Raw genomic sequence first — 56,911 nt, 5'->3', positions numbered from 1 at the left:
AGCTTGCGAGCTCTTTTGTGGGAGCGGGCGCGCCCGCGAACACCGGCGGAGCCGGTGCCATCCACCGCGTCGGTTTCTTCGCGGGCATGCCCGCTCCCACAGATACTGATTTGCAATCAGAAGGTGGTACGCAGACCCACTTCCACACTACGCCCCGGCGCCGGGGCGATGTCGCGCAGGATCGAACTGGCATAGCGCACGGTCTGGTCCGTCAGGTTTTCGCCGCGCACAAACGCCAGCCACTGGCTCTGGCCAACTTCGAAGCGGTAACCAACGCTGGCCCCTAGCGTGGTATAGCCATCAGTGCTGGTTTCGTTGGCCGGTTTGCGATGCTGAGACGCAGCGTGTTGCACGTCGACCCGCGCCTGCCAGTGGTCCAGCTCCCAGACCAGGCCGCTGTTCAGGCGCAGCGGGGCGATGCGGGGCAGCGGCTCGCCACTGTCCAGGTTCTTGGCCCGGGTGTAGTCACCAGACACTTCCAACGCGAAGCTGCCGTAACGGTTCTCGGCCAGCTGCCAGCGATCCTGGGCCTCGATGCCATAGAATCGCGCCCGCACGCCCTGATACTGGTACTCCGGGAAACCGCCGTGGTCATGATCGTGATCATGGTCGTGGTCATCCTCATCATGATCGTGGTCATGCCCCTCGCGGATGTTGCCGGTGCTGATCAGGCCGATGTAGTTGCGGAAGTGGCTGTAGAACACCCCGACACTGCCCTTGTGGGTGCCGTTGTCGAAACGCAGGGCCAGGTCGGCGGAAACGGCTTTTTCCTTGTTCAGGGTGGCATCGCCGACTTCAAAGGCTCCGGTGGCCACGTGGGCACCATTGGCATACAGCTCGTAGAAGGTCGGGGCGCGCTCGGTGTAGCCGAGGTTGGCGGCCAGCGACCAGACCGGGTCGAGCTGGTACACCGCCCCGGAAGACAGACTGAAGGCGTTGAAACTGCTGGCGCTGTCGGCGTCGGCGAAGTTCTCGTTGCCTTTGGCATCCGGATCGACCCGGGTGTGCTCCATGCGTGCACCCAGGCTCAGGTTGAGGCGCTCGGTGGCTTGCCACTGCTCCAGCATGAACAGCGCCAGGCTGTCGGTGTCGGTGTGCGGGACGAAGGCTTCCTCGCCCAACGCGGAGAATTCGTTGCGGCTGACCTGGGCACCAATCACGCCTTCTACCGGCCCGAGCGGTTGGTGGCGAGCTTCGATACGTGCTTCATAGCCCTTGTTCCTGAAGGTGGTGTGGACCTCGCCTTCTTCGATTTCACGATGCTCGTAGTCGGTGTAGCCAGCATCGACCTTGATCGAAGTGAGCGGGCCGTCCAGGTCGCGCAGCTCGGAGGCGAAGGCGTAATGGTCCTGCTTCATGTCCAGGCGCACACCTGGCTCGGCCACCGAGCCATAGTTACTTTCGTAGCGGCTGTACGACAGGCCGGCGTAACCGTGGTCCCAATGGTAGGCGCCACCCACGGCGCCACCGTCCTGGCGGCCGTCGCTGTTTTCCAGGCGGTGCTTGCTGCCGGGTTCGTCGGCATCGCGCACCTTGGAACTGCGCGCGTAACCGGGGATGCGCAGGTCGTTGAACTGGCGGCTGTTGGCATCCAGGTGCAGGGCGAAGGCACCGTTGCCGGCCTCCAGCTTGCCAGCGCTGCTACGAGTGGTATCGGCGCCGCCGTAGCGCAGTTCACCGGCACCGTGGATGCCCTCGATGGGGGTATCCGGGATGCGGTTGTCGAAGGTATTGACCACGCCGCCGATGGCGTTGCCGCCGTAGAGCAGGGCGGCCGGGCCACGGACGATCTCGACACGGTCGACGGTCACCGGGTCCAGCGGCACGGCGTGGTCGTAGGACAGTGATGAAGCGTCGAGGGCGCCGACGCCATTGCGCAGGATGCGAATGCGGTCGCCATCCAGGCCACGAATTACCGGGCGACTGGCGCCAGGGCCGAACCAGGTGGAGGCGACTCCGGGCTGCTTGTTCAGGGTTTCACCGAGGCTGCCGTGCTGCTGTTGCAGCAGGTTGTCGCCTTCGAGCACGGTGCTGGGGGCGGCCAGCTGGCTGTTACCCAAAGGGTTGGCGGTGATGACCTGGGGCTCGAGCTCCACCGCTTGGCTGGGTGGTGCGGCAAGCCAGAGCGCGACGGCGAGGGGAGAGAGGCGAAGCGGTGTGTGCAGCATGGGGATGGGGCGTTCCTTGGCAGATGCTTTGGTATTGTTACAATATAACATCTCTATTTCAGCACAGAGGTTTTGCGCCTGGCCAGCGGTTTTTCTGTTGACTCACCTGATCCCACCCACCACTACACTCGTGTAAGGTGCGCATCTTTCCTACGGAGCACTGGCATGAGCACGGCCCAACACAACGCGCTGCACGGCAAGACCCTCGAACAGATCCTCACCGAGCTGGTGGCGCACTACCAATGGCAGGGCCTGGCCGAGCGCATCGATGTGCGCTGCTTCAAAAGCAACCCGACCATCAAGTCGAGCCTGACCTTCCTGCGCAAGACGCCGTGGGCACGGGAAAAGGTCGAGCAGCTGTACGTGAAGCTGCAGCGTCAGGCCTGACATGCCGCGTCGCCCCTGGCTGACCGGCATGGCCGTGCTGGGCTGGTTCGGCCTGACCGTGCAGGTGTATCTGGTGCTGCTGGCGCGCTGGCAGGAGCAGGCCAGCCTGGTGGGTGGCCTGATCAATGTGTTCGGGTATTTCACCGTGTTGACCAACACCTTGGTGGCAACGGTGCTCAGTTATGCGGCGTTTGGCCGGGAAGGCCGTGCCAAACGCTTTTTCCTGTCGCCTTCGGTGAGTTCCGCAGTGGCTGCCAGCATCGTGCTGGTGGCATTGGCCTACAGCGTGCTTTTGCGTCACTTGTGGCAACCGCAGGGCTGGCAATGGCTGGCGGACGAGTTGCTGCACGATGTGATGCCCGTGCTATATGCCTTGTACTGGTGGTGCGAGGTGCCCAAGGGCAGGTTGCGGCTATGGCATCTGCTGGTCTGGGCGGTTTACCCGGCGACGTATTTTGCCTACGCGCTTTGGCGTGGGAGCGAGATTGGCGTGTATGCCTACCCGTTCATCGACGTGGCGAGCCTGGGGTATGGGCAGGTAGTGCTCAATGCCCTGGGGGTGTTGGCGGGGTTCTGGGGGATTGGGCTGGTGTTGCTGGGGCTGGATCGGTGGCGGGGGCTGCACAGATTGGCTTGACCTGCACTGGCCCTATCGCCGGCAAGCCAGCTCTCATAGAACAACACATGACTCATTGGTTCGGCGAGGTTCTGTAGGAGCAGCCTTGTGCTGCGAAGAGGCCGGTGCTGACAAAGCCTGTCTATTGGCTCTACCGGCCTCTTCGCAGCACAAGGCTGCTCCTACAAAGGACGCGTCAGACGTGCGATATTGGTTCTCTGCACGACAGCGCAGCCCTTGAGCGCTGCGGGTACCTGTGGGAGCCGGCTTGCCGGCGATAGGGCCAGTGCAGGCGATAAACAATCATTCGTCGTCCGCAGTCCCGTCGGCACGCCAGTAGGCCACAGCCTTGAGCGCATCCTCAGGCAAACCTTTCTCCAGCAACAGTGCCTTGGCCTGGCGGGTCAGGGCTTTTTCCAGTGCTACCCAGCCGTACAACCGGCCTTGCGGCAAGGTCAGGTTCTTCACCAGCGCCAGCAAGTCTTCCTGTTGGCGACGTACCCAGATCACTTCCACCTTTGCCTTGCTTGGCAGTGGCTGGCGTTCCTGCTCGTCTTCGATCTGGATAACCGCCAGTACCTGCCGGCCCGCTGGCAATTCCTCCAGGCGGCGGCCAATGGCCGGAATGGCGGTTTCGTCGCCGATCAGCAGGTAGCTGTCGAAGATGTCCGGCACCACCATCGAAGCCCGCGGCCCGGCGATGTCCAGGGTTTGCCCGGGTGCCGCCTGGGCGGCCCAGGTGGATGCGGGGCCATCGCCGTGCAGCACGAAGTCGATGTCCAGTTCATTGGCCACCAGGTCGATGCGCCGTGGCGTGTATTCGCGCATGGTAGGCCGTGCGCCACCTTCTCGGCCCAGGTTGCGAGCCTCGATGGCTTGTTGTTGCTTCGGCGTTTCGGCGAACAGCAGTTTGATATGGTCGTCGCTGCCCACGCTGGTGAAACCTTGCAGCTCGGCACCCCCGAGAGTGATGCGGCGCATGCGCGGGGTCAGTTCGGTGACCCGCAGCACCTGCAGGCGGCGTTGGCGGATTTCGTGGTTGACGCGGTGAATGGTGTCACTCATGGGGTGTCTCCCTGGCATGTTCAGCCGGCGAGGAGGCGATGGCCTTGGCGGCGTGATTGAGCAGGTCGCGGACCCGCTCGATTTCTTCCGGTGTCCAGCGGCCACTGTGCATGTGCAGTGCGTGGCGCAGGTTGCCGACCGCTTCATGAATCTCTGGTGGGCGGTCGTGGCCGCGCAGAGCGCGCTTGCTGACTTCGATGCGCATGCGCACGCCGTCCAGTGCGACGGCCTGTTCGGCCAGGGCGGTGCGGCCGGCTGGTGTGATGGCATAGAGGCGTTTGCTGCCCTGCACCTGGCCGCTGATCAGCTCGGCCTCCTCGAGGAAGTTGAGGGTGGGGTAGATCACCCCGGGGCTTGGGCTGTAGCTGCCGTCGAACAGGTTTTCGATCTGGCGGATCAGGTCGTAGCCGTGGCCTGGCTGCTCGGCGAGCAGGGCCAGCATCAGCAGCTTGAGGTCGCCGGGAGCGAAGACGCGCGGGCCGCGTTCGCCACGACCTGGGCGCCGCTCGAAGGGGTCATGGGGGGTATGTTCGCGCATGGGGGCTGGGCTCCGTCGTTTGCGATATATCGTAAGATATTACTCAAGATATATCTAAAGACAAGCCCTCAATTGCAGATGATTATCATCTATTCGTTCGATGTGTCCCCTTGCGGTGTGGCTGTATGCACGGCAACCTGCGGCGGCTTGCACTCGTTCGGATTGCCCGGTTGCAGGTAAGGCATGAGAATCGGCGCCATGCCCTTGAGTACCTGCACCGGCAGCGCCGAGGTGAACTTGAAGGCCTCTGCCGAGCGCCCCGGCACGAATGCGGTCAACGTGCCGAAATGGTTGTCACCCAGGAAGAACACGAAGGTGGCGGTACGGTTCAGCGAGCGCGAGCCGATCAGCCGGCCGCCAGCACCAAAGCTTTCGATGCGGTTGTCACCGGTACCGGTCTTGCCGCCCATTACCAATGGCGTGCCGTCCTGCAGCTTGAAGCTGCCGGAAATACGCCGCGCGGTGCCCGCATCCACCACCTGCGACATGGCGCCTTTGAGGGCGCGCGCCACTTCGACCGGCAGAATCCGTACACCCCGGTCCGGGTCGGTGACCAGCTTGGTCTCGTAAGGCGTGTTGGCCGCAAAGTGCAGGGTGTCGATACGCAAGGTCGGCAGACGCACGCCGTCGTTCTGGATGATGCCAACCAGTTCGGAGAGGGCGGCAGGGCGGTCGCCCGAGCTGCCGATGGCGGTGGCCAGCGAAGGCACCAGGTGGTCAAACGGATAGCCCACGCGCTTCCAGCGCTGGTGAATGTCGAGGAACGCTTCGATCTCGACCATGGTGCGAATACGGCTGTCACGGGCGCCCTGATGGCGGCTCTTGAACAGCCAGCCGTAGACCTCCTGGCGCTCGAAGCGGCTGGCATTGACCATTTCGGTCAAGGTCGAACCGGGGTTCTTCAGCAGGTAACCCAGCAGCCACAAGTCCAGTGGGTGGACCTTGGCGATATAGCCCTGGTCGGGCAGGTCGTACTTGCCCGGGCCATAGGCGTCGTACATCTCCGACAGGCGGCCATCGGTCAATTTGCCCAGGACGATCTTGTCACCCTTGAGGTGGGCACGGACGAAGGCGTTGAAGGTTTCCTGGCCAGCCTCGGGGAACAGGTAGCGGTGCACGGCCGCCAACCGTTGCGGGGTCACGCGCATGCTATCGAGGAAGGTGTCCAGGCGCTGCTGCGAGGTCTTGCGCTGGTATTTCTTCCAGAAGCGCATCAGGTAGTTGGTGCCTTCCTTGTCGGCGAAACGGGCCAGGTATTCCTGGCGGCGCGGGTCGGAGTCGTCCTTGAGCAGCGGCACGCGGTTGTACGGTTGCTGGTAGGTCACGTAGCGCACCAGGTCGCGCATCAGGCGGATGAACGGCAGGTTGATCGATTCGCGCAATGCATCCTTGAGGGTTGGGTTGCGGCTGTTGTCTTCCTTGCGGAAGTTGTTGAACACATGCATGCCGCCGCCGGTGAAGAAGGCTTCGCCGGTGTTGGCCGAATACTTGCGTTCCAGCGCGGCATCGAGCATGGCGTCCAGGCTCTGGTTCTTGCTGTTCTGCGCCAGCCATTCCAGCGACCACTGGCTGATGCGGTCTAGCTCGGCGACTTCGACTTTCTTCAACTCGGCGGCTGGCTTGCCGGCGTATTTGTCGTGCAGTTCGGCGATGATCTCCAGATAGGTGGTGAGCACCCGCAATTTGGCGGTTGAGCCCAGCTCCAGCTTGCTGCCTTCGTTGATGTCGAATGGCTGGTCGGTGCTGTCGGTCTGCACCCGCACCCGCGAGCCGTCGGCGGTGCGCTCGAACAAGGTGAAGCTGTAGCTCACCTGATCGGTGGTCTTGGCGGTGAGCAGGCGTTCGCCGATCAAGCCGATCTGCGCCGCGAATTCAGGATCGGCAAGGTTTTTCAGGTACTGGCTGACCTGCAGCTGCAGGTCGGACTGCAGGGTGCTGGTGGCCGACACATCCAGCCGGTCGAGATCGTAAAGCGGGCGGTTGAGCATGGCTGCCAGGCGGTTGCGTGCCAGGCTGATGCCCTTGTTGGTGACGATCGGCACGATGGTCGGTTGCGCCACCCAGTCGCGGTATACCGCCTTGCTGGCCAGTGCAGCGTCGGCCAGTGGCTGCTCGATGACCTTGTTGGCGGCCAGCACGCGGATGTGCGCGTCGGTCAGTTCGGCCAGTTCGAGCCGCCCCTTTGACAGGTAGTGCGACGGCCGGCGCTGGGCAATCATCAGCGACAGCACCTGGCGCAGGGCCAGGCCGCGTGCGGCCATGCTCTCAGGGTCGCTGGCGGTGGAACTCAGGGCCTGGTTGACCTGGTCGAAATCGGCGCCGTACCACACCCGTAGGCCTTCGGCCATGCCATGCACTTCGCCATGCCCAGGTACTGCCGACAGCGGCACGCTGTTGAGGTAGTCCCGCACGATGCGCTGGCGCGCCTCGGTTGTATCAGGGCCGCCCTGATAGGCACGCACGCTGGCGGAAATCATCTGGCGGATCTTCTCGGCGCCGGAAACGGTCAGGCCGTCCGGTGAATGGCGGTACTTTTCAAGCTGCGTGGCCAGGGTGCTACCGCCAGCGGACTGGCCGGGCAGGGCCAGGTACTTGGCCACCTGGCTGTAGGCGGCCTTGGCGAAGCGCGGCCAGTCCACGGCCGGGTTGTTGCGCGGGTCCTTGGTGTCGAGCAGGTCGCGGTTCTCGATGAACAGCAGGCTGTTGACGATAACCGGCGGGATCGCCGCAAAGTCCGGGTACAAGTGTTGCGGGTAGTTGTACTGGTACAGCATGTCGCCACGGCAGTCGGTGATCGACAGGCCAGCCTGGATTTTCTCGATATAGGGGGCGAACAGCCCATGATCGACGTAGTTCATCAACGCCGGCGAGAACTTCACCTGCTCGCTGATCAGGTAGTCGCGCTTGAGCAGCCGCGGCAGGAATTCGCCCAGGGCGCTGTAGCCCAGGCGTTTGTCGAACGGCCCTTCGCCGGGGTAGACGATGGCATCGCTGGGGCCTGGTTGCAGCGAATAGGTGAGGGTGCTGGCCAGTTTGCTGAATTCCCGCGACTGCAGGTTGGAGGTGCGGAATTCGTCATATGCAGCGAAGCCGATGGCAACCAGCGCCACCAGCAGGATGAGGATGATCAGCCGCCACCATAGCCGACGCTGACGGGGGGACTTTGGTTGTGGCGTCTCGGCCGGAGGTATCTCGGGTGCTTCCGTTCTGCTTGGTTCCGATTGCCACAGTGCGCCCATAGTCTTCTATCCGGCCAGGTATTTTCGTCTTGCTTGTCTGAAGCTTAGACGTTGAGCGGGTCAGGTGAAAAATTTGTAAGAGACGGAGAAGGTGGCGTAGGGCTATGCGGCTTTGGTGTGGGTTTCTTCATACGGCGATGTTGCTATGGTGGCCGGGCGATTTTGGGCCGCTTCGCGTCCCATTCGCAGCACAAGGCTGCTCCTACAGGGGAATGCGTATCCATTGTAGGAGCAGCCTTGTGCTGCGAATGGGGTGCGAAGCGGCCCCAGAGATCTAGCTGAATATTCCTGTTTATACAGCGAAAAAACCTGCAAGGGTCTTCCTATACTGCTCGCCCCCTTCGCCTCGCCGGGCGCTCTATTCCGGCACTCGGGCCGGCCCACAAGGCCAGTTCGGCAAGCCAATGCCACGCCTATCGGCCTGGCTGGTGCTGCACGAAGGTCAAATCCAATAACAAAATGAGGTTGTATTGCTATGCCAGTCGGCAACCACCCTGCCCACGGCCAGGCCGCTGAAGGCGGCTCGCTCAAGCGTGAACTGGGCGAACGGCACATCCGCCTGATGGCGCTGGGCGCCTGTATCGGTGTCGGTCTTTTCCTCGGTTCGGCCAAGGCCATCGAAATGGCCGGCCCCGCCATCATGTTGTCCTATGTCATCGGCGGCCTGGCCATCCTGGTGATCATGCGCGCCCTTGGCGAAATGGCCGTGCACAACCCTGTCGCCGGCTCGTTCAGCCGTTATGCCCAGGACTATCTAGGCCCGCTGGCGGGCTTCCTTACCGGCTGGAACTACTGGTTCCTGTGGCTGGTGACCTGCGTTGCCGAAATCACCGCGGTGGCCATCTACATGGGCATCTGGTTCCCCGACGTACCACGCTGGATCTGGGCCCTGGCGGCGCTGGGCAGCATGGGGGCGGTCAACCTGGTGGCCGTCAAGGCCTTTGGTGAATTCGAGTTCTGGTTCGCCCTGATCAAGATCGTCACCATCATCGCCATGGTCCTTGGCGGCATCGGCATCATTGCCTTTGGCTTCGGCAATGACGGCGTGGCAGTGGGTATTTCCAACCTTTGGAGCAACGGCGGCTTCATGCCCAATGGCGTGACCGGCGTGCTGATGTCGCTGCAAATGGTCATGTTCGCCTACCTGGGCGTGGAAATGATCGGCCTTACCGCCGGTGAAGCACGCAACCCGCAAAAGACCATCCCGCAGGCCATCGGCTCGGTGTTCTGGCGCATTCTGCTGTTCTATGTCGGTGCGCTGTTCGTGATCCTGTCGATCTACCCTTGGAGCGAAATCGGCAGCCAGGGCAGCCCGTTCGTCATGACCTTCGAGCGCCTGGGCATCAAGACCGCCGCCGGCATCATCAACTTCGTGGTCATCACTGCAGCGCTGTCGTCGTGCAACGGCGGCATCTTCAGCACCGGGCGCATGCTCTACAGCCTGGCGCAGAACGGCCAGGCCCCGGCGGCCTTCGCCCGTACGTCGAAGAACGGCGTGCCGCGCAACGCGCTGCTGCTGTCGATCGGCGCGCTGCTGCTGGGCGTGCTGGCCAACTACCTGGTGCCGGAGAAGGTCTTCGTCTGGGTGACTTCGATCGCCACCTTCGGCGCGATCTGGACCTGGGTGATGATCCTGCTGGCGCAACTGAAGTTCCGCGCCGGCCTCAGTGCCACTGAACGCAAGGCACTGAAATACCGCATGTGGCTGTGGCCGTTGAGCTCGTATCTGGCGCTGGCCTTCCTGGTGCTGGTGGTCGGCCTGATGGCGTACTTCGAGGATACCCGCGTGGCGCTGTACATCGGCCCGGCGTTCCTGGTGCTGCTGACGGTGCTGTACTACGCATTCCGCCTGGCGCCGAAAGATGCGCAGGGTGTGGCCAGTACTGCTTCCTGATCTGAAATGGCTGGGGCCGCCTTGCGGCCCTTTCGCGACACAAGGCCGCTCCTACAGGCGACCGCGACCCATGCAGCTGGCGCGGTCGCCTGTAGGAGCGGCCTTGTGTCGCGATGGGCTGCGTAGCAGCCCCAGGGTTCTATCAGGCCGCCACTTCGCTGTTCGGTTCAAAGCTGTCCGCCCGCGCCAATTGCCACATGCGCGAATAGAACTGCCCGTTCACCTCGCCAGTCAGCAGCTCACCCGGCTTCAAGAACACATGCATCTGCGAGAACAGTTTGATCTCGGTGGCCGAGATGCGCCGTACCAGGTGCTTGGCTTCCAGCTGCGCCGGGTGCTCCAGGCCCGCTGCCGCAAGCATTTCGGCCAGGGCACGCAAGGTATTGTGGTGGAAGTTCAACACCCGCTGGGCTTTGTCCGGCACCACCAGCGCACGCTGGCGCAGAGGGTCTTGCGTGGCCACACCGGTCGGGCACTTGTTGGTGTGGCAGCTCTGCGACTGAATGCAGCCGATGGCGAACATGAAGCCGCGCGCCGAGTTGGCCCAATCAGCGCCAATGGCCAGCACGCTGGCAATGTCGAACGCGCTGACGATCTTGCCGCTGGCGCCCAGCTTGATCTTGTCGCGCAGGTTCAGGCCAACCAGGGTGTTGTGCACGAACAGCAACCCTTCGCGCAGCGGTACGCCAATGTGGTCGGTGAACTCCACCGGCGCCGCGCCGGTGCCGCCTTCCTTGCCGTCGATGACGATGAAGTCGGGCAGGATGCCGGTTTCCAGCATGGCCTTGGCGATGCCCATGAACTCCCACGGGTGGCCCAGGCAGAACTTGAAACCTACCGGTTTGCCGCCAGACAGCTCACGCAGCTGGGCAATGAACTGCATCATCTCGATGGGGGTGGAGAAGGCACTGTGGCGCGACGGCGATATGCAGTCTTCGCCCATCAGCACACCACGGGTTTCGGCGATTTCCCGGGTCACCTTGTGCTTGGGCAGGATGCCGCCATGGCCGGGCTTGGCGCCCTGGCTCATCTTGATTTCGATCATCCGCACCTGCGGGCTGCGTGCCTGGGCGGCAAAGCGTTCGGGGTCGAAGCGCCCGTCTGGCGTGCGGCACCCGAAGTAGCCGCTGCCCAGTTCCCAGACCAGGTCGCCGCCATGCTCGCGGTGATAGGGGCTGATGCTGCCTTCGCCGGTGTCATGGTGGAAGTTGCCCAGCTTGGCGCCCTGGTTGAGGGCGCGGATGGCGTTAGCGCTGAGCGAGCCAAAGCTCATCGCCGATATGTTGAAGATCGACGCTGAGTATGGCTGGCTGCACTGCGGCCCGCCGACGATGACCCGGAAGCTTGCCGGGTCGGCCAATGGCGCCGGGCGCATGGAGTGGCCGATGAATTCGAAGCCGGACTCGTACACGTCGATCAGGGTGCCGAATGGTTTGTCCGAGGCTTCGTTCTTCGCCCTTGCGTAAACCAGCGAGCGCTGGGCGCGGGAGAATGGCAGGGCGTCGCTGTCTGCCTCCAGCAGGTACTGGCGAATTTCCGGGCGAATGGCCTCGACCAGATAGCGGATGTTGCCCAGGATCGGATAGTTGCGGCGTACTGCGTGGCGTTGCTGCAACAGGTCGAACAGACCGATGAGGCTAAGGATGCCGGTGCTCAGGGTGAGCGGCCACAACCATTCGTGGTGGGTGAAGGGCAGGCTCGCCAGGGTGAACAGCACACAGGCGGCGAAGAAGGCATAGCGACTGAGAAGTGACAGGCTCATACAGGGTCCTTGCGATGGAGCGGTCAGGCTCAGGGCCTGGGGCAAACCCCGACCATAGCCAAGTTGCTCGGCTGTGCAAATTAAAATCGGGGTAGCGAAAATCATTCTCGCAGAGCCTGGCGATAGTCTTCAGGCCAACACGGGCTTTTGTAGGAGCAGCCTTGTGCTGCGAAGAGGCCAATAGGGAAACAGATTGTCTTCGGCAATAATGGCCTCTTCGCAGCACAAGGCTGCTCCTACAGGTGCTGTGCATGCCCTGAAGTCAGCAACAAGGGATTCAGATAGTGTCGCGCAGCAGCTTCTGCCGCCAGCTTTCCTGCTCTTGTGCCGGCGCTTCGACCAGGTACGAATAGTGCCCTGCCACCCGCATCGCCACTGGCACCCCGTCGCGGTACAGCAGGCGGTTGCCGCTCACCGCCGGCACTTTTGCCCCCGGCAGCAGCGACCCGACCAGGTTCAGTGGGTCACTGGCACTCACCACCACCAGTGCCCCGTCCAATTCACGCCGCCGTACCTGCCGCAGCAGCCCCACCGCCTCCGGCAAGGCGAACTGTTCGCCGGCCAGCCCGGCAATGAAGCGCCCGCCACGAATCTCGCCACGCGCTTCCAGCCGGTGATAGCAGCGCAGCAGTTCGCGCCAGGGCGGCAGCACATCGCTTTCGCGCTCCAGCAGGCGCCAGCACACCACGCCATAGCGCCGAAGCAGGGCCCGGGCGATGTGCTCCAGGCGCTGGCTGTCGTCTACAGCGCCCCTGCGCAGCAACGCCCAGCGCCCGGCATGGGACATGCTGCTGGACAGCGGTGGGTGGCCGCGTCGGCTGTTGCGCGATGTGCGTTTCGCCGCCGGGGTGATCAGGCTGCGCAGGCCGGTGAAGCTGTCGGCCCCCACCAGGCCTGCGCCTACCAGCTCTTGCAAGACCGTCTCCAGTTCGCTGGGCAGCAGGTGGGCGTCGTGTGCCAGCTCGTCGAAGAACAGCGCGCCATGTGCGTTCAGCACCTCGTGGACGCGTTGCGCTCGTGCGCCGAGGCTATCCAGGGCGGGTACGGGGGCAAGGCTGCGCCACAACCCAAGATGCTCGCGCGGCAGCAGCACCAGCGGTGTGCTCGACAAGGTGTTGCTCGACACGGTCGCCGCCAGCCGGCTCCAGGCAAACTGCCCGCTACGGCAGGCATCGTCGAGCCAGTGCGGGCTGTAGTCCTTGATACGTGCCGGCAGCAGTTCGGCCTCCCAGGCTCCGGCTGCACTCGGGAACCCTTGCAACTGGCCAAGTACCTCGGCCACGGCTTGCGGGCCGCGCAGGCGCGTGTCGTCAGCCAGGTGCTGCCAGTCGAACAGAAAGCGCACGAAGTCCTGCAGGCTGACCGGCTCGATCTCCCGGCGCAGGCGTTTGACTGTGTAGCGGTGGATGCGCGCCAGCAAATGGCGCTCGCACCACTGCAGTTCGCTTGCGCCGGGGCTGAAATGCCCACGCAGCACATAGCCTTCGGCCTCCAGGCGGGCCAGGGCCTGTTCGATGGCCGGCAGCGGCTTGCCAAGTGCTGCCGCAATCTGCGCACGGGTCAGCGGGCCATGGCCGCTCAGGCGGGCTCGCAACAGTTCGACCAGCGCAATGTCCGGCTCGATGGCCTGATCGAAGCCTGGCAGTACCTGCAACGCAGGTTCCAGCCGGGAGCCGGGATACAGCACCTGCAGCAGACTCAACCGCTCGCGTGCCAGCCACAGTTTTTCATCCACCAGCCGCAAGGCCCGGCCAGCCTTGGCCAATTGTCTGAGCAGCAGCTCCCAGCCGGCATTGCCCTGCACTTCGTCCTGGCTGATGACACCCAGGCCCATCAACGCTTCATGCATTTCGTCGGCGTTGCCCGGCTGCGGCCAGGCCTCGGCCGCCACGGCGGCAATCGCATCGGCGTCCAGCGCGCCCAGGTCGTCGCCGTTCTGCACCTCGTTCCAGCGCCGGTTGAGCACTGCCTGCGTGCGACGCTCTTCCAGTGGCGCGTCATCCAGGAAGGCATATGGCCGAGCATTGAGGACGGCCGCCGCCAACGGCGAAGGGGCGGGTAGATCGCGGCACAGCAGGCGTACCGTGCCGCTTTCCATGCGCCGCAAAAGTGCTAGCCAGCCTTCGCTGTCCATCGCCTCGTGCAGGCAGTCGTCGAGGGTTTGCTCGACCAGCGGATGATCGGGAATCTGCCGCTCGCCGACGATGTTCTCCAGGCAGGCGATCTGGTCGGGAAACACGGCGGCAATCAGGTCTTCACTCTTCATCCGCTGGATCTGTGGCGCCACCTTGCGACCGCCGACAAAGCGCGGCAAGGCCATGGTCACGCTGGCGTTCCAGCGCCAGCGCACGCCGAACAGCGGCGCATCGAGCAGTGCCTGGACAAGGATCGACTCGGCGTTGCGGCTATTCAGGTAACGCCACACGTCGTCCAGTTCGAAGCTGTGGCTGGAGGACAGCGACAGCACGATGGCGTCCTCGCTGGCCGCCGCCTGCAACTCGAAGTTGAAGGTGCGGCAGAAGCGCTTGCGCAGGGCCAGGCCCCAGGCGCGGTTGATGCGGCTGCCGTAGGGCGAATGGATGATCAACTGGGTACCGCCGGACTCATCGAAGAAGCGCTCCATCACCAGCGTGTCCTGCGAGGGCAGGGCACCAAGCACTTCGCGGGTGCGGGCCAGGTAGTCGAGCAACTGGCCGGCGGCGTCTTCACCCAGTTCGAAGGTGGCCTGCAACCATGCCAGCACCTCGGCCTGGTTGTTGTCAGCCAGCTGTTGGTCGATCTGCGCCTGCAGCCGGGCCACCGCGGCGGACAGCTCGTCGCTGCGCCCCGGCGCCTCGCCCAGCCAGAATGGAATGGTCGGTGGAAGGCCATGGGCATCCTCCACCCGCACCCGGCCCGGTTCGACGCGCAGGATTCGATAGGAGGCATTGCCAAGCTGGAAGATGTCGCCGGCGATGCTTTCCACGGCGAAGTCTTCGTTGACGCTGCCGATGTTCAGCGCCTGCGGTTCGAGCAGCACGGCGTAGTCGGCGTTGTCGGGGATGGTGCCGCCGCTGGTCAGGGCGGTCAGCTGGCTGCCGCGGCGGCCACGCAGGGTGCCGCTCACCGCATCGCGGTGCAGATAGGCACTGCGCACGCCCTGGCGGCCGTTGTAGCCCTCGGCGAGCATGCGCAACAGGGCCTGGTAATGTTGCTGGTCGAGTTCGGCATAGGGCGTGGCCTGGCGCAGGCAGTCGAACAGGGCTTGTTCGTGCCAGGGCTGGTTGCTGGCTTCGGCGACGATCTGCTGGGCCAGCACGTCCAGCGGCGCCCGGGGAATGTGCAGCTCGTCCAGCTCGCCCCGGCGTATGCAGTCGAGCAGGGCCACGCATTCGATCAGGTCATCGCGCGAGGTCGGGAACAAGCGGCCCTTTGGCACGCCATCGACCTGGTGGCCGGCGCGGCCGACCCGCTGCAGAAAGGCCGCTATCGAACCTGGTGAAGCGATCTGGCAGACCAGATCGATGTCGCCGATATCGATACCCAGCTCCAGCGATGCAGTGGCCACCAGCACCTGCAGTTGGCCGCTCTTCAGGCGTTGTTCGGCATCCAGGCGTAGCTCCTTGGCCAGGCTGCCGTGGTGCGCGGCAACCGCGTCCTTGCCCAGCCGGTCGCTGAGGTGGCGGGTGATGCGCTCGGCCAGTCGCCGGGTGTTGACGAACACCAGAGTGGTGCGGTGTTCGCGCGCCAGGGTGGCCAGGCGGTCATAGACCAGGCCCCAGACATCGGTGGCCATCACTGCACCCAGCGGCACTGGCGGCACCTCGATGGCCAGGTCGCGCTGCCGAGCATGGCCGACATCGACGATTGCGCAGGGGCGGCCGTTGCCGACCAGAAATTGCGCCACCCGTTCGACCGGGCGTTGCGTGGCCGACAGGCCGATGCGCCGCAACGGCCGGTTGCACAGGGCCTGCAGGCGCTCCAGGGTCAGTGCCAGGTGGGCGCCGCGCTTGTTGCCGGCCAGGGCATGGATTTCGTCGACGATTACCGTGTGCACGCTGGCCAGGCCTTTACGGCCAGAAGCCGAGCCCATCAGCACGTAGAGCGATTCGGGGGTGGTCACCAGGATGTGCGGCGCCAGCTTGCGCATGGCGGCACGCTCCTTCTGCGGAGTGTCGCCGCTGCGCACGGCCGTGGTGATGCGCGGGGCGTTCAGGCCCTGGTCCGCGATGGCCTGGCTGATGCCTTCGAGCGGGGCTTGCAGGTTCAGGCGGATATCGTTGGACAGCGCCTTGAGTGGCGAAACGTAGACCACCTGGGTTTGCGCTGGTAGCTCGCCTTGGTGCTTCAGGCCTTGGCGGAACAGTTCGTCGAGTACGGCCAGAAACGCACTGAGGGTCTTGCCCGAGCCGGTCGGTGCGGCCAGCAGCATCGACTGGCCCGCATGGATCAACGGCCAGGCCTGGGCCTGGGCATCTGTCACCGTGGCGAAGTGGCGACGGAACCAGGTGCGCACGGCGGGGTGGAACAGCTCGAGCACCGGGTGGTGTTTGGCGGGCAGGTTCATGTGTTGGTTATGGAGGGTGTGGGACGGGTTGGCAAGGGGCCGTTCGTCTGCCAGATCTGCTATGACCTGTGCCGGCCTCTTCGCGGGTAAACCCGCACAGGTACTGCGCCGCTCTCTGGCCTTGTGGTGCACTTGTGGGAGCGGGTTCACCCGCGAAGAGGCCGGCACAGGAAACACTGGCCTTGTCAGGCCAGGAACCCCATGGGATCCTCCCCGGCCATTGTTTCAGGTGAGCCCCCCATGCCCAACACCATCCGCATCGCCGCGGCCCTGCTGATCGATCCCCAAGGCCGAACCCTGCTGGTACGCAAACGCGGCACCCAGGCTTTCATGCAGCCCGGTGGCAAGATCGATGCTGGCGAAACACCCGTGCAGGCGCTGGTGCGCGAGCTGCATGAGGAACTGGGCCTGCACATCGACCCGGCCCAGGCCGTGCACCTGGGCCAGTTCAGCGCCCCGGCCGCCAACGAGCCGGGCTTCGAGGTACAGGCCGAACTGTTCCGTGTCGACAGCGCCGCAGCCGTGCTGCCGGCCGCGGAGATCGAGGAGGTGGTGTGGCTGGCCGCAGACCAGGCACCCGCCATGCAGCTGGCACCCCTGACCCGCGACCTGATCCTGCCGCTATACCGCCAGGCCGTCAGCGCACCGCGCTGACACCATCGAGGGTGGCGAACGAGGTGTCCTTCGCCGTCAGCAGGAAGTCGCGCATGTATGGCGCATCGAGCATGTCGGTGCGCACGGCGGCATACAGCGTGGCGAACAGGCCTTTTTCACCCAGGCGCTTGCCCTTCACATATCCGCGCGAACTGTACTCGTGCAGCGCCCAGTGCGGCATGCCGCACACGCCACGGCCGCTGGCCACAAGTTGCATCATCATCACCGTCAGCTCCGATGTGCGCACGGCGGCGGGCTCGATGTCGGCTGGCTCCAGGAAGCGGGTGAAGATGTCCAGGCGGTCGCGCTCCACCGGGTAGGTGATGAGGGTCTGGTCGAGCAGGTCCTGCGGCACGATGTAGGGCTTGCTGGCCAACGGATGCTGGTTGGCCACCGCCAGCATCGCCTCGTAGGTGAACAGCGGCACGTAGGTGATGCCCGCCAGGTCCAGCGGGTCGGAGGTCACCACCAGGTCGAGGTCGCCGCGGGCCAGGGCCGGCAGTGGGGCGAAGGCAAAGCCGGAGGCCAGGTCCAGCTCCACCTCCGGCCAGGCGTCACGGAACTGGTCGATGGTCGGCATCAGCCACTGGAAGCAGCTGTGGCATTCGATGGCCATGTGCAGACGACCGGCGGTGCCGCCGGCCAGGCGCGCGATGTCACGTTCGGCGCCGCGCAGCAGCGGCAGGGTGGCATCGGCCAGTTGCAGCAGACGCAACCCGGCGCTGGTGAAGCGGATCGGCTTGGTCTTGCGCACGAACAGCGGCAGGCCCAGGCGCTCTTCCAGCTCCTTGAACTGGTGCGACAGCGCCGACTGGGTCAGGTGCAGGCGCTCGGCGGCCTCCACCAGGCTGTCGGCCTCGCGCAGGGCATGAAGGGTTTTCAGGTGACGGATCTCCAGCACAGCTGACTCCGGTGTGTGGACTTGAGGAAACAGGGAATGAGTTGAGTTTCCCTCATGTTGCCGCGCCTGTCGACTGGGCGTACCGCCGCACCGCCTGGCGGGAGTCATCAAACTGTCACTGAACTGTGGCAGCGCGCCCGAACAGAATTCATCAGACTCGCGCTCTACTGGGGATCTGCATTCTGGTGTTTCTTTCATGCGGGCTTTTTGGCTTTTTCTTTTCTTTGTATTCGGCGTACCTGCAAGTTTCGCTGAACAGCGTTGTGACGCCCACGTGTCGGTGCAGCGGGCCGAGCTGGGCGCGGTCAGCCTTGTCTACCAGAGCGTCGGTGCGCCACGCGACCCGGCCTTGCTGCTGGTGATGGGCCTTGGCGGGCAGCTGATCCACTGGCCGGACGACGTGGTCGAAGCGTTGTGCCGCCAGGGCTTTCGGGTGATCCGCTATGACAACCGCGATGTCGGCCTGTCACGCTGGAACCAGTTGCCACCGACGGCCAACCTGACGGTCGAACTGCTGCGCTACAAGCTGGGCCTGTCGGTGGCTGCGCCCTATACGCTGACCGACATGGCGGACGATGGCCTGCGCTTGATGGATGCGTTGGGCGTGCGCCAGTTTCATGTGCTGGGGGTGAGCATGGGCGGCATGATTGCCCAGCACCTGGCGGCCATGGCGCCCGAGCGCGTGCGCAGCCTGACGCTGGTCATGTCCAGTTCAGGGGCGGCGGGGTTGCCGGCGCCGGATCCGGCGCTGGTGCAGTTGCTGGCCCGGCGCAGCGCGCCGAACCGCGAAGTGGCCATCGAGCAGCAGGCTGATCTGCTGGCGGCGCTGGGTAGCCCCGAGGTGCGTGACGACCGTGCGGCCTTGCTGCAGCAAGCGGCCGTGGCCTACGACCGGGCGTTCAACCCTGAAGGGGCCAAGCGCCAGATCATGGCGATACTGGCCGAGCCGAGCAGGGTCGAGTTGCTTAACCAGTTGCGGGTGCCGACCCTGGTAGTGCATGGCACGGCCGATCCGTTGCTGCCGGTGATGCATGGCGTGCACCTGGCAGCACATATCCAGGGCAGCCAGCTGCGCTTGATACCGGGGTTGGCGCACCGCTTCCAGGAGCCGTTCAAGGCGCCGTTGCTGGGGGCGGTGTTGCCTTACCTGCAGGCACATCGGCAGGATGTCACGCATATCGCAGGGCTGTGAATCGAGGTCTGGCGCGGTCCATTGTGGGAGCGGCCTTGCGTCGCGAAAGGGGCGCGTAGCGGCCCCAGGATTCAAGCCCCCCTGCAAAAATGCCGGGGCCGCTTTGCGGCCCTTTCGCGACGCAAGGCCGCTCCCACAGGGTTGCGTGCGCCTTCAGGCTAGTGCATCCGCACCCACAAGGTCACCAGCACGGTCGCCGCCATCAGCCAGGCTACCGTGGCCAACGCCAGCGATGCCTCCAGGCGCATGCGGTCGACCAGTACATACAAGGTCGCCAGGTACACGAAGTACGGAATGATCGACCACATGCCGAACAGGATGGTGGTCTTCAGGTCGGCAATGCTGCGCCCCTTGCCGACAATGTAGTGGGCAATCAGCGCGAAAGTGGGGAACAGCGGCACCAGCCCGGCGATGTAGTAATTGCGCGTCTTCGACAGCACCGCCAGCAGCACCACCACACCAGCACCCAGGGCAGCTTTGAATACCAGGTCCACGTTGTATTTCCAGGTTGGGTTGAGGTCAGCCGAGGCCGTATTTCTTCACTTTGTCGAACAACGTGGTCTTGGCCATTCCCAGCTCCTGGCTGGCCTGGCTCAGGTTGCCACCAGTACGTTGCAGGGCATCACTGAGCAGGTTGCGCTCGAACGCTTCCACCGCCTCGGCAAAGCCCAGACCTTGGCTGGCACCACCGCTGGGGCCTTTCTTGAACGCAGGCAGGCCGAGGGCATAGCGTTCGGCGACGTTGCGCAGCTCACGCACGTTGCCCGGCCAGTCGTGGGCCATCAGGCGCGACAGGGTCTGGCTGTCCAGCGCAGGTGTTTCACGGTCGAAGCGCAGGGCCGACTGCTGCAGGAAGTGTTCGAACAGTTGCAGGATATCTTCGCGGCGCTCGCGCAGCGGCGGCAGCTCCAGTGTCACCACGTTCAGCCGGTAATACAGGTCGCTGCGGAACTGGCCACTCTGGCCCATGGCATCCAGGTCAGACTTGGTGGCGGCGATCACCCGGCAGTCCACCGGAATGCTCTGGTTCGAGCCCAGCCGCTCCAGGGTGCGCTCCTGCAGCACGCGCAACAGCTTGATCTGCAGGTTGATCGGCATGCTCTCCACTTCGTCGAGGAACAGCGTGCCGCCATTGGCGTGTTCGATCTTGCCGATGCGGCGTTTGCCGGCACCGGTGAAGGCGTTGGCCTCGTGGCCGAAAATCTCGCTTTCGAACAGGTTTTCCGGCAAGCCACCACAGTTAAGTGCCACGAACGGCTGGCCCTGACGACGGCTGAAGTCGTGCAGGCAGCGGGCGACCAGTTCCTTGCCGGTACCGGTTTCGCCTTCGATCAGCACGTTGGCCGAGGTATCGGCGACGTTGGCGATCAGCTCGCGCAGGTGCTCCATGGCCGGCGAACGGCCTATGATGCGCCCCTCCAGGCTGCTTTGCTCCGCCAACTGGCGGCGCAGGGCCACCACTTCGCGCGACAGCCCGCGCTGTTCGAGGGCGCGGCGCACCACGTCGACCAGGCGCTCCGGGGAGAAGGGTTTTTCCATGAAGTCGTAGGCGCCATTGCGCATGGCGCCCACCGCCATGTCGATATCGCCGTGGCCGGTGATCAGTACCACCGGCAGGCTGCGGTCGCGGGCCTTGAGGCGGTTGAGCAGCTCCAGGCCATCGATGCCCGGCAGGCGTATATCGCTGACGACGATGCCGGCGAAGTCGTCGCCGATGCGCTCCAGCGCCTGCTCGGCGCTGCCCACACCTTCACAGGCGATGTCTTCCAGGGCCAGCGCCTGTTGGCAGCCGAGCAGCACATGCGGGTCGTCTTCGACGATCAGGACGGTAAGAGGCGCTTGGTTCATGGGTGCTCTGCCGATTCGCTAGGGGGTGAGACCAGGGGCAGGGCCAGGACGAAGGCCGTGCCGCCGCTGGCGGGGTGCTCGACGTTGAGGCTGCCCTTGGCGGCGGCGGCAAGGCTCGCCGACAGGGTCAGGCCCAGGCCCAGGCCATGTTCGCCCGGTTTAGTGGTGAAGAAAGGTTCGAACAGGTGCTTGCGCGCCTCGGCGTCGATGCCGTGGCCATTGTCGCGCACCTGCAAACGGTACTTGTCGCCCTGCAGCTCGCCTTCCAGCCACAGTTGCGGCAGCGGCTGGGCGGCCATGGCATCCAGGGCGTTGCCGATCAGGTTGACCAGGATCTGCTCCAGGCGGGTCTGGTCGATGGCCAGCTGCTGGTCCTCGAACTGATTGTGCAGCTGCAGGTGGCAGGCGCTGATGCGGTTGGCCAGCACCTGCAAGGTAGCGTCCACTGCCTTGGCCAGCGAAGCCTGGCCGCTGTCGTCACTGCGTCGGGCGAACGAGCGCAGGCTGGCGGTGATTCGGCCCATGCGGTCGATCAGGTCGTTCATGGTACGCAGGTTGGTGCTGGCGGTTTCCAGCGCCCCGCGTTCGAGGAAGCGCACGGTGTTGCCGGACAACGTACGCAGCGCGGCCAGCGGTTGGTTCAGTTCGTGGGCAATGCTGGTGGACATCTGCCCGATGGCGGCCAGCTTGCCAGCCTGTACCAGTTCATCCTGGGCGTGACGCAGGGTCTGCTCGGCATGCCGGCGCTCGCGAATCTGGCCCTTCAGGCGTTCGTTGCTGGCACGCAGGTCGGCCGTGCGTTCGGTAATCCGTCGTTCCAGCTGGCTGTTGGCTTCCTGCAGGGCCTCGCGGGCTGCCAGGCGAGTGGCGATGACCTTGCGCCGTTCGTTCCAGGCGATGCCGAGGATCGCCAGCAAGGCGAAGGCCACGCCTGCCAGGATGCCCTGTACCATGGATTCGCGGCGCAGGTCCTGCAGCGGGGTCAGCAGGGTGAAATGCCAGGGCGTGTCGACCAGGCGCCGGGTCTGGGCCAGGTAGGCCATTTCGCGGGCCTTGCCCTGTGCGGTTTCGCTGTTGGCCGGGAAGGTCAGCTTTTCCACACCATCGGCCAGGGTTTCCCGGGCCAGGGGCTGCAGCTCGTTCAGCGGCCACCAGTAGTACTGCAGGCTACGGGCCAGGCGCTCCTTGATCTGCGGGGTCAGCGGGCGTACAGATTTCAGGCGCCGGGCTGGGTCGCTGGAGAGAATGATGATGCCGTTCTCGTCGCTGACGAAAGCTTCCAGGCGGGCACGCTGCCAGCGCTCCTCGAGGGTGTCCAGGCGCACTTTGATCACCGCCACGCCAATGATCTTGCCGTGTTCCTCCAGGCCGTGGGCCAGGTAATAGCCGGCCTCGCCGGTTGTACTGCCGATACCGTAGAAACGCCCGGGTTCGCCGCGCACGGCAGTCTGGAAGTAGGCCCGGAACGACAGGTCCTCGCCGAGGAACGAGTCGGCATCGCGCCAGTTGCTGGTAGCCTGGACACGGCCGTTGGTGTCGAGGACGAAGATGGCCCGGCTGCGGCTGCGCCGGTTCAGGCCTTCGAGGTATTCGTTGACGGTCTGCCGCGAGCCGCCGTCAGGGTCGGTGAGCAGATGCGAGACGCTGTCTTCCAGCTCCAGCAGGCTCGGCAGGTAGGTGTACTTGCTGATTTCGCTCTCGACCGTGCGCGCGTGCAGCTCCAGCTGGCGCTCGCCGTTTTCGCTGAGGGTGCGGATGCCGCTGCTCTCGCTGATCAGGTAGCCAGCCATTCCCAGGCCGACCATCAGCAGGATGATCAGTGGCGGTAACAGCAATTGGCGGAGCAGGCGGGATTTCACGGCAGGCTTGGCAGGGAGAAGAAGCGAAGGATCGCATTTCATCACAGTGGCCTTGTCACGACCAGCGCCTGCTGCCCGAAAGGGCAGCGGCGCCGACCGCTTCAGTGAAGCAAAATCAGTGTTGCAGGATCTTGCTGAGGAAGTGCTGGGTACGTTCGTGGCGGGCACTCGGGTTGCCGAAGAAGTCTTCCTTCTGGCAATCCTCGATGATGTTGCCCTTGTCCATGAAGATCACGCGGTTGGCCACCTTGCGGGCGAAGCCCATTTCGTGGGTCACGCACATCATGGTCATGCCTTCGTGGGCCAGCTCGACCATCACGTCCAGTACTTCGTTGACCATTTCCGGGTCCAGGGCCGAGGTCGGTTCGTCGAACAGCATGACGATCGGGTCCATCGACAGGGCGCGGGCGATGGCCACGCGCTGCTGCTGGCCGCCGGACAGCTGGCCGGGGTGCTTCTTGGCGTGGGCACCGAGGCCGACGCGGTCGAGCAGGGCCAGGCCCTTCTTGGTCGCTTCTGCTTCGCTGCGGCCAAGCACCTTGCGCTGGGCGATGGTCAGGTTCTCGGTGATGGACAGGTGCGGGAACAGCTCGAAGTGCTGGAACACCATGCCAACGCGCGAACGCAGCTTGGGCAGGTTGGTCTTGGGGTCGGCGATCGAGGTGCCGTCGACCACGATGTCACCTTTCTGGAACGGCTCCAGGGCGTTGACGCACTTGATCAGGGTGGACTTGCCCGAGCCCGACGGGCCGCAGACCACCACCACTTCACCCTTCTTGACCTCGGTGCTGCAGTCGGTCAGTACCTGGAAGTCCCCGTACCACTTGTTTACGTTCTTGATGGAAATCATACGGCGATCCTTTTTTGCAGGCGCTTGACCAGCCACGAAGCGGAGAAGCTGATGAGGAAGTACACGACACCGGCGAAGATCAGGAACTCATGGGAGCGCCCGATGATGTCGCCGTTGGAGCGTGCCGAGTTGAGGAAGTCCACCAGGCCTACGGTGTAGACCAGCGAGGTGTCCTGGAACAGGATGATGCTCTGCTGCAAAAGCAGCGGCGTCATCTTGCGGAAGGCCTGGGGCAAGATGATCAGGCGCATGGTCTGGCCGTAGGTCATGCCCAGGGCCTGGGCGGCGCCCATCTGGCCTTTGGAGATCGACTGCACGCCGGCGCGGACGATTTCGCAGAAGTACGCGGCCTCGAACATCATGAATGCCACCACGCAGGAGGTGAAGGCACCTACCGGGGTGTCCTCGCCGGTAATCCAGCGCAGCACGAATGGTACCGCCAGGTAGAACCAGGTGATTACCAGCAGCAGCGGGATCGAGCGGAAGTAGTTGACGTAGGCGCCGGCCACGTTCGACAGCAGCTTGCTCGACGACAGGCGCATCAGGGCCAGGATGGTCCCCAGTACAATGCCGCCAACCACGCCCATTATCATCAGCTGCAGGGTCATGACCATGCCTTCCCAAAGGGCAGGCAGGGCCGGGATGATTTCGCTGAAATCCATGTCCATTTATTTGCCCCCTACGGAAATCAGGCCGGGCACCGAGACTTTCTTCTCGACCATGCGCATCAGCAGCATCAGGCCCATGTTCAGGGTGAAGTAGATCAGCGTGGCCAAGGTGAAGGCCTCGAACAGGTTCGCCGAGAACTCAGCGGTCTGCTTGGTTTGTGCCAGCAGTTCCATCAGGCCGATCAGCGACGCCACCGACGAGTTCTTGAACACGTTCAGGAATTCCGAGGTGAGCGGCGGAATGATGATCCGGTAGGCTTGTGGCAGCAGCACATTGGTGTAGATCTGCGACAGGCTGAAGCCCATGGCGCGGGCGGCGGCTTCCTGGCCGCGGGGCAGCGCCTGGATGCCGGTACGCACCTGCTCGCACACGCGGGCGGCAGTGAACAGGCCCAGGCAGATGACCACGCTGATCAGCGCCGAAGTGGTCGGGTTGAGGTCCTGCTTGAACCATTCCTGCAGGCCTTCTGGCAGCAGGTCTGGCACCAGGAAGTACCAGATGAACAGCTGCACCAGCAGCGGTACGTTGCGGAACAGCTCCACATAGGCGGTGGCGATACCCGATACCAAACGGTTCGGCACGGTGCGCATGACACCGAGGACCGAGCCCAGCAGCAAGGCGATGATCCAGGCGGAGATGGCGATGGCGATGGTCCAGCCCAGGCCGGTGACGTACCAGTCCAGATAGGTTTCGCTGCCCACGCCGGTGGACTTGAAGAACACGCCCCAGTCCCAGTTGTAATTCATCGGGATTTCCCCTCAGACGATTGTTTCACGGGCACCTTCGAGCATCCGAGAGCGCTTGGCGCCCTCGGATGAAAGGTTAGACACTAATGAGTGGCCTGCAGTATTGATTGGTGCTGTTGAGCACCAGGCCACTATCTGAGAGTCAGGACTTCTTCTCGTCCGCAGCCTTGTCGGTCGGCTCGGCGATCAGTTTCTTCAGCTCGTCGCTCATCGGGAACTGCAGGTTCAGGCCCTTTGGCGGGATTGGCTGCTGGAACCACTTGTCGTAGCTCTTGTTGACTTCGCCCGACTTGAAGTAGCCGACGATGGCGTCATCGACCGCTTTCTTGAAGGCCGCGTCATCCTTGCGCACCATGCAGCCGTAGATTTCGTACGATTGCGGGGTACCGGTGATGACCCAGTCCGACGGTTTGCGAGCCTTGGCCATTTCGCCGGCGAGCAGGGCGTCGTCCATCATGAAGGCCACGGCGCGGCCGCTTTCGAGCATGTTGAAGGCTTCACCGTGGTCCTTGGCGGAAATCACGTTCATCTTCATCTGCTTGTCGGCGTTCATCGCCTTGAGGATGCGCTCGGAGGTGGTACCTGCGGTGGTCACCACGTTCTTGCCGGCCAGGTCCGGGAAGTCCTTGTATGCCGGCTGACCGTCCTTGACCTTGGTCAACAGGCGGGTACCGACTTCGAAGATGCCGACCGAGAAGCCGACCTGCTGCTGGCGCTCGACGTTGTTGGTGGTGGAGCCGCACTCGAGGTCCACGGTGCCGTTCTGCACCAGCGGGATGCGGGTCTGGGAGGTGACGAGGTTGTAGCGGACCTTGATGTCCGTGCCCAGCTGCTTCTTCAGGGCGTCGACGACAGCCAGCTGGATGTCATGCGAGTAGCCCACGGGCTCGGGCTTGCCGGCCAGGTAGGAAAACGGGATGGAGGAGTCGCGGTGGCCCAGGGTGATGGTGCCCGACTCCTTGATCTTCTTCAGGGTGCCGGTCAGTTCTTCGGCCATGGCCGGCGAAGCGATCACGGCGGCCGCGATGGCGGCGCCCAGCAATTGACGAACGATGCGCATCAAATTTTCCTCGACGTGTTTGTTTTTTTTATGGAGCCGTTGGCGGACTCTTCGTTCAACGAATACAGAAATAAACGATTGCATTCGGCTACCAAGTGTAGAGCATGAGTCGTGCCAAGCTCTGGCATTGATCATAACGCCTCGAATTCATTGGGAATCAACCTTTTGCTTTCATCGTGTGACGGTAAGTTTCATTCGCCATGCCGAATGAATGGCGGTTAATCGTTCGGAAATCCGAACGGATTTGCCAGCCCTGCATCGCAATGCACGAGCGATCAGGACCGCTGCCATGCTGAGCCTGATCGCAGTGCTGCCAGCCTGGTCAGTGGGGCATGAGCCGCTCTTTCGGCGTCTGGTTCCAGCGCGCCCAGGCCTCGGTAGTGAGGGTGCGTATCAGCACTGACTCCTCGGCGGCAAGTTCGCGCATCAAAACCCTGGCCTGGTCTTCATAGCCCGCTTCCTGGCCGGCCACGGCCCGTGCCTCGAGCGCTTCCATTCGCTCGTAATAAGGCCTTGCGGTCGCCTCGAAACGGTCAGCATAGGTTTCTCGCAGGTAGTTCTGCCAGTAAGGGCGGCCTGCAAGCGCGTCCAGCATCGACAAGGTGCTGTAGCTTTGCAGTACTTCTATTTCTGCTGCGTTCAGATCCCGCGTTGTCACGTGGGCGAATGATGCGAAGTGCATCTCATCCGGTGGTGCTGGCAAGTCGAGTGGCCCTGTCAGCCGCAGGCGATAGAAAAGCCGAACTTCGATTTCATCTACTCTGCGTCCTGCTTCGCGCATGGCCTGGATGTGCCGGTTGGCAATATCGTCAAGCAGGTCCAGGCGGTGCAGCTGGCCGCCCAGATACAGCAGGTGGCTCTCTCTCATTTCCGCTGGCACCCCTTCGATGCCCTGGAAGGCCAGCACGCCCACTTCCATCTGGTTGAGCAGCAGCAACAGGCGGTCCTCGCAGGTACGCGGCCCGTCGGCCTCGCGAAACAACTGCTCGCGTAACGCTTCATTGTTTTCGCAGGCTTCGAGGATGTGCCAGAGACGGCGTCGATAATGCCGCGGATGGGCCTCGAAGTCTTCGCTCTGGGCAAAGTCGGCCAGGAATCTGAACAGGCCTCCAGAGCCCGGCTCCTCGCTCAGGCAGTCCCAGGCTGCCTCCCGTTCTGCACGGAGGAGCTCGTTTCTGGACGCTACCCAGGTTGCACGGGTTTCCTCATCTATTGGCTCGTGGGCATACGACGCGCTGCCTCGGGCGCCTGTTTCGCTGGCACCCTGTGCTTCGTCCAGATACTCGATGCTGCCTTCGCTCAACGGATTGTCATGCAGGTTCAGCCTTTGCAGGCGCAGGCGCAAGCCGCGCATCTCGCGCTGCAACTCGCTGATTCTGTTGTCGCGCAAGTCGATATGGGCGCGTAGCGCTACGCTCTGGTGGACCAGGCCAATATCCGCCTGGCCCGTTGCTCGCAAGCGCAGGTCCCGCACATGTGGCAAGGCCGAGAGGTCGGGCATGCCGTTGAGGGGGTTGTAATTGAGTATCAGGGTATCCAGCCGCTGCAACTGAGCCAGGCGGCTGCTACCTGCTGCGTCCATCGCAATCAGGTTGTTGCTCAGGTTCAAGCGCCGTAGCTGGCTGAGGCCCTCGATGCCCTCGGGAACCAATGTCAGCCGGTTGCCGCTCAGGTCCAGGTCCACGACGTTGGGAACAGCCTTAGGAAGCGCGCATCGATCTGCTGCAGGCGCATGTTGCGTAACGTCAGCCGGCGCACGTGTCGGTATTCAACACCCTCCGGCAGGTCTGGCAAGGCATCGATGTGCTCGCCGTCTATGGTCAGTTCATATTGGTCGTTGCCGTCCACCAGTTTGCGCCGCCAACTGCGGCGAAGGGTATCGGCTACCCGGCGTCTGCGAATGGCGTCGATCGGAGATTGCCAACCGGCCTGCCAGACCCGAAGTGTTTCGCGCAGGTCGGCGAGCTGGCGTTGCAGCGTCTGGTAATGGTCCCACAAGCTCTCCCCGCGCTGGCGGACTGCTTCGAGGTAAGCGTCCAGTTGCAGTTCGGAGAGTGTGGGGAATATTTGATGGATCCCTCGGCGAATAGCGCTTTGGCTGCTTTCACCACCGCCGCTGAGTGTATAGGCCAGCCTGCCGTCGGCGAAACGCCGGGGCGGCCTGACAGTTGCGCGGATGCCGGGCAGGTCGAGCAGGCCAGCCGTGGTGTCGCGATCCTGTTCGGCTGCCATGGCCAGTTTGTCGCGCAGTTCCCTGAACTGCAGGTTGCGGTTCCCCAACCGGGTTTTCTGCTCGTCGTCCAGGCACCGCAGGAGCGCTGCCAGCAAGGACTTGCCCTGGGTTTCTTCGCCAGCCAGGGCGTAGCCTTGCTCATTTTTGACAATGGTGCGCACCTTCTGCGCGGTCTCGCTCTGGCTGGCGAATATCTGTAATCCCTCCAGGCCGCCGTGGCGTAATTCGACCCGTACTGAGTCTGGCCACGGGGCTTCCCGCTCGATGAGGCGTAGCGCCAGTATTTCGCTATCGGTGTTGGTCAGGTTCTGTAGGCGCAAGCCGAGACAAGCCCGGTCGATACGGCTGGCATGTTCATACCATCGTGCATGTTGCGCCATGCTAAGTGGTATCCGCCCGGAAGCATGCAACTGTTCTATCTGGGCGCTACTGCAGTGGTCGATGACTTCCTGGGCGCCCCTTGGCGACAGCCCCCGAAAAGCGCCGATCAGCTTGGCCTGGTCGATGGATAGCGGTGTTTGCCATGCCTGAAGTTTCTGCTCGAAGGCCAGCCCTTTCAGGGTCGGATCCTGCTGGTGCAGCTTGATCCGGTCGTGGATGTCTAGCAGCCGCGCGGGTGGTGGAGCGTTCTCCAGGCAAAGTCGGCGCAGCTGGTCCACGGACAGGCCTGTGACCTGCAGAAGCATCCGGCCATGGTCTGATAAAGTGTCGGCAAAGTGCTCCCCTTGCAGGCCTTCCAATAATATCGAGACATCTTCCTCGGCAGGCAGGTAGCGGAGGTTTCTGGCCAGCCTTACGCCGCGGCCGGGCAACACCGTTGGCGCAAGCCTGTCGACAAAAGGTATTCGTCCCAGCGTATGCAGCGCACCTGCAGTCAGGCCTGTGGTCGCCAGGCCCTGGGCTACGTTGAACAAGTGGTCCAGTGCACCTTGGCGATCACCTAGCTGCCAGTCCTGGTAGCCTTCGTAGACTTCATCGAGCAATTGCGCCGCGCTGACGACCAGCAGCAGGTCTCCCATTACCGGCACGACCAGAGCTGCCAGCCCCAGCAGGTCCAAACCGGCGCTGAGCATGCCCTGCAAGCGCTGATGTCTGCTCAGGCGGTCTTCGACGTCCGTGGGCACAGCCAGGTAGGCTGCATCATCGAACATTCGTCCGAGCAAAAGCGCTCGTACATGTGCGAACACATCCCCCTCTATTGGCAGGTTTCGCCCGTCGAGCTGCAGTTTCTTTGCTCCAGGCGACGCTACCAGCCGTTGTGCAAGTTCCTTGTCGAAAGCGCTTGTGTCCCGCGCCTTGATGAAACGCTTGAAAAACCTGCGGAATGGTTGCTGTTTGAGGCGAGTGGCCAGGTCGCTGTACACATCGTTCCAACTGTCGTAAAAGCACAGGCTTTGCCCGGGGGCATCGGGTATCCAGACGATGATCTCGTCGATGTCGGCAGCCAAGGCAGGGCGCCACTCGAGAGTGATGACCCCCGTCACGCACTTGCCGAGCAGATAGAGTTGGCGAGGTGTCAGCGTGCCTTTGCCATAGGTTGCGAGCGCAGGGGGTTCCAGCATCGACCGCAGCCGAAGCAAATCCCGCTCATCCAGTTGCCGCTTGAACCTGGCCTCGTAAACCGCTGCTTGCATGCGCGTTCGTACGCCGGTTTCAAACAGGTGCCTTATTGTCGTGCGCGCCTGATCGCCCGGCTGGCCACGCCCAGCCTTGGGTTCGAGCACTGTCTTGAGCAGCACCTGATACTTGCCGCCCAGATCCAGCGAGCGGCACAGGCGAACGAATTGCTCGAAGGTCATGGCCAGCTTTTCGCCTTTCTCGTTTTCCAGATGCGCTTTACGCAACAGCCACGGTTCAGCTTCGTGTGCTTCGAAGTTATGCAGGGCGGCAGCCAGCAGGGTTTGTCGTGTGCTATGGATTACGGTCGGCTTGTAGAAATGCTCTGCGGCCGAAGGTAGTTGGAACTCTTCGCTCACGACCACGTGACCCCGTCGCGCGTCGATATGCCCCACTCTCTGCTCACGCAGCGCGCGTTCGAGCAGGGGCAGTGCGAAGTCTTCGAGGCGAGGGATTCTTTCGAGCAGATGGCGAAGCCTGTCCGCTGCCTGTTGTTGTGCACCCAAGGCCTTGCCGTAGGCTTGCAGGTGCGTTGTGTCGGCGCTGGTCAACCAGTCTGGCAGTTGCTGGGCGATCAGGGCGTCGACTGAATAGGACGGGTTGTATTCGGTGGGTGGCATGTGATGTTCTCCGGGGTTTGAAAGACCCCAGAGCATCACGCCGATAATGTGGTTTGGCGGTAGTTACTGCTGCGCCGAATGGCACGCTTGACAGCCAGGCGCTTGCGCCTGGCGCGTGTGGGCGGGCCAGGGAGTCACGCTGCCTGGGTGCGCGCCTGCTGCTCTCGTTGCAGGTAGTCTGCAAGCACCTGTTGTTCGCCCGCGCTGGTGAACAGGCCCAGCTTGGTGCGGCGCCAGAGAATGTCTTCAGCGCTGCAGGCCCATTCGTTGCTGGCGAGGTAGTCGACCTCTCGAGCGAACAACCCACCACCAATTGCCTGGCCCAGGTCTTCCGGCCCTTGCACGCCCTCCAGCAACTGCCATACACGGCTGCCATAGGTCAGCACCCAGCGCCTGGCGATATCGACCGGCAACCAGCCACAGCGCGCCAGCACCGCATCTACCAGAGCCTGCACCGTGGTCATTTGCTCACCACCAGGTAGCGGCGCGCCAGCGGTCCAGCTGCCGCGCATCTGTGGGAAGTGCGGCTTGAGCTCGGCCATCGCCGATTCGGCCAGTTTGCGGTAGGTGGTCAGCTTGCCACCGAATACCGACAGCAACGGCGCTTGCCCTTCACTGGCGGACAGCGCCAGGGTGTAGTCGCGAGTGACCGCGGACGGATTGTCCGATTCGTCGTTGCACAGTGGTCGCACGCCGGAATAGGTATGCACGATGTCGCTGCGGCTGATCTGGTGGTTGAAGTGAGCGTTGACCACTTTGAGCAGATAATCGGTTTCCTGCTCGGTGATCGCGACTTTGGCTGGGTCGCCGCTGTATTCGCGATCGGTGGTGCCGATCAGCGTGAAACGCTCCAGGTACGGGATGCAGAAGACGATACGCTGGTCCTCGTTCTGCAGGATGTAGGCATGTTCGCCTTCGTACATGCGCGGCACGATGATGTGGCTGCCCTGGATCAGGCGGATGCCGTAGGGGGCATCGAGCTTGAGGTCGTCCTTGATGAAGCTGGCCACCCACGGCCCGGCGGCATTGACCAGGGCACGGGCGCGAATGGTCTGCAGGCGGCCGTCAGCGTGCTGCAACTCCACTTGCCACAGGCCATCCACACGCTCCGCGCGCAGGCAGCGGGTGCGGGTATGGATATGGGCACCTTTTTCCCGTGCGGCCATCGCATTCAGCACTACCAGGCGGGCATCGTCCACCGCGCAGTCGGCGTATTCGAAACCACGGCTGATTGCAGGCTTGAGCGGGTATCCCGGGCCGAAGCGCAGGCTGCGCGAAGCACCCAGGCGCTTGCGCTTGCCCAGGTGATCGTAGAGGAACAGGCCGGCGCGAATCATCCAGGCAGGGCGCAAGTGCGGGCGGTGCGGCAGCACGAAGCGCATCGGCTTGACGATGTGCGGGGCTTTGGCCAGCAGCACTTCGCGCTCGGCCAGCGCTTCACGCACCAGGCGGAACTCGTAGTGCTCCAGGTAGCGCAGGCCGCCGTGGATCAGTTTGCTGCTGGCCGACGAGGTGTGCTGGGCCAGGTCGTCCTTTTCGCAGAGGAATACCTTGAGGCCACGCCCGGCGGCGTCGGCAGCGATGCCCACGCCATTGATGCCGCCGCCGATCACGGCGAGGTCATAGCAGTCGGCGACTGGGGGCTGGGACGAAACGGGCTGGGACACGGGCAAGGCCTCCTGGTGCTGTTCACATCGAATATGAACATTTATGTTCGTTTTCGAAAATACTAGCGCAACAGAAAGCTGGTCGCCAGTCAGTCTTTATAGAAAAAACTGATCAGATGACAATGAAATGAACATTTACGAAAGTTTTGGATGATCGGTTTGAAAGGTATCGCGCCTGTGAGATCAAGCGCGGCGTGGGCGACGCTCGATCTCACAGGCGCGACAAACCTTGCGGCATGCGCCTGTCAGCCCTCAAACCACCTCAAGCCGGATCTTGTACTGGTTCAGCAGCTGGGTGAGGGCGGCGGTTGGCGCCTGGTCGGTCACCAGGCAGTCGACCAGGCTGATCGAGCCCATGCGCACCATGGCGTTGCGCCCGAACTTGCTGGAGTCGGCGGCAAGGATCACTTGTCGGGCATTGGCGATGATTGCCTGGGATACCCGCACTTCCTGGTAATCGAAATCGAGCAGGCTGCCATCTTCGTCGATGCCGCTGATGCCCACCAGGGCGAAGTCGACCTTGAACTGGTTGATGAAGTCGACACTGGCCTGGCCGACGACGCCGCCATCACGGCGCACCGTGCCACCTGCCACCAGCACTTCGAAATCGTCCTTGGCGGCTAGGATCGCGGCCACGTGCAGGTTGTTGGTGATGACTTTCAGGTGGTTGTGGTTGAGCAGCGCCCGGGCGATGGATTCGGTGGTGGTGCCGATGTTGATGAACAGCGAGGCATGGTCGGGAATCTGCCGGGCCACGGCTTCGGCGATGCGTTGCTTTTCGTCGCGCATCTGATCGGCGCGCATGGCGTAGGCGGTGTTCTCGATGCTCGAGTCGTAGGCCGCGCCCCCGTGGTAGCGACGTAGCAGATTGAGCTCGGCCAGCTGGTTGATATCACGGCGGATGGTTTGCGGTGTGACGACGAACAACTGCGCCATTTCTTCGATACTGACGTAACCGCGTTCGCGCACCAGTTCGAGGATTTGTTGTTGGCGAGGGGGCAGATTCATGGGCGGTCCTTTGGGGCTGCCGGACAAATGCTGCAATGATGCCGTAGGACGCGGACTACGACCAGTAGACTATCGGGGCGGCCGCGGGGACAAATGCCCTGCATCGATTCTGTGGCCTGCGCTGGCGCTTTTTTGTAGGAGCGGCCTTGTGTCGCGAAAGGGCCGCGAAGCGGCCCCAGCAACATTTGCAATGACACGAAAATCCTGGGGCCGCTTTGCGGCCCTTTCGCGACACAAGGCCGCTCCTACACGTGGTGTAGCGCCTGTCAGGTAGGATCAGGCCTCGTGATCTTCCCAGTCACGGGTACGGTCGACTGCCTTCTTCCAGCCGGCATACAGCTTCTCTTTCTGCGTTTCATCCAGCTGCGGGCTGAACTCGCGCTCGATGATCGCCTTGTCGCGCAGTTCGTCCAGGCCGCTCCAGAAGCCACAGGCCAGGCCTGCCAGGTAGGCCGCCCCCAGCGCCGTGGTTTCGCGCATCTTCGGCCGCTCTACGCAGGTGCCGAGGATGTCGGCCTGGAACTGCATGAGGAAGTTGTTGGCAACCGCACCGCCGTCCACGCGCAGCTCGGACAGGCGCTGGCCGCAATCCTGCTGCATGGCATCAAGCACGTCGCGAGTCTGGTAGGCGATGGATTCCAGCGCGGCGCGGATGATGTGGTCCACCTTCACGCCACGGGTCAGGCCGAACAGTGCGCCACGGGCATACGGGTCCCAGTACGGGGCACCCAGGCCGGTGAAGGCAGGCACCAGGTATACGCCGTTGCTGTCCTTGACCTTGCTGGCGAAGTATTCGGTATCCAGTGCGTCGTTGACGATCTTCAGTTCGTCACGCAGCCACTGCACGGTGGAACCACCATTGAACACTGCGCCCTCCAGCGCATAGGCCACTTCACCACGCGGGCCGCAGGCGATGGTGGTTAGCAGGCCATGGGACGACTTCACCGCCTGGTCACCGGTGTTCATCAGCAGGAAGCAGCCGGTGCCATAGGTGTTCTTGGCCTGGCCCGGTTCCACGCACATCTGGCCGAACAGTGCCGATTGCTGATCACCGGCGATACCGGCAATGGCGATACCGCTCTTGGTATGGCCGTAGACCTCGGAGGAAGGGCGTACCTCGGGCAGCATCTGCCGTGGGATGCCGAGGATTTCCAGGAGCTTGTCGTCCCACTGCAGGCTGTGGATGTTGAACATCAGCGTGCGCGAGGCGTTGGTGTAATCGGTGACATGCACCTTGCCGCCGGAGAACTTCCAGATCAGCCAGGTATCGATGGTGCCGAACAGCAGCTCGCCGCGCTCGGCGCGTTCGCGGGCACCCTCGACATTGTCGAGGATCCACTTCAGTTTGGTGCCGGAGAAGTATGGGTCGGTGACCAGGCCGGTGGTTTCGCGAATGTAGTCTTCATGGCCGTCGCGCTTGAGCTGGGCGCAGATCTCGGTGCTGCGGCGGCACTGCCAGACGATGGCGTTGTACACCGGGCGGCCGGTTTCCTTGTCCCACACCACGGTGGTTTCACGTTGGTTGGTGATACCCAGTGCGGCGACCTGGGCGTGGCTGATGCCCGCCTGGGCCAAGGCCTCGACCATGGTCGCGCTCTGCGTGGCAAAGATTTCCATCGGGTCGTGCTCGACCCAGCCCGCCTGCGGGTAGTGCTGGGCGAACTCGCGCTGGGAGGTCCCCACCACATTGGCGTCGCGGTCGAAAATAATGGCCCGCGAACTGGTGGTGCCCTGGTCCAGGGCGATGATGTAGTTCTTATCCTGGGTGTCTGTCATGGTCGTAGGCCTTGCGAAAATAGGGGGTCAGGGCTGGGCGTGATGCCGGCGTCAGTTGACTTGAGTATCGCCCTGGCGATTGTCATTTGTCTCAGGGTTCACGGCGGCTGCCATTGGCAGGTTGCGTGCGATCAGGCCGCGATAGGTCGCGGCACCCAGGCAGGCGCCAAGGATCGGTGCGAACACCGGAACCAGGAAATAAGGCATGTCCCGACCGCCAGTGAAGGCGATTTCGCCCCAACCGGCCAGGAAGGTCATGAGTTTTGGCCCGAAATCGCGGGCCGGGTTCATGGCAAAGCCGGTCAACGGGCCCATGGCGCTGCCGATCACTGCGATCAGCAGGCCGATCAGCAGCGGGGCCATGGCGCCGCGCGGCAGGCCGTTGTTGTCGTCGGTCAGGGCCATGATCACGGCCATCAGGATGGCGGTGATGATCACCTCGACCAGAAACGCCTGGCCGGTGGACAGCGATGGGTGCGGATAGGTGGAGAAGACCGAGGCCAGTTCCAGGCTGGCTTCGCTACCGCGCAACATGGCGTGGGCCTGTTCGAAATCGAAGAACAGGTTGCTGTACAGGGTGTAGACCAACGCTGCGCCACAGAACGCGCCGCATACCTGGGCCAGCATGTAGAAGGGCAGCTTGCGCTTGTCGAAGCCGGCGAACAGGGTGAGGGCGATGCTCACCGCGGGGTTCAGGTGCGCGCCGGAAATACCGGCGGTGAGGTAGATCGCCATGCTGACGCCCACGCCCCAGATGATACTGATTTCCCAAAGGCCGAAGCTTGCGCCCGCGACTTTGAGCGCGGCGACGCAGCCGGTACCGAAAAAGATGAGCAGTGCAGTGCCCAGGAACTCGGCCAGGCATTGGCTGGAAAGCGTGGGTTGGCGTAGAGCAGTCGTCATGTATGACCTCGTTTTTTTTGTTGTGAGGCGCGTGGCGCTCGACAGCAAAGCCCGGAGTCTATCCCCGTTGACCCGGGCAGATGTTGGAAATGCACCTTAAAAGTGCACCATTTATTCAGAAACGAAAAAATATAGACAAGAAACGCTGATGTCAAAGGTCGAAAGTGAACGGTCGGTCACGATCTGGATGCTGATTTCAGATGCGGATCCGCGTACTAGAGCCGCGCAATTGCGGTGCGCTGGCTGCGGTGTGGGAATTGTCCTAAAGTAGCCGCCGAGCTGTCCCGACCGGAGCCCCCGCATGACCCCCGCCCTAGACCTGTTGAAGAAACACCGTGCCGAGCATCGTGTGCACAGTTACGAACATGACCCCAAATCGGCGTCATATGGCCTGGAAGCGGCGGAGAAACTCGGTCTCGACCCGCAGCAGGTATTCAAGACCTTGCTGGCGAGCAGCGAGAAAGGTGAGTTGCTGGTAGCAGTGGTGCCTGTGGTGGGTACGCTCGACCTCAAGGCCCTGGCCCAGGCTGCCGGGGTGAAAAAGTGCGAGATGGCCGACCCGGCGTCGGCGCAGCGAGCCACGGGGTACCTGGTGGGCGGGATCAGCCCGCTGGGCCAGAAGAAGCGCCTGCGCACATTCATCGATGACTCGGCGCAGAACTTTGCAACCATCCATGTCAGCGCCGGGCGGCGTGGGCTGGAGGTGGAGTTGGCGGCGGTGGTGCTGGCTGAGCACACTCAGGGCAAGTTCGCCGGGATTGGTCGGGGCTGAGATTTCTGGGGCTGCTTTGCAGCCCATCGCGGCACAAGGCCGCTCCTACAGGGGGAATACGTACCCTTGTAGGAGCGGCCTTGTGCCGCGATGGGCCGCAGAGCGGCCCCAAAATTTCGAATCAGGTCGCCGAGCTGTACCGGCGAACACCGTTGTCCTGCCGCGGCAACTGCGCCGCCACGCTGCCCGGCACCGGGAACAGCACCAGGTGATCGGCCTTGACCGCAATCCCCACATCTTCACCGACCTGACGGTCGTCATGGCTAGGGAAGATCGCCTCGAGCTGGCTGCCGGTCGGCAATTGCAGGCGGTACAGGGTCGATGCCCCAAGGAAGCTCTTGCCGACGATGTTCGCCTGCAGCGCACTGCCCGGTGCGTGGACGATATCGTCAGGGCGCAGCAGCACATCCACCGAGCTGCCCGGCGCCATGATGTAGGCACGGTTGCCGCGTAATTCACCCAGCTCGGTATTGACCGCCTCGTGGCTGATCATCTGCCCACGGATGAAATACCCCTGGCCAATGAAGCTGGCCACGAACGGCGTCTGCGGCTCGTGGTAAAGGTTGTAGGGCGTGTCCCACTGCTCCAGGCGGCCTTCCTTGAACACGCCAACCTGGTCGCTGACGGCAAAGGCTTCTTCCTGGTCATGGGTCACCAGAATGGCACTGGTGCCGCGGCTCTTGAGAATGTCGCGAACCTCATGGCTCAGGCGTCGGCGCAGCTCTACGTCGAGGTTGGAAAATGGCTCGTCGAGCAGCAGCAGTTGCGGCTCCGGTGCCAGTGCACGGGCCAGGGCGACCCGTTGCTGCTGGCCGCCGGACAGTTCATGCGGGTAGCGCCCGCCCAGACCGCCCAGCTTGACCAGCTCGAGCATCTCTTCGATGACCTCGGCCTGGCGGGGGTGCTTGGCGATGCCGAAGGCAACGTTCTGCGCCACGGTCAGGTGCGGGAACAGCGCGTAATCCTGGAACACCATGCCGATGCGGCGTTTTTCCGGGGCCAGTGTGAAACCGGCCCGGGAAATGACTTCGCCAGCCAACTGGATCTCGCCATCGTGCACGGGTTCGAAACCGGCGATGGCGCGCAGGGTGGTGGTCTTGCCGCAACCGGATGAACCCAGCAGGCAACCGATGTCGCCTGCGTTCAGGTGCAGATTGAGGTTCTGAACGATGCGCTGGTCGCCATAGCCGCAGGCGAGGTTGCGCAGGTTGAGCAGTAGGGGTTGACTCATGCGTGGTGGTAAGCCGGTTCTACAAGGAATTCGAGAAGGGCCTTCTGTGCATGCAGGCGGTTTTCAGCCTGGTCCCAGGCGACCGAACGTGGGTCGTCGAGCAGGTCATGGCTGATTTCCTCACCACGGTGGGCTGGCAGGCAGTGCATGAACAGGGCGTCGGGTGCCGCCAGGTCGAGCAGTTCGCGGGTGACCTGGTAAGGCGCGAAATGCGCCAGGCGCCGTGCAGTTTCCTCCTCCTGGCCCATGGAAGTCCAGACATCCGTGGTTACCAGATGGGCGCCGCGCACGGCTTCCTTCGGGTCACGCACGATCTGCACGTGGTCACCACCAATGGCCATGAAGCGTGGGTCCGGCTCGTAGCCTTCCGGGCAGGCAATGCGCAGCTGGAAGTCGAACTGCCTGGCTGCCTCGATGTACGAGTTGCACATGTTGAAGCCATCGCCGATCCAGGCGACGGTCTTGCCCTGGATCGAGCCGCGATGTTCGAGGAAGGTCTGCATGTCGGCCAGCAGCTGGCACGGGTGCGACTCGTCGGACAGCGCGTTGATCACCGGCACACGCGAGTTGGCGGCGAATTCGGTCAGGGTGCTGTGGGCGTGGGTACGGATCATCACCACGTCGAGCATGCTCGACAGCACGATGGCGCTATCGCCGATCGGCTCGCCACGGCCCAGCTGGGTGTCGCGTGGGGACAGGAAGATGGCCTGGCCGCCGAGCTGGATCATGCCGGCCTCGAACGACACGCGGGTACGGGTCGAGGATTTTTCGAAGATCATGCCCAGCACGCGGTTCTTCAGGGGCTCGAACAGCACGCCTCGCTTGCGCAGGTCCTTCAGCTCGATGCCGCGGCGGATCACACCGAGCAATTCGTCGGTGGTGAAGTCCAGCAGGGAGAGAAAGTGCCTAGCGCTCATGATTGACTACCTTATCTGCAACGGTATGCAGGTCGACCGTATGGTTTTTTTTGACAACGGGAGTGACCTGCGGCGTAAGCCGCACGGGGGCGGACGAAATAGGGAAAGGCGCAATACTATAAGTAAATGTCGCCTGAAGCCAAGAGGGGAAACAGCTGCCCAGTACCAAAGGGTGTTGCAAAGGGTGTCTTTTCCCGACGGGCAGTGCTGTTTTTTATTTGCTACAGAGGGTTGTACACGGCTTGCCGGCAATTTGGCAAATGGCTGTCGCAAATCGTGTGCCTGATGTCGGTGGATTCACGCCGCGAAGGGCGCTGGCCGGTGGCGGGGGCTGGGCGCATAGTCGATGTTCGACAACCTTCTACACATCCTCCACAACAACAAGGCAGAGGCGGCCATGACCAAGACCCTGCATCACCGTGCCTGTCACCTGTGCGAAGCGATCTGTGGGCTGAACATTGAAGTCAGCCATGACGACGATGGGCGGGCGCTGATCAGTTCGATCAAGGGCGACCCCCAGGACCCGTTCAGCCGCGGCCATGTCTGCCCAAAGGCCGTGGCCCTGCAGGACATCCAGAACGACCCCGACCGCCTGCGCCAACCGCACAGGCGGGTGGGCGAGCACTGGCATGCCATCGGCTGGGACGAGGCCTTTGCCCTGGCCGCCGACAGGCTGTGGGCGATCCAGCAGGCCCATGGGCGCAATGCCGTGGCGGTGTACCAAGGCAACCCGAGCGTGCATAACTACGGCCTGATGACCCACAGCAACTACTTCCTGGGCCTGCTGAAAACCCGCAACCGCTTCTCTGCCACCTCGGTGGACCAGTTGCCGCAGCACCTGGTCAGCCACCTGATGTACGGCCATGGCCTGCTGCTGCCGATCCCGGACATCGACCAGACCGGTTTCATGCTGATCCTCGGCGGCAACCCGCTGGCCTCCAACGGCAGCATCATGACCGTGCCGGACGTGGAAAAACGCCTGAAAGCCCTGCAGGCCCGGGGTGGGCGCCTGGTGGTGGTGGACCCGCGGCGCAGCGAAACGGCGGCGATGGCCGACAGTCACCTGTTCATACGCCCCGGAGGGGATGCCGCCTTGTTGTGTGGCTTGCTCAATACCCTGTTCGCTGAAGGCCTGGCGCGCGGCTCGCACTTGCCGGTCGTCGGCCTGCAGCAGGTGCGCGAAGCGATCGTGCCGTTCAGCGCGGAGGCCATGAGCGCGCACTGTGGCATTGCCGCGACAGACATTCGCCAGCTGGCAAGGGACTTTGCCGCGGCCGACAGGGCGGTGTGCTACGGCCGCATGGGGGTTTCGACCCAAGCCTACGGCACCCTTTGCCACTGGCTGGTGCAACTGATCAACCTGGTGACCGGCAACCTTGACCGTGAAGGCGGCGCGCTGTGCACCGAGCCTGCCGTCGACCTGGTGGCGACCACCTCCGGTGGTCATTTCAACGCTTGGCAGAGCCGGGTGTCGGGCTTGCCCGAATACGGCGGCGAACTGCCCGTGGCGGCCTTGGCCGAGGAAATGCTGACGCCCGGCGAAGGGCAGGTGCGTGCGCTGGTAACGGTGGCTGGCAACCCCGTGCTCTCAACGCCCAATGGCCGCCAGCTGGATGTGGCGCTGGACGGGTTGGAGTTCATGCTCAGCATTGACCTGTACATCAACGAAACCACCCGCCATGCCGACCTGATCCTGCCCTCTACCTCGGCGCTGGAAAACGACCATTACGACAGCACATTCAACTTGCTGGCTGTGCGCAACGTGACCCGCTTCAACCGGGCGATCCTGGCCAAGCCCGAAGGGGCATTGCATGACTGGGAGATTTTTGTCGGACTGGCACAAGCGTTCGCCAAACGCGCCGAGCTGGAATTGAAGCCGACCTTGGCACCAGCGCAGATGATCGACCTGGCCCTGCGCAAGGGGCGTTATGGTGACGCGACACCCTGGCAGCTGTCGCTGGCAGCGCTGGACGAGCACCCGCATGGCCTCGACCTGGGGCCATTGCGCGCCAACCTCGCTGCGCGCCTGACGACTGCCAGCAAGGCCGTTGAAGCGGCGCCCCAGGTGCTGCTGGATGACTTGGGGCGACTGGCGCAACAGCCCCCTCCGGTGCCGGGCGAACTGCTGCTGATCGGCCGTCGCCATGTTCGCAGCAACAATTCATGGATGCACAACTTTCATCGACTGGTGAAAGGCAAACCGCGCCATCAGTTGTTGATGCATCCGCAGGACCTGCAGCATCGTCAGTTGCAGGACGGCCAGCGAGTTCGTATCCGCTCGCGTACCGGGGATCTTGAAGTCGAGGTTCAGGCCTGCGATGACATGATGCCCGGTGTAGTCAGCCTGCCCCATGGCTTCGGTCACTCTCGTCAAGGCGTGCACATGCAGACCGCCCAGGCGCAACCTGGGGTGAGTGCCAACGACCTCACCGATGAGCGTCTGCGTGACCAGGTTTCCGGCAACGCCGCCCTCAATGGCGTACCCGTGCAGGTAGAGGCCGCGTAAGGAATGGTAAGGCCGAGCATGCTGCTCGGCTTTCCGTTACAATGCGTCACCGTGCCGACGACCGCGTCGGAAAGTTCAGCCGAGGTGCTACATGGATATCATCGAAACGATCAAAGAGCAGATTGCCAACAACACCATTCTGCTTTACATGAAAGGCTCGCCGAATGCCCCGCAGTGTGGCTTCTCTGCGCGTGCATCGCAGGCCGTGATGGGTTGTGGCGAGAAGTTCGCCTACGTCGACATCCTGCAGAACCCGGAAATCCGTGCGAACCTGCCAAAATACGCCAACTGGCCGACCTTCCCGCAGCTGTGGGTAGCCGGTGAACTGGTCGGCGGCAGCGACATCATGCTGGAAATGTTCGAGAAGGGTGAGCTGCAGACCCTGATCAAGGAAGCGGCTGCCAAGGCCAAGGCTTCCGAGGCCTGATTTTTCGGCAAGCATGAAAAAACCCGCTGATCGCGGGTTTTTTCATGGGGCGAATATTTATTCTTCGCCCATCTGCGACTGCAGGTAGTTCTCGATACCAATCTTGTCGATCAGTCCCAGCTGGGTTTCCAGCCAGTCGATGTGTTCTTCCTCGGACTCGAGGATATCTTCGAGCATGTCACGCGAGCCAAAGTCGCCAGCGGTTTCGCAATGGGCGATGGCCGCTTTCAGGTCGACCAGGCCTTTCTGTTCGATCTTCAGGTCGCATTCGAGCATCTCTTTGGTGTGCTCGCCAATCAGCAGCTTGCCCAGGTCCTGGACGTTGGGGATGCCTTCGAGGAAGAGAATACGCTTGATCAGTTTGTCAGCGTGCTTCATCTCGTCGATGGATTCCTTGTACTCGTGCTTGCCGAGTTTGTTCAGGCCCCAATCTTCGTACATGCGTGCGTGCAGGAAGTACTGGTTGATCGCGACCAGCTCGTTTCCGAGGATCTTGTTGAGATGCTGGATGACGCTTACGTCGCCTTTCATGTCGGGTTCCTGCCCTGTAGAAGTGTGCCAATACAGTGAAGTTTGAGCCCGATACTTAGGTGTGTCAAACCTAAGTTCTTGAATAATAAGTGAAAATTAATGGAAATAAGAATGTTTGTGAACCGCGTTGGAGCGCTAACTTGTTGAATTGCGGGCATAAAAAAACCGGACACAAGGTCCGGTTCTTCGAATTCTTTGTTTTCAGGCTGCGGTAAATTCCACGGGGTAGGGCAGGGCTGCCTGGCTGACCTGGAGCTCGGTCAGGGTCTCGCGGACCACCTGCTTGGCCACGCAGGCACATTTGCCGCACTGGCTGGCGACGTTGGTGGCGGCTCGCACTTCCTTGTAGCTGCAGCATCCTTCATAGATCGCATCGCGGATCTGTCCGTCGGTAACGCCGACACAAAGACACACATACATAAAGGCTGACCATCGTTGGTGGGCTCGATGGAGTGGAGCTTAATGTTAATGAGAATGCTTGTCAAAGGAGTTTCTGAAAGGGCCGTGCTTGAGCGACCGGCGGTTGCTTCGTCGTTGGAGTCGGCCTGTCACCAGAAGCCGTGTATGATGGACGGCCTTTGTTGGATGTCGGGCAAGCCCGTCTGGCCCGGCAAACGGTTTTTCACCCTCATCAGGAGATTACAATGAGCGTACTCGTTGGTAAGAAAGCCCCCGATTTCACCGTTCCGGCCGTGCTGGGCAACGGCGAGATCGTCGACAGCTTCAACCTGGCTTCGGCCATCAAGGGCAAGTACGGCCTGGTGTTCTTCTACCCGCTGGACTTCACCTTCGTCTGCCCGTCCGAGCTGATCGCCCTGGACAACCGCATCCCTGACTTCCAGGCGCGCAACGTGGAAGTGATTGGCGTGTCGATCGACTCGCACTTCACCCACAACGCCTGGCGTAACACCCCGGTCAACAACGGCGGTATCGGCCAGGTCAAGTACACCCTGGCTGCCGACATGACCCACGAAATCTGCAAGGCCTACGACGTCGAGTCCGAAGGCGGCGTAGCCTTCCGTGGCGCCTTCCTGATCGACACCAACGGTGTTGTCCGTTCGCAGATCGTCAACGACCTGCCACTGGGCCGCAACATGGACGAGCTGCTGCGCCTGGTCGACGCCCTGCAGTTCCACGAAGAGCACGGCGAAGTCTGCCCTGCCAACTGGAAAAAAGGCGACAAAGGCATGAACGCTTCCCCAGAAGGCGTTGCTGCCTACCTGAGCGAGAACGCTGGCAAGCTGTAATTGCCGCGTGCATGAAAAAACCGGCCCTTGTGGCTAATGCCAGTCAGTTAAGACTGACGCTTTGAGCTTTAGCCCGTAGGCCGCAAAATCCGATGCTTGGAAACGAGCATCGGATTTTTTATGCGCCTGTCACAAGCCCTCTCCCTCACTCACGAAATGGCATCGCGGCCACATGCCCTCGAGGGGCTGGGGGCGTTGCTCGATCCTGATCTTGTGCAACAAGCTTTTGAGACGGCAGGTGTCGCGACCATTCGCAAGCGACGCCTCCCGCTTGAGAGCCTGGTGTGGTGCATCATCGGCATGGCGCTGTTCCGCCGTATGTCGGCTTGGGATGTCGTAAACCACATGGACATCATGCTGCCGGGCAAGAGGCCTCTGGTGGCCCCCAGTGCTGTTGTACAAGGGCGGCAGCGACTGGGCAGTGAAGCTGTACGTGAAGTTTTCACGCTCACTCAGCAGCGGTGGCACGAAGAAACCAAGCACCCGCACTGGTTGGGCTTGACGCTGCTTGGTGTGGACGGTGTTGTCTGGAGTACGCCTGACACAGCTGAAAACCGTGCGTTTTACGGGGGCGCTACCAATCAGCATGGGGATGGCGGTTTTCCTCAGGTTAGGATGGTCTGCCAGATGGAGCTGACCAGCCACTTACTGATAAACAGCACTTTCGAGAGCTACCACAGTAGTGAAATGAAGCTGGCAGAGCAGCTGATCGCGACCACGCCGAACCACTCGCTGACCCTGTTCGATAAAGGTTTCTATTCGTTGGGCTTGCTGCACCACTGGCAGTCACAAGGTGAGCATCGACACTGGCTGATCCCTGTGAAAAAGGGCACTCAGTACGAGGTGGAACACACGCTAGGACGCAACGATGCCGTGGTCGTCCTGCGCACATCGCCCCAGGCCCGCAAGCAATGGCCAGGCTTGCCGCTGGAAATGCGGGCACGACTGCTGAGCAAAACAATCAAAGGAAAGGTTGTGAGTGTCTTGACCTCAATGACCGATGCGCAGCGCTTCCCTGGCGATGAGATCGTTGATCTTTACAGTCAGCGCTGGGAAATCGAGCTGGGTTATCGGGAGATCAAACAAGGACTTCTGGGGGGCGAATACACCCTGAGAAGCAAGACGCCGGAGATGATTGCGCAAGAGCTGTGGGGCGTGCTGTTGGGCTACAACCTATTGCGTTATCAGATGGTGCAGATGTCGAGACAGTGCCCAGGCGTGTACCCATGCGAGATGAGCTTTACCGCTTGTAGCTGGGCGATTCTGGGCTTGCTGCATGGCACGTCATTAAACCATCCCGGCAACTTGCCAGGTTTTTTGGCAGATCTGCAGGCGTCAGCGGCTCAGTATGTCCTACCCCATCGGCGACCCGATCGATGGTTCCCCAGAGTGGTGAAGCAGCGCCCTGCAAAATATCCGACCCGAAAATGAAAATGCCAGTCAGCTTAACTGACTGGCATTAGCCCTTGTGGCCGGTTTTTTTTGTGCCGTCCTGTGCCGGCCTCTTCGCAGGCTTGCCCGCTCCCACAGGAATCGCACAATGGCTGAGGCCACTGCAGTGCCTGTGGGAGCGGGCATGCCCGCGAACGCTTTTGCAGATCAATCGTTGAAATCGCGCCAGCCGCCCATCTCTTTCCAGCGGTTGACGATGCCGCAGAACAGCTCGGCCGTCTTCTCGGTGTCATAGCGCGCCGAGTGCGCCTCACGCCCGTCGAAGTCGATGTCGGCGCTCTGACAGGCCCGCGCCAGTACGGTCTGGCCATAAGCCAGGCCCGCCAGGGTAGCGGTGTCGAAGCTGGAGAACGGGTGGAACGGGTTGCGCTTCAGGTCATTGCGCGTCACCGCCGCATTGAGGAAGCCCAGGTCAAAGCTGCTGTTGTGGCCGACCAGGATCGCCCGCTTGCAACCATTGGCCTTGAGCGCCTTGCGTACGCCACGGAAGATGTCGGTCAGCGCACTTTCTTCGCTGACTGCCATACGCAGCGGGTGGTCCAGCTTGATCCCGGTGAATTCCAGCGCGGCCGCCTCGATGTTGGCGCCCTCGAATGGCTCCACGCGGTGGAAGTAGGTGTGCTCGGGGAACAGGAAGCCCTTTTCGTCCATGCCGATGGTGACTGCGGCAATTTCCAGCAGGGCATCGGTAGCGCTGTTGAAGCCGCCGGTTTCAACGTCTACCACTACCGGCAGATAGCCGCGGAAACGCTCGGCCATCGGGTGGCGCGAGCCGCTGCTGCCTTGGGTGTCGAGGTCGTCTTCGTAGAGGTCTTCGCTCACGCGTTTTCCTCCAGCAGGCGCCAGCGCAGTTTTTCGCCGGCGCGCAGCGGGACCACGGTCTGCTCGCCAAACGGCAGGCTATCCGGGGCGGTCCATTCTTCGCGGACCAGGGTAATGGTGTCGGTGTTTGCCGGCAGGCCGTAGAACGCCGGGCCGTGCAGGCTGGCAAAGCCTTCCAGCTTGTCCAGCGCGTTACGCTGCTCGAAGGCTTCGGCGTACATCTCGATGGCTGCGTAGGCGGTGTAGCAACCGGCGCAACCGCAGGCGGCTTCCTTGGCGTGTCGGGCGTGCGGGGCCGAGTCGGTACCCAGGAAGAACTTCGGGTTGCCGCTGGTGGCCGCATCCAGCAACGCCACCTGATGGGTGTTGCGCTTGAGGATCGGCAGGCAGTAGAAGTGCGGGCGAATGCCGCCAACCAGCATGTGGTTGCGGTTGTACAGCAGGTGCTGCGCGGTGATGGTCGCGCCGACGTTGGCCGGGGCCTCGGTGACGAACTGCGCGGCATCGCTGGTGGTGATGTGCTCGAACACCACCTTCAGTGTCGGGAAGCGCTCGACCACACGGCGCATATGCTCGTCGATGAAGCGCTTCTCGCGGTCGAACACGTCGATCTCGCTACGGGTCACTTCGCCATGCACCAGTAGCGGCATGCCAACTTCCGCCAGCGCCTCGATGGCCGGGAAGATGTTGTCGATGCTGGTCACGCCCGAGTCGGAATTGGTGGTGGCGCCAGCAGGGTACAGCTTGGCGGCATACACGAAACCGCTGGCCTTGGCCGCGCGGATGTCCTCGGGGCTGGTGCGGTCGGTGAGGTACAACACCATCAGCGGCTCGAAGCGGCTGCCAGCCGGGCGGGCGGCCAGGATGCGCTCACGGTAGGCGCCGGCCTCTACGGCATTGCGTACCGGCGGAACCAGGTTGGGCATGATGATGGCACGGGCGAAAGTACGCGCCACATCGCCAACGGTGTGGGGCAGGACGGCACCATCGCGCAGATGGATGTGCCAGTCGTCGGGACGCAGGAGGGTCAGGCGATCGGACATTGGGGATTCCAGGCGGGTCGAACTCAAGCCCCAATGCTACCGGAAAACCCTGGGTGGAGCACGGCTATCAAGTTTTCCGCCAGGCGTCCGATAGCCTGCAGGTAAGCCGTCAGAATTTGTGGAGCCGCCCGTGCGCCAGCGTTACCTAGCCCTGTTGACCCTGTTCGCCAGCCTGCCGGCCGGTGCGCTGACCTTCCAGACGCGCATGGAAAACATTGCCTGGAAGGTCGAGGGTGACCAGTTCGAATGCCGGCTGATCCAGCCGATCGATGGTTTCGGCAGTGGCGAGTTCGTGCGCCGCGCGGGCGAGCAGCCGGTGTTCCAGTTGCGCTCGGACAGCAACGTACTGGGGACGGGCACGGCCACATTGCTGGCAGCTGCTGCGCCGTGGCAGCCTGGGCGCAGCGACATCAATCTGGGCAGCGTGCGCATGGCCCGTACCGGGGTGTTGTTCAGTTCGTCCCAGGGCCAGGCCAGTCGCCTGATCAACGGCCTGCTCGATGGGCGCAGCACGGTGGTACGCAATTATGCCGGCGAGGCGGGCAGGCCGATGGAAGTGCGTGTGCTGCCGGTCAGCTTCGCCAAGGCCTACAACGACTATCAGGCCTGTGCCGGCAAGCTGCTGCCGATGAACTACGATCAGGTGCGTCAGACCCAGGTGGGCTTCCCCGGGGGAGGCTTCGAGCTGGATGGCGCGGCCAAGGCACGGCTGGATGTGATCCTCGACTACATCAAGGCTGACCCGACCGTTAACCATGTAGAGCTCAACGGCCACTCCGACAACAGTGGCAATCGCCTGACCAATCGCGACATGTCGCGCCGCCGGGCACTGGCGGTAGCCGACTACCTCAAAGCCCACGGCGTTCCGGAAGAGCATATTACCGTGCGTTTCCATGGCGAGCGTTACCCATTGGCGAAGAACACCAATGCTGCCAACCGGGCGCGTAATCGTCGGGTGAATATCGAACTGGATCGGGTGGCGGTCATCGAGAAGCCGGCTGAGAAGCCTGTCGAAAAGGCCCCTGAGCCAACACCTGCCAAGTCCTGAAGGCTGCTCCCACAGGGCATTTCATAATTTCCGACGGTAAGTCGCCCTTCCGAAACTTCTTGTCGCTTTGTCGTCAGAAGCTGTCGCCCCACTGTAAATTTATCCGTAACGTCGTTAGAATCGATCCCTTTCCGTACAACCCCGTGGAGTGATGGCATGGCGGACGTAAAAAAGGTCGTACTGGCGTATTCCGGCGGCCTTGATACTTCGGTGATTCTCAAGTGGCTGCAGGATACCTACAACTGCGAAGTGGTGACCTTCACCGCTGACCTGGGGCAGGGCGAAGAGGTCGAGCCGGCTCGTGCCAAGGCCCAGGCAATGGGCGTTAAAGAGATCTACATCGACGACCTGCGCGAAGAATTCGTGCGTGATTTCGTGTTCCCGATGTTCCGCGCCAACACCGTCTACGAGGGCGAGTACCTGCTGGGTACTTCCATCGCCCGTCCGCTGATCGCCAAGCGCCTGATCGAAATTGCCAACGAAACCGGCGCCGACGCCATTTCCCACGGCGCCACCGGCAAAGGCAACGACCAGGTGCGTTTCGAGCTGGGTGCCTACGCGCTGAAGCCAGGCGTCAAGGTAATCGCCCCATGGCGTGAGTGGGACCTGCTGTCCCGCGAGAAGCTGATGGACTACGCCGAGAAGCACGGCATCCCGATCGAGCGCCACGGCAAGAAGAAGTCGCCGTACTCGATGGACGCCAACCTGCTGCACATCTCCTACGAAGGCGGTGTCCTGGAAGATACCTGGACCGAGCACGAAGAAGACATGTGGCGCTGGAGTGTCTCGCCTGAGAACGCCCCGGATCAGGCTACCTACATCGAGCTGACCTACCGCAACGGTGACATCGTTGCCATCGACGGTGTCGAGAAGACTCCGGCCACCGTCCTGGCCGACCTGAACCGTATCGGTGGTGCCAATGGCATCGGCCGTCTGGATATCGTCGAAAACCGTTACGTCGGCATGAAGTCGCGCGGTTGCTACGAGACCCCTGGTGGCACCATCATGCTCAAGGCCCACCGTGCCATCGAGTCGATCACCCTGGACCGCGAAGTCGCTCACCTGAAGGATGAGCTGATGCCGAAGTACGCCAGCCTGATCTACACCGGCTACTGGTGGAGCCCGGAGCGTCTGATGCTGCAACAGATGATCGACGCTTCGCAGGTCAACGTGAACGGCGTGGTACGCCTGAAGCTGTACAAGGGCAACGTCACCGTTGTCGGCCGCAAGTCGGACGACTCGCTGTTCGACGCCAACATCGCTACCTTCGAGGAAGATGGTGGCGCCTACAACCAGGCGGATGCAGCTGGCTTCATCAAGCTCAACGCCCTGCGTATGCGCATTGCTGCCAACAAGGGCCGCTCGCTGCTCTGATTGCCGTCATGTGCAGCAAGAACCCCGGCTCAGGCCGGGGTTTTTTTTCTGTGGAATCAGTGGCCGTCGTTTGCCACCTGTTCATCAAGCGCGCTGATCGATAGTTGCGCGCACTGGCGTCTGTCCAGGTTGCAAAAGCGCCAGGTGCGAGATTGCTGAGGCGGTTGGGCGAGGGCGGACAGCAATTGCTGCTCCATCATGCGATAGGCATCGGGGCCGGAAAACATGAACGTGACAGGCTCGCCCTGCAGCGCTTCGCCGGTACTACCGGGAATTGCATGCTTGGCCACATCACTCGGTGTCGATGTGTTGTCGTTTGGCGTCCTGTTTGGCGACGGGTCGTAGAACGACTTGTAATTGAAGTTGAGCGTGAGGAAGAACAGTGCCGTCAGGAAGAATGGGAAGCCCACCAGGAACCAAGTATAGAGCTTTTGACTGGACTCGCTGAGAAACGGCAATGTGGCAAGGGCGGAGGCTTCGATAATCCCTGCGAAGATGGCAATGATCGTCAGCGGGGCGACAGGTTGTACTTGGTGCATATGGGTCGTCTCCAGCGATTTTGCATATCTTTGCCTTACCGCGCTGCTCAACTAAAGACTGGATTGTTTCCCGTGAGAATAATCGCTCGAAATCCTGGTGATGTTGCCTGTTCAGGCATTTGAATTGAACATTTCCCGAGGTATCGGCCGGTTTTCAACTGGTGCACTTTTACAGGCCGGTGATACCGTTCATTCGGTAACAGGGAATTTGATTGTTACAAGTACATCAGTTGAGTGTAGGAAATTTCTGTAAGTGTTGTAGGTTCCATCTGTTCATATATTTCGCCGGTAAATCACCGCGCCAGCAGGCGCTCTGTAGGTTATCTTGGCGGGCCAAAGCAAAAGCAATGAATGGATATCGCATGAATAAAGTGCTTATCGTGGATGATCATCCGGTCATACGCCTGGCCGTACGCATGCTGATGGAGCGGCATGGGTATGACGTCGTGGCGGAAACCGACAACGGAGTGGCTGCGCTGCAACTGACACGGCAACACCTGCCGGATATCGTGGTGCTCGATATCGGCATCCCCAAGCTGGATGGCCTGGAAGTAATCACCCGCATGACGGCCTTCAGTCCGGGCAGCAAGGTGCTGGTGCTGACATCGCAGGCCCCCGGCAACTTCTCGATGCGCTGCATGCAGGCGGGGGCGGCGGGGTATGTGTGCAAGCAGCAGGAACTCACCGAACTGCTGAGCGCCATCAAGGCCGTACTGTCGGGCTACAGCTACTTCCCCAACCAGGCCCTGCATGTATCACGTGGAAGGGGGGGGAGCGAGACGGACATGGTCAACCGCCTCTCGGCACGGGAGATGACCGTGTTGCAGCAGCTGGCGCGAGGGCGTTCCAACAAGGAAATTGCCGACAGCATGTTCCTCAGCAACAAGACGGTCAGTACCTACAAGTCGCGCCTGTTGCTCAAGCTCAATGCACGATCGCTGGTCGACTTGATCGAGCTGGCGCAACGGCAAGGGTTGAGCTGATCGCCAAGGCCGTAAAGCCTCCAGCCAGGAGGCTTTGCCAAGGTTACAGATCGTAGTCGAAGTCGGCCAACTGCTTCTGCAGGCGCCTTTCCTCCAGCATATTGTCGATGGTGCGGCGCTTGCTCAGGTTGGTCTTTGCGGTTTCCACCTGGGGTTCCGCTTCGTCATCTGCGGCAACAAAATCATCTTCGATCGACAGGTCGTCTTTATCGCTACTCATGAGTCGCTCCAAGCCAAGGGGCCATTGGCCGTCCTTATAACCAGAAAGCAGACGCTGGTAAAAAAGATTTTTTCAATCGCAGTGGGTGGTTTCGAGCTATCGACTCAATCGTCGGAGGTCTTGTGCTTGTACTCGCACAAGTCTTCAATCCGGCAACTGCCGCAGCGTGGCTTGCGTGCCTGGCACACATAGCGCCCGTGCAGGATCAGCCAGTGGTGGGCGTCGAGCAGGTAATCCTTTGGTACGAACTTGATCAGCTTTTTCTCCACTTCCAGCACCGTCTTGCCTGGCGCAATGCCCGTACGGTTGCTGACCCGGAAGATATGGGTATCCACCGCCATGGTCGGCTGGCGGAACGCTGTGTTGAGCACTACGTTGGCGGTCTTGCGGCCAACGCCGGGTAGCGCCTCCAGGGCTTCGCGAGTCTGCGGGACCTGGCTGTCATGGTGTTCGATCAGCAGCCGGCAGGCTTCGATAACGTTCTTCGCCTTGCTGTTGTACAAGCCAATGGTCTTGATGTACTCACTCAGGCCTTCGACGCCCAGCGCATAGATGGCCTCGGGGGTGTTGGCGACCGGGAACAGGCGTGCGGTGGCCTTGTTGACGCCGACATCGGTGGATTGCGCAGACAGTGTCACGGCGACCAGCAACTCGAACGGGGTGGTGTACGCCAGTTCGGTCTTCGGGTCGGGGTTGTCTTCGTGCAGCCTGCGAAAGATCTCCAGGCGTTTGGCGGCATTCATGAAATCAGAGCTTTCCTTGATGACGTGATTGGGCAGGGCCCGGACGCAGGCGATTGTACAAGGCCAACAGCAGTCCGAGCAGTAGCAAGGCGCCCGGGGCCAGGCTGGCCAGGTGCAGGCCGATACCGTCGGCCAGCCATTGGCGGCTGGCACCAAGCAGCAGGCATGTGGCAAGCAGCGCGCAAAGGTGGCCGGCGAGCAGGCGCCAGCGCCCTTGATCGGGCAGCAGGTAGTCAATGGCCAGGCATTGCAGGCACAGCAGTGCGGGATAGTGGCCGAGGGAGAGTGCCAGTGGCAGCAGCCAGGCACGCAGTGCCAGTTGCAAACAACTGGCCAGGGCCGCCAGAACCAGCAGGCTGGCCAGTACATAGGTCCAGGTGACAGACCGTCGGCGCAGGGGGGCCATTGATAGCTGGTGAAGGCTGCTCAGCAGCACTGCGCACACGCCTATGGTGGCGCCGTCGCTCAGTGTTCGGGTGGCGCCCAGCAGAGGCACCAGGCTTGCGCCGAGCAGGTAGAGCCTATTCATGCGTGGCGCCCTCCAGCAATACGCTGCGCTGCTCATCGAAGTAGCTCAGCGCTTCCTGTAGCGCGACGATCACTGCACGTGAGGTCACGGTTGCGCCGGCCAACTGATCAAAGTCGCCCTGGTCGCGCTTCAGCGCCCAGTGATCGCCCAGCTGACGGTTGGCAAATTGCCCCAGCCAGTTCAGCTGCGCATCACCCAGGCGTGCACCCAACCCAGGGCTTTCCTGTTGCTCGACCACCTGGCTGCCGATCAGTCGGCCGTCCGCTGCGATGGCCACGCTCAGCACGATAGGCCCGGCATAGCCCTGGGCCTTTGTGACCAGTATGACGGCGGCCGGTTTACCCGCCAGCGTTGCCCGGTAAGCTGCCAGGATGCGGCTGTTTGGCCGCTGTGCGGCGGGCCTGGGCAACGGGCTGTCCAAAGGTTGGTTGTCGTAACTGCCTTCTGGCAACACCGCCAGCCGCTGGCGGCTATTCAGTTGCTTCTCGGCGTCGGCGATGGCTGCGCTGGTCCAGTGCCGCCAGGCCAAAGTGGTCGACAGCGCCAGTGCTCCGGTCAGGAGCAACAAACCCACATCACGTACCAGGCGCTTCATCGGGCAACCTGCTGGCGCTGCAGAGCCAGGCGTTCGAGGCTCGGCGCCATGAGGTTCATGAGCAGGACGGCGAACGCTGTACCGTCCGGGTAGCTACCCCAGGTGCGGATCAGATAGATCAGCAGGCCCGCCCCCAGGCCGAAACCCAGCTTCGCCCACTCCTGCCGGGGCCCGGACACCGGTTCGGTGGCAATGAAGAACGCCGCCATCATTGTCGAGCCGGAGAACAGGTGCACCAGGGGAGAGCCGTTGGAGTCCGAGCCCGAGCCATTCCAGCCCAGCAGGCTGAACAGGAACAACCCAGCCAGCAGACCGGCCGGCGCATGCCAACTGATAACCTTGCGTTGCAGCAGAAACAGGCCACCCAGCAGGAACGCCAGGTTGACCCATTCGCTGCCCCGTCCACCGATGCTGCCGAAGCCCGGGTGACCGGCGAACAGTTCATCGATGGTCAGGCTGTGGTTGTGGCGAAGGCCGTCGAGCAGCGTCGGCCTGGCCCAGGCATCGATCTGCTCGCCGCCGGCGAACACCAGCTGCAGGCTGTCGAGCAGGCCTGGTGCCGGCCCCGGCCAATGGCTCATCTGCAACGGGAAGCTCAGCAGCACGAAGGCGTAGCCGACCATGGCCGGGTTGAACAGGTTGCGCCCAACCCCGCCAAAGGCCTGCTTGCCGATGCCGATGGCAACGCTGGTAGCGACCACCGGCAACCACCAGGGTGCCAAGGTGGGCAGGGCGGCGGCCAGCAGCACGGCGGTCACCAGCGCGCTGCCGTCGTTCAGCGCCGTGCGCAGCGGTTGTGCTCGCAAGGTAAGCAACAGCGCCTCGCACAGCAGCGCGGTGCTTGCGCACAGCAACAGGTTCAGTAGCAAACTCCAGCCATGCAGCCAGAACAGCGCCAGCAGGCCAGGTACGCAGGCCAGCAACACCAGGCCCATGCTGGTGCGTAGCCGCGGGTCGGGCTTGGCGGTCATTGGGCGAACAGCCCGTTGAAGCCGGAAAACGCCATGGCCATTACTCCGGCCCCAAGCAGTTCGATGGGCAGGCCGCGCATTGCCCCGGGGACGTCGGCATGAGCGCTGCGCTGGCGCAGGTCGGCGAACAGCACCAACGCCAGCCAGAAGCCGCCGCCGACCAGCAGGCCTTGCAGCAAGGTAGCGAGCCATGTGCTTTCGTCGCTTGCCTGTTGCAGGGTCAAGCCCAGTACGACCGCGTTGCTCAACAGCAGCGCGGGCAGTTGCGTCACCGGCCAGCTCGGGCGCCATCTTGTCAGTAGCCATGGTACGCCCCAGGCAAGCACGGCCAGCCAGGGCAACAACAGGAACAGGGCAAGGTCCTGGGCTTGCAGTGGGGCAAGCACCCCGCGCACCAGTAGTTGTGCGCCGATCACGCCCAAGGCAATGCACAGTGCGCAGGCGAGGCCGTGCACGTGGAGGTGCAGCCTTGGGAATGGCTGTTGTTGCAGGCACAGGTGATTGACCAGCGCAGCGCTGATCAGTACCAGGATGTAGTCGCTCATGAGATGACGATAGCCGGGAATCGGGGCGATTGTCCGGGTTTGGCATCAAGGTGCCGGAGTCATTGTGAGAGCGGGCGTGCCCGCGAACACCGGAAACGCCGGTGCCATGCACCGCGTAGTCAGTTTCGCGGGCACGCCCGCTCCCACAAGGTCCAGCAGGTTTTGTTACTTGATGCGCTGGCCTGGCTTGGCACCGCTGTCCGGGCTCAGCAGGTAGATCTCTTCACCGCCAGGCCCGGCCGCCATGACCATCCCTTCGGACACCCCAAAGCGCATCTTCCGTGGCTTGAGGTTGGCCACCATCATGGTCAGCCGGCCTTCCAGCTGGGACGGGTCGGGGTACGCCGACTTGATGCCGGAAAACACGTTGCGGCGCTCGTCACCGATGTCCAGTGTCAGTTGCAGTAGCTTGTCCGCGCCCGGTACGGCCTCGGCCTTGACGATCAGCGCCACGCGCAGGTCGACGGCAGCGAAGGTGTCGAACTCGATTTCCGCCGACAGTGGGTCCTTGGCCAGCTCGCCATTGCCGGCCGGGGCCTTGGCTTCGGCGGCCAGCAGGTCTTCCTTGCTGGCGGCGACCATGGCTTCGACCTTGGCCGGTTCGATGCGGCTCATCAGCGCCTTGAACGGGTTCAATTGGTGGTTTTCCAGGCGCGACAGGTGGTCGTTCCAGGTCAGTGGTGCCACGTTGAGGAAGGCCTCGGCGTCGGCAGCCAGTACCGGCAGCACCGGCTTGAGGAAGATCACCAGCTGACGGAACAGGTTGATGCCTTGGGCGCAGATGGCCTGAACTTCATCCTGCTTGCCTTCCTGTTTGGCCAGCGACCATGGGGCCTTGTCAGCGATCCAGGCGTTGGCGCGATCGGCCAGCGCCATGATTTCGCGCATGGCACGGCCGAAGTCGCGGCCTTCATAGGCGTCGGCGATCGACGGGGCGGCGGCCAGGAAGGCTTCGGTCAGCTCCGGTGCAGCATCGCCAGCCACCATCACGCCTTCATTGCCCTTGTGGATGAAACCGGCGCAGCGGCTGGCGATGTTGACCACCTTGCCGACCAGGTCGGAGTTGACCTTCTGCACGAAGTCTTCCAGGTTCAGGTCCAGGTCATCGACGCCACGGCCCAGCTTGGCAGCGTAGTAGTAACGCAGGTATTCCGGCTGCAGGTGGTCGAGGTAGGTGCGGGCCTTGATGAAGGTACCGCGCGACTTGGACATCTTGGCGCCGTTCACGGTCAGGTAGCCGTGCACGTTGACCGCGCTCGGCTTGCGGAAGCCCGCGCCTTCGAGCATGGCTGGCCAGAACAGGGCGTGGAAGTTGACGATGTCCTTGCCGATGAAGTGGTACAGCTCGGCCTTGGAGCCTTCGTTCCAGAACGCGTCGAAGTCCAGCTCCGGGCGGCGTGCACAAAGGTTCTTGAAGCTGGCCATGTAGCCGATCGGTGCATCCAGCCACACGTAGAAGTACTTGCCTGGCTCGCCTGGGATCTCGAAGCCGAAGTACGGCGCGTCGCGCGAGATGTCCCACTCCTGCAGGCCCGAGTCCAGCCATTCGGCCAGCTTGTTGGCTACCGCGTCCTGCAGCGTGCCGCTACGGGTCCACTGTTGCAGCATGGCCTGGAAGTCCGGCAGCTTGAAGAAGAAGTGCTGGGAATCACGCAATACCGGGGTGGCACCAGAGATGGCCGACTTGGGGTTCTTCAGCTCGGTGGGCGCGTAGGTGGCGCCGCATTTCTCGCAGTTGTCGCCGTACTGGTCTTCGGCCGCGCACTTGGGGCAGGTGCCCTTGATGAAGCGGTCGGCGAGGAACATCCCCTTTTCCGGGTCGAAATACTGGGTTACCGAACGGGTGGCGATGTGCCCGGCGTCTCGCAGGCGCGCGTAGATCAGGCCCGACAGCTCGCGGTTTTCTTCGCTGTGGGTGGAGTGGAAGTTGTCGAAGTCCACCAGGAAGTCGGCGAAGTCGCTGCTGTGTTCGGCCTGGACGTTGGCGATCAGCTGTTCCGGGGTGATGCCTTCCTTCTCGGCGCGCAGCATGATGGCCGAACCGTGGGCGTCGTCGGCGCAGACGTAGATGCACTGGTTGCCGCGCAGCTTCTGGAAGCGGACCCACATGTCTGTCTGGATGTACTCGAGCATATGGCCAAGGTGGATCGATCCGTTGGCATAGGGCAAGGCGCTGGTGACGAGAATCTGACGTGGCTCGGACATGGTGGCTCGGCTACTTATCTGGCGACGGGGTAAAAATGAGGTTGATCGGCCACTATAAAGGGCTGGCGAAGATATTTCACCCCGCATGCGCATCTGCTGACGATTGACGGGTTAGGATAGGCGTCTGTTTTACATTCAGTTTGCCATTGGGAGTCTCCATGAGTGCCGTCACCCGTGCCGCCGTCGAAGGCGTGCTTCGCCAGTACACCGACCCCTACCTGAACCAGGACCCGATCAGCGCCGGCTGTGTGCGCGCAATCGATATCCAGGGCGGCCAGGTCAGCGTGCAATTGCAACTGGGTTATGCCGCAGGGCTGTTCAAGAACGGCTGGGCCCAGGTGCTGCAGACCGCCATCGGCAACCTGGAGGGCGTCAGCAGTGCCCAGGTGTCGA

General features: G+C 62.5%; 48 protein-coding genes (1 of these 48 cut by a window edge). 14 read left to right on the top strand and 34 right to left on the bottom strand.

All coding sequences use genetic code 11. From position 1 onward, the window contains the following. Positions 1-116 precede the first annotated feature (116 nt). Positions 117-2,168 (bottom strand): TonB-dependent receptor, encoded by a 2,052-nt coding sequence (locus tag M1D87_RS20995; protein WP_123084907.1) that lies wholly within the window; start codon positions 2,166-2,168, stop codon positions 117-119. A 165-nt stretch (positions 2,169-2,333) separates the two neighbouring features. Here M1D87_RS20995 and M1D87_RS20990 point away from each other — a divergent pair, with 165 nt between their 5' ends. Next, complete coding sequence (locus tag M1D87_RS20990) at positions 2,334-2,555, top strand: VF530 family protein (protein ID WP_003252112.1); 222 nt, start codon at positions 2,334-2,336, stop codon at positions 2,553-2,555. A gap of 1 nt (position 2,556) precedes the next feature. After that, positions 2,557-3,192 (top strand): Pr6Pr family membrane protein, encoded by a 636-nt coding sequence (locus M1D87_RS20985; protein WP_015271585.1) that lies wholly within the window; start codon positions 2,557-2,559, stop codon positions 3,190-3,192. Positions 3,193-3,474: 282 nt separating this feature from the next. Here the strand turns inward: M1D87_RS20985 and M1D87_RS20980 are convergent, their stop codons facing one another. The 3 genes from M1D87_RS20980 to M1D87_RS20970 all read right to left on the bottom strand — a co-directional run bounded on the left by M1D87_RS20980 (position 3,475) and on the right by M1D87_RS20970 (position 8,013). Beyond that, complete coding sequence (locus M1D87_RS20980) at positions 3,475-4,236, bottom strand: siderophore-interacting protein (RefSeq protein WP_123084906.1); 762 nt, start codon at positions 4,234-4,236, stop codon at positions 3,475-3,477. Then, positions 4,229-4,774: a PadR family transcriptional regulator gene (locus M1D87_RS20975; protein ID WP_123084905.1), complete on the bottom strand. Its 546-nt coding sequence runs from the start codon at positions 4,772-4,774 to the stop codon at positions 4,229-4,231. The genes M1D87_RS20980 and M1D87_RS20975 overlap by 8 nt, the downstream gene beginning before the upstream one ends. A gap of 89 nt (positions 4,775-4,863) precedes the next feature. Next, entirely contained in the window at positions 4,864-8,013 is a 3,150-nt protein-coding gene (locus M1D87_RS20970) for a transglycosylase domain-containing protein (protein WP_041505630.1), read from the bottom strand. A gap of 475 nt (positions 8,014-8,488) precedes the next feature. Here M1D87_RS20970 and M1D87_RS20965 point away from each other — a divergent pair, with 475 nt between their 5' ends. Then, entirely contained in the window at positions 8,489-9,907 is a 1,419-nt protein-coding gene (locus M1D87_RS20965) for an amino acid permease (protein WP_123084904.1), read from the top strand. Between the two features lie 142 nt (positions 9,908-10,049). Here the strand turns inward: M1D87_RS20965 and M1D87_RS20960 are convergent, their stop codons facing one another. Both M1D87_RS20960 and M1D87_RS20955 read right to left on the bottom strand, forming a co-directional pair. Further along, the gene (locus M1D87_RS20960) at positions 10,050-11,669 is read right to left on the bottom strand and encodes an FMN-binding glutamate synthase family protein (protein WP_123084903.1); all 1,620 of its coding nucleotides are present in this window, start codon (positions 11,667-11,669) and stop codon (positions 10,050-10,052) included. Positions 11,670-11,946: 277 nt separating this feature from the next. Next, positions 11,947-16,215, bottom strand: a complete 4,269-nt coding sequence (locus M1D87_RS20955) for a DEAD/DEAH box helicase (RefSeq protein WP_123084902.1) — start codon at positions 16,213-16,215, stop codon at positions 11,947-11,949. A gap of 240 nt (positions 16,216-16,455) precedes the next feature. Here M1D87_RS20955 and M1D87_RS20950 point away from each other — a divergent pair, with 240 nt between their 5' ends. Next, positions 16,456-16,869, top strand: a complete 414-nt coding sequence (locus M1D87_RS20950; protein ID WP_003258026.1) for an NUDIX hydrolase — start codon at positions 16,456-16,458, stop codon at positions 16,867-16,869. Here the strand turns inward: M1D87_RS20950 and metR are convergent. Then, complete coding sequence (gene metR / locus M1D87_RS20945) at positions 16,853-17,770, bottom strand: transcriptional regulator MetR (RefSeq protein WP_003258025.1); 918 nt, start codon at positions 17,768-17,770, stop codon at positions 16,853-16,855. The two genes, M1D87_RS20950 and metR, sit on opposite strands and share 17 nt — an antisense overlap. A 196-nt stretch (positions 17,771-17,966) precedes the next feature. Between metR and M1D87_RS20940 the strand changes: the two genes are divergently transcribed. Next, positions 17,967-18,962: an alpha/beta fold hydrolase gene (locus M1D87_RS20940; protein WP_123084901.1), complete on the top strand. Its 996-nt coding sequence runs from the start codon at positions 17,967-17,969 to the stop codon at positions 18,960-18,962. A gap of 158 nt (positions 18,963-19,120) precedes the next feature. On the opposite strand, the gene M1D87_RS20935 is transcribed toward M1D87_RS20940, so the two are convergent. The 13 genes from M1D87_RS20935 to M1D87_RS20875 form a co-directional block, all read right to left on the bottom strand. After that, positions 19,121-19,456, bottom strand: coding sequence for a GlpM family protein (locus M1D87_RS20935; RefSeq protein ID WP_013973973.1), 336 nt, complete (start codon positions 19,454-19,456; stop codon positions 19,121-19,123). Between the two features lie 25 nt (positions 19,457-19,481). Further along, on the bottom strand, positions 19,482-20,759 hold the full coding sequence (aauR, locus tag M1D87_RS20930) for a two-component response regulator AauR (RefSeq protein ID WP_230491511.1): 1,278 nt from the start codon (positions 20,757-20,759) through the stop codon (positions 19,482-19,484). Between the two features lie 47 nt (positions 20,760-20,806). Next, positions 20,807-22,711: a two-component sensor histidine kinase AauS gene (gene aauS, locus M1D87_RS20925; protein ID WP_044047147.1), complete on the bottom strand. Its 1,905-nt coding sequence runs from the start codon at positions 22,709-22,711 to the stop codon at positions 20,807-20,809. A 73-nt stretch (positions 22,712-22,784) separates the two neighbouring features. Beyond that, complete coding sequence (locus M1D87_RS20920) at positions 22,785-23,519, bottom strand: amino acid ABC transporter ATP-binding protein (RefSeq protein ID WP_003258023.1); 735 nt, start codon at positions 23,517-23,519, stop codon at positions 22,785-22,787. Then, complete coding sequence (locus M1D87_RS20915) at positions 23,516-24,187, bottom strand: amino acid ABC transporter permease (protein WP_013973970.1); 672 nt, start codon at positions 24,185-24,187, stop codon at positions 23,516-23,518. The genes M1D87_RS20920 and M1D87_RS20915 overlap by 4 nt, the downstream gene beginning before the upstream one ends. Beyond that, positions 24,188-24,934: an amino acid ABC transporter permease gene (locus tag M1D87_RS20910; protein WP_123084899.1), complete on the bottom strand. Its 747-nt coding sequence runs from the start codon at positions 24,932-24,934 to the stop codon at positions 24,188-24,190. It lies immediately after the preceding gene. 142 nt (positions 24,935-25,076) lie between these two features. Further along, positions 25,077-25,994 carry a glutamate/aspartate ABC transporter substrate-binding protein gene (locus tag M1D87_RS20905; RefSeq protein ID WP_015271573.1) on the bottom strand — a complete coding sequence of 306 codons (918 nt, stop codon included), beginning with the start codon at positions 25,992-25,994 and terminating at the stop codon, positions 25,077-25,079. Between the two features lie 322 nt (positions 25,995-26,316). Next, complete coding sequence (locus M1D87_RS20900; RefSeq protein WP_259677093.1) at positions 26,317-27,678, bottom strand: NEL-type E3 ubiquitin ligase domain-containing protein; 1,362 nt, start codon at positions 27,676-27,678, stop codon at positions 26,317-26,319. Next, positions 27,663-30,464 (bottom strand): dermonecrotic toxin domain-containing protein, encoded by a 2,802-nt coding sequence (locus M1D87_RS20895; RefSeq protein ID WP_421091704.1) that lies wholly within the window; start codon positions 30,462-30,464, stop codon positions 27,663-27,665. Before M1D87_RS20895 ends, M1D87_RS20900 begins: the two co-directional genes overlap by 16 nt. 134 nt (positions 30,465-30,598) lie before the next feature. Continuing rightward, positions 30,599-32,131, bottom strand: a complete 1,533-nt coding sequence (gene glpD / locus M1D87_RS20890) for a glycerol-3-phosphate dehydrogenase (protein WP_024087667.1) — start codon at positions 32,129-32,131, stop codon at positions 30,599-30,601. 252 nt (positions 32,132-32,383) lie between these two features. Beyond that, positions 32,384-33,139 (bottom strand): DNA-binding transcriptional repressor GlpR, encoded by a 756-nt coding sequence (gene glpR, locus M1D87_RS20885; RefSeq protein ID WP_013973965.1) that lies wholly within the window; start codon positions 33,137-33,139, stop codon positions 32,384-32,386. A 276-nt stretch (positions 33,140-33,415) separates the two neighbouring features. Beyond that, complete coding sequence (glpK, locus tag M1D87_RS20880; RefSeq protein ID WP_015271569.1) at positions 33,416-34,915, bottom strand: glycerol kinase GlpK; 1,500 nt, start codon at positions 34,913-34,915, stop codon at positions 33,416-33,418. Between the two features lie 51 nt (positions 34,916-34,966). Then, positions 34,967-35,818 (bottom strand): MIP/aquaporin family protein, encoded by an 852-nt coding sequence (locus M1D87_RS20875; RefSeq protein ID WP_015271568.1) that lies wholly within the window; start codon positions 35,816-35,818, stop codon positions 34,967-34,969. Positions 35,819-36,119: 301 nt separating this feature from the next. Between M1D87_RS20875 and ybaK the strand changes: the two genes are divergently transcribed. Next, positions 36,120-36,590, top strand: a complete 471-nt coding sequence (gene ybaK, locus M1D87_RS20870) for a Cys-tRNA(Pro) deacylase (protein WP_013973962.1) — start codon at positions 36,120-36,122, stop codon at positions 36,588-36,590. Between the two features lie 121 nt (positions 36,591-36,711). Here ybaK and M1D87_RS20865 read toward each other — a convergent pair whose 3' ends face one another. Then, positions 36,712-37,821, bottom strand: coding sequence for an ABC transporter ATP-binding protein (locus tag M1D87_RS20865; protein WP_023661843.1), 1,110 nt, complete (start codon positions 37,819-37,821; stop codon positions 36,712-36,714). Beyond that, entirely contained in the window at positions 37,818-38,738 is a 921-nt protein-coding gene (gene argF / locus M1D87_RS20860) for an ornithine carbamoyltransferase (RefSeq protein WP_013973960.1), read from the bottom strand. The genes M1D87_RS20865 and argF overlap by 4 nt, the downstream gene beginning before the upstream one ends. 397 nt (positions 38,739-39,135) lie before the next feature. Here argF and M1D87_RS20855 point away from each other — a divergent pair, with 397 nt between their 5' ends. After that, positions 39,136-41,244, top strand: coding sequence for a molybdopterin oxidoreductase family protein (locus M1D87_RS20855; protein WP_123084932.1), 2,109 nt, complete (start codon positions 39,136-39,138; stop codon positions 41,242-41,244). 91 nt (positions 41,245-41,335) lie between these two features. Beyond that, positions 41,336-41,671: a Grx4 family monothiol glutaredoxin gene (gene grxD, locus M1D87_RS20850; protein ID WP_003254949.1), complete on the top strand. Its 336-nt coding sequence runs from the start codon at positions 41,336-41,338 to the stop codon at positions 41,669-41,671. A gap of 57 nt (positions 41,672-41,728) precedes the next feature. Here the strand turns inward: grxD and bfr are convergent, their stop codons facing one another. Both bfr and M1D87_RS20840 read right to left on the bottom strand, forming a co-directional pair. After that, positions 41,729-42,202: a bacterioferritin gene (bfr, locus tag M1D87_RS20845; protein ID WP_003258014.1), complete on the bottom strand. Its 474-nt coding sequence runs from the start codon at positions 42,200-42,202 to the stop codon at positions 41,729-41,731. A 201-nt stretch (positions 42,203-42,403) separates the two neighbouring features. Next, entirely contained in the window at positions 42,404-42,622 is a 219-nt protein-coding gene (locus tag M1D87_RS20840; RefSeq protein WP_003254947.1) for a bacterioferritin-associated ferredoxin, read from the bottom strand. A gap of 224 nt (positions 42,623-42,846) precedes the next feature. Here M1D87_RS20840 and M1D87_RS20835 point away from each other — a divergent pair, with 224 nt between their 5' ends. Then, complete coding sequence (locus M1D87_RS20835; RefSeq protein WP_003254945.1) at positions 42,847-43,449, top strand: peroxiredoxin; 603 nt, start codon at positions 42,847-42,849, stop codon at positions 43,447-43,449. A gap of 120 nt (positions 43,450-43,569) precedes the next feature. Continuing rightward, positions 43,570-44,880: an IS4 family transposase gene (locus tag M1D87_RS20830; RefSeq protein ID WP_024086280.1), complete on the top strand. Its 1,311-nt coding sequence runs from the start codon at positions 43,570-43,572 to the stop codon at positions 44,878-44,880. 168 nt (positions 44,881-45,048) lie between these two features. Here the strand turns inward: M1D87_RS20830 and rnt are convergent, their stop codons facing one another. Both rnt and pyrC read right to left on the bottom strand, forming a co-directional pair. After that, entirely contained in the window at positions 45,049-45,660 is a 612-nt protein-coding gene (rnt, locus tag M1D87_RS20825; protein ID WP_230388460.1) for a ribonuclease T, read from the bottom strand. Between the two features lie 59 nt (positions 45,661-45,719). Then, a complete protein-coding gene (gene pyrC / locus M1D87_RS20820; protein ID WP_015271562.1) occupies positions 45,720-46,766 on the bottom strand; it encodes a dihydroorotase in 1,047 nt (348 codons plus the stop codon). Positions 46,767-46,896: 130 nt separating this feature from the next. Between pyrC and M1D87_RS20815 the strand changes: the two genes are divergently transcribed. Beyond that, entirely contained in the window at positions 46,897-47,814 is a 918-nt protein-coding gene (locus tag M1D87_RS20815) for a flagellar protein MotY (RefSeq protein ID WP_123084182.1), read from the top strand. 156 nt (positions 47,815-47,970) lie between these two features. After that, entirely contained in the window at positions 47,971-49,188 is a 1,218-nt protein-coding gene (locus tag M1D87_RS20810) for an argininosuccinate synthase (RefSeq protein WP_013973956.1), read from the top strand. Between the two features lie 56 nt (positions 49,189-49,244). On the opposite strand, the gene M1D87_RS20805 is transcribed toward M1D87_RS20810, so the two are convergent. Continuing rightward, a complete protein-coding gene (locus M1D87_RS20805; RefSeq protein ID WP_013973955.1) occupies positions 49,245-49,727 on the bottom strand; it encodes a hypothetical protein in 483 nt (160 codons plus the stop codon). Between the two features lie 362 nt (positions 49,728-50,089). Between M1D87_RS20805 and M1D87_RS20800 the strand changes: the two genes are divergently transcribed. Beyond that, on the top strand, positions 50,090-50,710 hold the full coding sequence (locus tag M1D87_RS20800; protein ID WP_015271559.1) for a response regulator transcription factor: 621 nt from the start codon (positions 50,090-50,092) through the stop codon (positions 50,708-50,710). Positions 50,711-50,753: 43 nt separating this feature from the next. Here the strand turns inward: M1D87_RS20800 and M1D87_RS20795 are convergent, their stop codons facing one another. The 7 genes from M1D87_RS20795 to metG form a co-directional block, all read right to left on the bottom strand. Continuing rightward, on the bottom strand, positions 50,754-50,930 hold the full coding sequence (locus tag M1D87_RS20795; protein ID WP_003258006.1) for a PA3496 family putative envelope integrity protein: 177 nt from the start codon (positions 50,928-50,930) through the stop codon (positions 50,754-50,756). A 104-nt stretch (positions 50,931-51,034) separates the two neighbouring features. Beyond that, entirely contained in the window at positions 51,035-51,673 is a 639-nt protein-coding gene (gene nth / locus M1D87_RS20790; RefSeq protein WP_061550351.1) for an endonuclease III, read from the bottom strand. Positions 51,674-51,677: 4 nt separating this feature from the next. Beyond that, the gene (locus tag M1D87_RS20785; RefSeq protein WP_123084183.1) at positions 51,678-52,202 is read right to left on the bottom strand and encodes an NADH:quinone oxidoreductase; all 525 of its coding nucleotides are present in this window, start codon (positions 52,200-52,202) and stop codon (positions 51,678-51,680) included. Then, positions 52,195-52,797, bottom strand: coding sequence for an RnfABCDGE type electron transport complex subunit G (locus tag M1D87_RS20780; protein WP_123084184.1), 603 nt, complete (start codon positions 52,795-52,797; stop codon positions 52,195-52,197). Before M1D87_RS20780 ends, M1D87_RS20785 begins: the two co-directional genes overlap by 8 nt. Further along, positions 52,794-53,768: an RnfABCDGE type electron transport complex subunit D gene (locus M1D87_RS20775; protein WP_123084185.1), complete on the bottom strand. Its 975-nt coding sequence runs from the start codon at positions 53,766-53,768 to the stop codon at positions 52,794-52,796. The genes M1D87_RS20780 and M1D87_RS20775 overlap by 4 nt, the downstream gene beginning before the upstream one ends. After that, positions 53,765-54,313, bottom strand: a complete 549-nt coding sequence (locus M1D87_RS20770; protein WP_123084186.1) for an Rnf-Nqr domain containing protein — start codon at positions 54,311-54,313, stop codon at positions 53,765-53,767. The genes M1D87_RS20775 and M1D87_RS20770 overlap by 4 nt, the downstream gene beginning before the upstream one ends. A 165-nt stretch (positions 54,314-54,478) precedes the next feature. Further along, positions 54,479-56,518 carry a methionine--tRNA ligase gene (gene metG, locus M1D87_RS20765; RefSeq protein ID WP_015271555.1) on the bottom strand — a complete coding sequence of 680 codons (2,040 nt, stop codon included), beginning with the start codon at positions 56,516-56,518 and terminating at the stop codon, positions 54,479-54,481. A gap of 158 nt (positions 56,519-56,676) precedes the next feature. Here metG and apbC point away from each other — a divergent pair, with 158 nt between their 5' ends. Next, a protein-coding gene (gene apbC / locus M1D87_RS20760; RefSeq protein ID WP_015271554.1) for an iron-sulfur cluster carrier protein ApbC crosses the window boundary here: on the top strand, positions 56,677-56,911 show its start. 860 nt of this gene lie beyond the right edge of the window; 235 of the gene's 1,095 nt are visible here — the first part of the coding sequence; its start codon is at positions 56,677-56,679; its stop codon lies off the right edge, out of view.

This window comes from Pseudomonas sp. SA233 (assembly GCF_054792385.1).
This window is presented reverse-complemented; position numbering and strand designations above follow the sequence as displayed.

What these genes read in the sequence shown, in the direction of transcription:
- M1D87_RS20810 (WP_013973956.1), top strand. Translation starts at nt 47,971, where the DNA reads ATGGCGGACGTAAAAAAGGTCGTACTGGCGTATTCCGGCGGCCTTGAT.
- M1D87_RS20950 (WP_003258026.1), top strand. Translation starts at nt 16,456, where the DNA reads ATGCCCAACACCATCCGCATCGCCGCGGCCCTGCTGATCGATCCCCAA.
- M1D87_RS20775 (WP_123084185.1), bottom strand. Translation starts at nt 53,768, where the DNA reads ATGACCGCCAAGCCCGACCCGCGGCTACGCACCAGCATGGGCCTGGTG.
- M1D87_RS20835 (WP_003254945.1), top strand. Translation starts at nt 42,847, where the DNA reads ATGAGCGTACTCGTTGGTAAGAAAGCCCCCGATTTCACCGTTCCGGCC.
- rnt (WP_230388460.1), bottom strand. Translation starts at nt 45,660, where the DNA reads ATGGCCGAGCGTTTCCGCGGCTATCTGCCGGTAGTGGTAGACGTTGAA.
- M1D87_RS20800 (WP_015271559.1), top strand. Translation starts at nt 50,090, where the DNA reads ATGAATAAAGTGCTTATCGTGGATGATCATCCGGTCATACGCCTGGCC.
- M1D87_RS20960 (WP_123084903.1), bottom strand. Translation starts at nt 11,669, where the DNA reads ATGAGCCTGTCACTTCTCAGTCGCTATGCCTTCTTCGCCGCCTGTGTG.
- M1D87_RS20915 (WP_013973970.1), bottom strand. Translation starts at nt 24,187, where the DNA reads ATGGACATGGATTTCAGCGAAATCATCCCGGCCCTGCCTGCCCTTTGG.
- bfr (WP_003258014.1), bottom strand. Translation starts at nt 42,202, where the DNA reads ATGAAAGGCGACGTAAGCGTCATCCAGCATCTCAACAAGATCCTCGGA.
- M1D87_RS20990 (WP_003252112.1), top strand. Translation starts at nt 2,334, where the DNA reads ATGAGCACGGCCCAACACAACGCGCTGCACGGCAAGACCCTCGAACAG.
- M1D87_RS20920 (WP_003258023.1), bottom strand. Translation starts at nt 23,519, where the DNA reads ATGATTTCCATCAAGAACGTAAACAAGTGGTACGGGGACTTCCAGGTA.
- M1D87_RS20875 (WP_015271568.1), bottom strand. Translation starts at nt 35,818, where the DNA reads ATGACGACTGCTCTACGCCAACCCACGCTTTCCAGCCAATGCCTGGCC.
- M1D87_RS20785 (WP_123084183.1), bottom strand. Translation starts at nt 52,202, where the DNA reads ATGAATAGGCTCTACCTGCTCGGCGCAAGCCTGGTGCCTCTGCTGGGC.
- M1D87_RS20895 (WP_421091704.1), bottom strand. Translation starts at nt 30,464, where the DNA reads ATGCCACCCACCGAATACAACCCGTCCTATTCAGTCGACGCCCTGATC.
- glpK (WP_015271569.1), bottom strand. Translation starts at nt 34,915, where the DNA reads ATGACAGACACCCAGGATAAGAACTACATCATCGCCCTGGACCAGGGC.
- M1D87_RS20980 (WP_123084906.1), bottom strand. Translation starts at nt 4,236, where the DNA reads ATGAGTGACACCATTCACCGCGTCAACCACGAAATCCGCCAACGCCGC.
- M1D87_RS20805 (WP_013973955.1), bottom strand. Translation starts at nt 49,727, where the DNA reads ATGCACCAAGTACAACCTGTCGCCCCGCTGACGATCATTGCCATCTTC.
- M1D87_RS20865 (WP_023661843.1), bottom strand. Translation starts at nt 37,821, where the DNA reads ATGAGTCAACCCCTACTGCTCAACCTGCGCAACCTCGCCTGCGGCTAT.
- argF (WP_013973960.1), bottom strand. Translation starts at nt 38,738, where the DNA reads ATGAGCGCTAGGCACTTTCTCTCCCTGCTGGACTTCACCACCGACGAA.
- M1D87_RS20770 (WP_123084186.1), bottom strand. Translation starts at nt 54,313, where the DNA reads ATGAGCGACTACATCCTGGTACTGATCAGCGCTGCGCTGGTCAATCAC.
- M1D87_RS20905 (WP_015271573.1), bottom strand. Translation starts at nt 25,994, where the DNA reads ATGCGCATCGTTCGTCAATTGCTGGGCGCCGCCATCGCGGCCGCCGTG.
- M1D87_RS20910 (WP_123084899.1), bottom strand. Translation starts at nt 24,934, where the DNA reads ATGAATTACAACTGGGACTGGGGCGTGTTCTTCAAGTCCACCGGCGTG.
- M1D87_RS20975 (WP_123084905.1), bottom strand. Translation starts at nt 4,774, where the DNA reads ATGCGCGAACATACCCCCCATGACCCCTTCGAGCGGCGCCCAGGTCGT.
- M1D87_RS20840 (WP_003254947.1), bottom strand. Translation starts at nt 42,622, where the DNA reads ATGTATGTGTGTCTTTGTGTCGGCGTTACCGACGGACAGATCCGCGAT.
- M1D87_RS20970 (WP_041505630.1), bottom strand. Translation starts at nt 8,013, where the DNA reads ATGGGCGCACTGTGGCAATCGGAACCAAGCAGAACGGAAGCACCCGAG.
- aauS (WP_044047147.1), bottom strand. Translation starts at nt 22,711, where the DNA reads ATGAAATGCGATCCTTCGCTTCTTCTCCCTGCCAAGCCTGCCGTGAAA.
- M1D87_RS20795 (WP_003258006.1), bottom strand. Translation starts at nt 50,930, where the DNA reads ATGAGTAGCGATAAAGACGACCTGTCGATCGAAGATGATTTTGTTGCC.
- ybaK (WP_013973962.1), top strand. Translation starts at nt 36,120, where the DNA reads ATGACCCCCGCCCTAGACCTGTTGAAGAAACACCGTGCCGAGCATCGT.
- grxD (WP_003254949.1), top strand. Translation starts at nt 41,336, where the DNA reads ATGGATATCATCGAAACGATCAAAGAGCAGATTGCCAACAACACCATT.
- pyrC (WP_015271562.1), bottom strand. Translation starts at nt 46,766, where the DNA reads ATGTCCGATCGCCTGACCCTCCTGCGTCCCGACGACTGGCACATCCAT.
- M1D87_RS20995 (WP_123084907.1), bottom strand. Translation starts at nt 2,168, where the DNA reads ATGCTGCACACACCGCTTCGCCTCTCTCCCCTCGCCGTCGCGCTCTGG.
- M1D87_RS20955 (WP_123084902.1), bottom strand. Translation starts at nt 16,215, where the DNA reads ATGAACCTGCCCGCCAAACACCACCCGGTGCTCGAGCTGTTCCACCCC.
- glpR (WP_013973965.1), bottom strand. Translation starts at nt 33,139, where the DNA reads ATGAATCTGCCCCCTCGCCAACAACAAATCCTCGAACTGGTGCGCGAA.
- M1D87_RS20780 (WP_123084184.1), bottom strand. Translation starts at nt 52,797, where the DNA reads ATGAAGCGCCTGGTACGTGATGTGGGTTTGTTGCTCCTGACCGGAGCA.
- M1D87_RS20855 (WP_123084932.1), top strand. Translation starts at nt 39,136, where the DNA reads ATGACCAAGACCCTGCATCACCGTGCCTGTCACCTGTGCGAAGCGATC.
- M1D87_RS20985 (WP_015271585.1), top strand. Translation starts at nt 2,557, where the DNA reads ATGCCGCGTCGCCCCTGGCTGACCGGCATGGCCGTGCTGGGCTGGTTC.
- M1D87_RS20965 (WP_123084904.1), top strand. Translation starts at nt 8,489, where the DNA reads ATGCCAGTCGGCAACCACCCTGCCCACGGCCAGGCCGCTGAAGGCGGC.
- M1D87_RS20940 (WP_123084901.1), top strand. Translation starts at nt 17,967, where the DNA reads ATGCGGGCTTTTTGGCTTTTTCTTTTCTTTGTATTCGGCGTACCTGCA.
- M1D87_RS20830 (WP_024086280.1), top strand. Translation starts at nt 43,570, where the DNA reads ATGCGCCTGTCACAAGCCCTCTCCCTCACTCACGAAATGGCATCGCGG.
- metG (WP_015271555.1), bottom strand. Translation starts at nt 56,518, where the DNA reads ATGTCCGAGCCACGTCAGATTCTCGTCACCAGCGCCTTGCCCTATGCC.
- nth (WP_061550351.1), bottom strand. Translation starts at nt 51,673, where the DNA reads ATGAATGCCGCCAAACGCCTGGAGATCTTTCGCAGGCTGCACGAAGAC.